The following is a 57,285-nucleotide window of genomic DNA, read 5'->3' on the forward strand; positions in this document are numbered from 1 at the left end:
GTCCTGAACCACTTCGCACAGCTTATCGACAATCGACTGCGGCGTTGGAAGGTCAGGGTTGCCCATGCCAAGGTCGATGATATCAGCGCCACCCGCTCGCGCGCTCGCTTTCAAACGGTTGACCTGTTCGAAGACGTATTGCGGCAGACGCTTGACCTTGTGAAACTCTTCCATCTCTTTCCTCATGGAAATGAGCCAGACAGCCCGGCTCACATAACGTTCGTTGTTTATTGAAAATACAGCCGAAACGAACACATCGAACCTGTATCTTTTATTGTAGCGCATGCGCCGGAAAACACGAATGGGTTTTCGGCAACGGGCAACAGTCCCTCAAGACAGAGAAAAAAGCGACACCCGATGCGGCGAAGATTCGCCGCAAATCCATACAACTTCAATCGAACTTGCATAACGCGAGTTTTTTCGAAAATGCAAGGCAATCAGCCGCTTTTGGCGACCACTGCGGCCATTCAGCCGCGTGTGCCATGCACAATTGCGGCACGAATGACCGAAAGCACACGTTCGGGCTGGATATTCGTGCAAGCCGACTGGCTTGGATGCCCATCCCAATTGCTCGGCGGAAAGCCGACGGCATCCGGTTTCTGAATGGTCTGGCCATCGGCAATGCCGCCGCAAACCACCCGAATCGCACCGCTGCGCGTCTCGAAAAGTTCCGGGTTGGTGAGGTAGACGCAGGCGCAGGCATCATGCACCACCATGCCATCACCGGTGCGGTGATTGTAGAATTCGATATAGAACTGCGACAGATCGGACAGAAGCTGGACGGGCGCCCCACCCTCCTTGGCCATATCATCCATGAATTTGCCGGTCATCACCGTGCGTGTCGTCACATCCAGACCAACAACGGTCACGGGCCACGGCGCGGTAAACACCACGTCCGCCGCTTCAGGATCGCCATGAATATTGGCTTCGGCTGCGGGGGTGATGTTGCCGTTGATATCGAAAGCGCCGCCCATAATGACGACTTGTTTGACCAGAGCCGCGAAATCCGGGTCTTCACGCAGCGCCAGCGCAAGGTTGGTCATGCGGCCAACGGCAATCAGCGTCACTTCGCCGGGATTGGCCTTGACCGTATCAATGATGAAATGATGCGCCGCGCGCGGATCGAGCGGCAGATCGATCTTTTCAGGGATATTGATGTTTCCAAGTCCGTCTTCGCCGTGGATGAAGGTGGGCCAGTGACCTTCCGGGCGCGATGGGTCGAAGGTCACGCTTGCGCCCTTGGCGACAGGTGCCGTCATTTCCCATTGCTGCTTGAGGAACAGCGCGTTGCGCGTGGTAATTTCGATGGGCGCATTGCCGAAAACGGTGGTGACGCCAATCAGGTCGATATCCGGGTGGCGATGCAGAAAAAGCAATGCCATCGCATCATCAATGCCGGGGTCCGTGTCGAAAATTACCTTGTGCATGCCGTTTCCTCAATTCACACATCGCTGAATCACCAGCCAATGGCAAAGCAGCGTGGGCACCATAAACGGATGCGCAGGCCACGCAATGCCCTCCATGCCAAACTGGAAAAACGGTTGCGGCGGGCAGGAAACGGTGACAGAAGCAGGCATCATCACCCCTTCCGGAATACCTGCCGTGCAAGACGTCGCCCTTCAGCTTTTTGTCATCCTGTTTTTTGTCGCCATTTTTGCCGGTTTCGTGGATTCCATTGCGGGCGGCGGCGGGTTGATTGTCATTCCCGCCATGCTGATCCTTGGTATTCCACCACTGGAAGTCTTGGGAACGAACAAATTGCAGGCGCAATTCGGCTCGGCGTCGGCCACCATCGCTTATGCACGGCGCGGCCATGTGGACCTTAAAAAGCAGTTTCCCATGGCGTTCATGGCTTTCCTCGGCGGCATTTTCGGCGCTCTGATCGCGTCTTTTGTGCCATCGGATGTTTTGAGAGCCATCATGCCGTTTCTGCTGGTGGCGATCGCGATCTATTTCGCCTTCAAGCCCAACCTCAGCGATGTGGACAGCCACCGCCGCATCACGCCGTTTCTGTTTGGCGTCACCGTCGTTCCGCTGGTCGGTTTTTACGATGGCATTTTCGGTCCCGGCGCGGGCTCGTTCTATATGCTGGCATTTGTGGGTTTGGCCGGTTTCGGGATGCTGAAAGCAACTGCTCATACCAAACTATTGAATTTCGGCTCGAATTTCGGTGGCTTTCTGGTCTTCACCTTCAACGGCGCGATCCTCTGGAAGCTCGGACTGGTGATGGGACTTGGCCAGTTTCTGGGCGCGCAGCTCGGCTCGCGGCTGGCCATGCAAAACGGGGCGAAAATCATTCGCCCCCTGCTGGTGATTTCCTGCCTCGCCATGGCAACAAAATTGCTCATTGATTCCAGTGCGAACTACTCGCTAAGCGGAATCATGTCCATGATAACAGGCGGCTGACGATCAGCTGCGCTCGAGCAAGGCCGCCTCGTTGACGCTCTGAAGCACCACAACAGCCCCGATGATGTCTTGGTTGACGCCACGCAACGGCGTCATGCGGCAACGTGTGGAAAAAGCTTTGGAAGCGCGGCAGCCCACGTGAACATAGTCCACAGTCTCGCCCCTGAAACATTTGTCGAAAGCGGGCTTTGCGAGAGCCTCGAAGCTCTTCACGCCCACCAAGTCAGAGACATGGCAGCCGACCAGAGAGAGCGCGGTCCTGTTCAGAAACCGCGCATTTGCCTGATTGGCAAAAAGATAGCGGTAATCTCTGGTGATGACGGCAACACGATCCGGCAGACTATCGAGAATAGCCTCATTCAAAAGAGGCTGGTCGGCCGGTTCGAAAGCCGATTGATTGTTCTTCAAGTGGGGAAATGCTCTCTGGAACGCCTCGCCCTCGTCACCAGACGGACCAAAATAACGATCGATCAACATCGACATCGCGGCGCTGCGGCGCGTGACGCTTGAGCGATCATCAGCTTCATCACGGATCAGGCCATTGAGAAATTGCAGCTGCATATGCGCTGCCTCACGCGTTTGCGCCCTGAAAGACAGAATATCTGCAATCATCGGCTCCAGTTCTTTGTCCAGCAAACGAACCAGATCATCGTCACCGGACGCAACCGCCTGCTTCAACTGCGTGCATTTCAACGAAAACGCTTCGAAGAATCCTAGCAATGGAGCCTCCATTATAGCTCTACAAGCTCGCGTGGATTGGAGCGATGAGTTGCCGCCAAAAGACACAATCAAGGAACTGTTTTTATTTCAAAAAAGCGCGGTGCAGCTTCGTTCCAGGGAACGTAGCCAGCATCGAACTCCATTCATTTATCTGCACATTGTTAACGCGCCAAAGCGCAAAACGATGCATAAACCGGAGCTCGCATCACCATGTGAACTTCAGTTGTCTGATAACATGAACACTATTCACGTTCTATCCGTCAATACATTAGTTTTCGGATATTCACTAATTAAGTTGATGATTATCTAATGTATCAAAACTCATTTATTTTCGAAAAATGAATAAAATGAAAGGTGTAAAATGCGAATGAAAACAAAGGGGAAGAATATAGTCACTCGTTCGGACAGTCATGCTCTTCAGGAACAAATGTCTTATTATGAAAAAAAGTTATAGGGCAAAGCAAAATATGAATAACCGCAAACCAGCCGGATCGCGACTTTAAAAAACGGCTTTGACGAGGCACATGTTATGACGTGTGCATGAAACACTGGCGATAAAATTGCGCGTTCAGGTTTAGAACTGAGCATTCCGGCGACAGGAGCGCGCCGCTTGCCGTCTAACAATACCTGCCTTATGCGACGGCTCTATGGCGGCGGTCGGCAAGTTCCTTGACGATGATGATGGCACCCACGAGCTTATACGAAGGAGAGTAGCAGGGCGACATTTCGTAGGATCGCACCACGGTGCGTCCATCGTGATCTTCCGCATAGGTGTATTTGGCAGCTTCGCCCTTGAAGCAGGCGTCCAGTTTCTCACGTAGCGCCTGCTGGAAGTGATGGATGCCGATAAATTCCGCGATGTGCCGACCGACGATGTCGTTTGTTTTGACCTCATAGCACAGAGCGTTGACCGCATTCGTGTAGTTGACGCGGTATCCCGGAGAGACGACGAAAACGCGCTCATCCAGATCATCCAGACGATCCTCGTCCAGAATGACATAGGGGCTCCAGCTTGCAGCTTCACCGTCCGGTGTTGCGCCATCATAGGGCAGACCTGCACCGATATATCGATCGACGAGTTTGCGCAGAAGTTCAGAGTTGCGCTGAACGCATCCCGTATCTTCAGCTTCCTCGTTCAACAGATCGATAGCAAAGCGGAACTGCTCAAGGACTTCGGAGGAGCTCTTGGTCTTTCTGCTGGTTATGCTTTCCAGTAACGGATCAAGCTCACGATCAAGGATCGTGATTTTTTGAGCGTCGTTGCGATCAACGGCGCCTTTCAGCTCCGAATATCGTTGCCAGAACAAGTCAATCAAAGCTTTCAACTCGACTCTCCTCCGGATTGTCATGCGCCATTTGCGCTTTTAGATCCTCTCCGGCCCCATGACGCGAGTCTCGTTATACGATATCACCGTAAAAAATGACGTAACGAAAAACAACACCGTCATGACAAACACGAAACAAAGTAACACACGCAAAGTGCATTTAACAAATACCAGAACTTGTGAAGAAAAATATACATACACAATCTCTAGAGGTCGGTCTTCGCAAAAGGTCAAACAGGCCTGGTTTTAGTCCTTGAGACTGCCTTTGATGTGCCAGCGATCGTGATACCAGAGCCACTGGCCGGGGTGCTCGCGCACCCAGCTTTCGACCTTGTCGTTGAGAAGCTGCGCGGTTTTCTGCACATCGACATTGCCCTTTTCATCGCGTGGAATCTCCACCTTCGGCTCGATTTCCAGCCGATAGCGATTATCCGGCAGGCGAATGCAGCGGGCTGGAAAAACATCGCAGCCGAACTGGCGCACAAGCTTTGCCAGCAGAGGGTTGGTCAGGACGTTATTGCCGAAGAACTGCGTGGGCAGACCCTTGCGGAACTTCTGGTCCACCAGAACACCAACGCCGCCGCCTTTTTCCAACTGACGCGCCAGCGCAAAAGATGAACCGGCATGGGACGGGACGAGATTGCCCATCCGCTCCTTGCGGAAGTTGAACACCTTTTCCGCAACGTAGGGATTGTTCGGCGGGCGAAACAGCACGGTCACATCAAGCCCGTATGCCGAACCGGCAACGGGCAGCAATTCGAAATTGCCGGTATGGGCCGTGAACACGATGAACGGACGCGGATGATCGCGCAGTTCCAGAAACGTATCCGTGCCGACGACTTCGACACGGCCCGGCTCGCTGCGCGTCGGATCGAAATCGAACAATTGGTCCAGAAACACATATTCGGCGGCCAGGCGCCCCATATTGCCCCAGCTGTCCATCGCGATATCAAGGCGCTCTTGCTCTGACTTTTCAGGGTACGCGCGCCCCAGATTATAGAGCATCAGCTTATGACGCGGTGTTTTCGGGCCGATTTTCCGCGCCAGCCTATCCGCAAAACGGATGGCCGGGTCAGCGGGCAGCAGCTTCAGCAGGTTCAAAACGCTGAAAGCGAGGTTCGCGTTAAACCACTGACGGAACTTTTCGAGCGTCAGAACGACACGCGTGATGAACATCTTCAATGGCGTCAGTCCATCCGCAGGACGATTTTGCCGAAGACCTGACGGGTCTCCATGCGTTCCAGCGCCTTTTCAATGGTGTCGAAGGTGACTTCGGTGTCGATAACCGGATGCACGAGGCCACGCGCCATTTTCTGCATGGCATTGGCCATGTTTTCCATGCGGCAACCGAAGGAGCCGAGCAGCTTCAACTGCTGCTGGAACAGCATCATCAGGTTGATTTCAGCCGACACGCCTGAAGTCGAACCGCAGGTCACGAGGCGACCGCCACGCTTCAGCGAGAACATGGAGCCTGCCCATGTGTCCTTGCCGACGTGTTCGAACACGACATCGACGCCCTTTTTCTTGGTCAGCTTGCGCACCACGCCTTCGAAACGGTCGACGCGATAGTTGATGACATGATCTGCGCCCAGAGCCTTGGCCCGTTCGATCTTGTCGTCCGAACCAACCGTGGTGATGACGGTGCAGCCCATTTTCTTGGCAAGCTGAATGGCAGCAGAGCCGATGCCGGAACCGCCAGCGTGAATGAGAATGGTTTCGCCGGGTTGCAGCTTGGCATTGTCGAACAGCATATGCTCGACCGTACCGAAGGTGACGGGTGCAAGGGCTGCTGCAACCGCGTCGACGCCGGGCGGCGCGATCACCAGTTGCCGTGCGGGAATATTGATCTTTTCCTGCGCAAAGCCATCCAGATGGAAACCGTGAACACCGGCGACGTTTTCGCACAGGTTATCCCGGCCTGCCACACAGTGGTGGCACTGGCCGCAGATGCGTGCGCCGTAAATGGAAACGAGCTGACCCGGCAGCACGTTGGACACACCCGGACCGATGGCTTCCACCACGCCGGATGCTTCCGCACCTATCGTCAGTGGCATCTTACGCTTGGCAAAGGCCATGCCGCGCCAGCCCCAGACATCGATGTGGTTCAAGGCAACGGCCTTGACCCGAAGTGTCACTTCGCCCGGTGCTGGTGCTTCCGGCTCCGGCAGTTCCACTCTTTCAAGCTTACGGTCATCGATGAGTTGCAAGGCGCGCATAGTGAAGTCCTTCGCCCGAAGGCGTTTATTTTTGTTTTTAAGTTGGAGAACCGATTAAGCCGGTTCCCGCGTCATGACAAGGCTTGCGTTCTGTCCGCCGAAGCCGAAGGAGTTGGACAGCACGGCGCTGACCTCTGCATCTCGCTTCACATTCGGCACCACATCCAGCGCAATCGTCGGGTCGGGGTTGGTGTAGTTGATGGTTGGCGGCACGGTTCCCGTCAGCATGGTTTGCAACGAGAACACGGCTTCAACGGCACCGGCAGCGGTCAGCGTATGGCCGATCATCGACTTGTTGGACGACACGGGAATGGATTTCAGCCCTTCGCCAAACACGGCGAGCATGGAGCCATATTCCATCTTGTCGTTTTCCGGCGTCGATGTGCCGTGCGCGTTGATGTAACCGATATCGCTTTCGGCCACGCCCGCATCGGCAAGCGCTGCACGAATGGTCGCGATGGCAGGTCCGCCATCTGGCGAGGAACGGGTGCGGTGGAAACTATCCGCCTTTTCGCCCGCACCTTTGATGATGCCATAAACCTTTGCGCCGCGTGCGATGGCCGATTCCAGCGATTCCAGAACCAGCGTGGCCGCACCTTCGGCAATCACGAAACCATCACGATCCTTGCTGAATGGCTTGGAGGCCTTTTCCGGCGGATCGTTCTGGGTGGAAAGTGCAGAGAGCAGCGAAAAGCGGATCAAGGCTTCCGCGCTGACGGAACCGTCGGTCGCAACCGTCAATGCACGGTCCGTGCGGCCCTGGCGGATGGCTTCGACGCCAAGCTGGATGGCCGTTGCGCCGGATGCGCAAGCGGTGGACAGCGTGACGGGAAGACCGCGTGTGCCGAAACGATCGGCAAGACGCTCGGAGATCGCGCCGAACAAGGCCGCTTCCTGAAACGCCGGATCGGGACGCTCACGCAAGGCCGCCATGAAACGATCATAGGCATCGCCCGGCTTTGCAGCAGGCGGGGAGCGATCTGCCAGTTCGAAACGGGCGCTCCATTCCGGCTCGATGGGTGGTGCTGCCAGAAACAGCGGGCCATCGAAATCCCCCGAAAGACCGGCCTGCGCCAAGGCTTCGATGGTGGTTTCGCGGGCGAATGCAAAGGAGCGCTCAACCGAATTCGGCACCGGGATATCGATAAAATCCACCGTGCCACAAATCTTGGTGGACAGATTATCGGTCGGGAAACGGGTGATGTTGTGAATGCCTGATTTACCCGACGTCAACGCCGCCCAATTGTCCTCAAGCCCCTGGCCGAGCGAGGTCAGAATGCCCATGCCGGTAACGGCAACGATGGGGCGACCGAGGTGATCCTTGAAATTGCTGGATGCCATGGTGTCTACTCCTCAAGCGTCTTTGGAAAGCACGGCGACACCTTCGCCACGCACATGGCCAACGGTCGTGACGACCGCTTGCTGTCCGGGGGATGTCATCGGCTTTTCAGCGGAGATATCGAATGGCGGCACCTTCGCGCCGCTTTCCAGTGCAAGGGCTGCCAGCGCCAGCCCAAGCGGAAACTGTGCTTCCAGCCCATGGCCGGACACGCCGCCGAAACCGCGAATGGCGGCATTCGGCAAAAGCTTTTCCAGAACGGTTTTCTCGCGGTCCGTCACAGCGTGATACCCGCTGGCACCGGAGAACACGATGGTTTCTGCTGCATCCTTGGCGGGTGCCAGAAGGCGTTCCAGACGCTTTTCCAGCTTGCCCTCTTCACGCACGCCACGGTCGCCTTCGATGGCGTCGATGCGGGCGTAAATCTTTGCGCCGCGTGCTTGCGCCCGCTTGCGGGATTCCAGCACGAGGAATGCACCGACAGACCCGATGATCATGCCGCCGCCCTCGCCCGCACCGCGGGACCACAGCGGCTGCCATTCGCCCTGCGCATGTGCGCCGATGGCTTCAAACAGCAAAATCATATCCGGGCGCTCGGCAGCAAAAGCGCCGCCGACAAGCGCGTGGCTCGATTCGCCGGAGCGGATACGGTGGAACGCGGTTTCAACGGCGGAAATACCAGCGGCCTCTTCCCCCATGAAGGTGCGCGAAGAGCCGGTGACTTTATGAACGATGGAAATATTGCCGGCCATGAGATTGGAAAGCTGGGCAAGAAACAGCGTCGGGCGCAGTTCGGTGGTCAGCTTTTCATTCAGCATGACTTCGCGGTCGTTGCGCTTGAGGCCTTCGTCGACGATCAGCGTATCGACATTGATATCCCGCTCACCGCCCCCGGCAGCAACGATCATGTCCATCGTGCCGCAGGCATCTGCGTCGTCTTTCAGACCGGCATCATCCAGCGCAAGGCCCGCGGCGAAAACACCAAGGCGCTGCCAGTTTTCCATCTGGCGCTGATCCTTGCGGCCAATCTGGGCAGACCAGTCGATATCCGGCAGCGGATGAATGGGATAAGGCGCAAACTTTTCGGCTTCGACGACAGCAGCCGGCGCGGCTGTGGCGGAAAGCAGCGCAATATGGGCGTCGATACCAACACCATGACAGGTCACGATACCGACCCCGGTAATCACCACATCATTGTCAGACTTCATAATCCGTTATCCTTAGTCGCTTTTCCAGGATGCTGGTCAGCCATCAAAAGCGGTCAGAAGACCGCACATGCCATGCGGAATAATGCGCGCGATGCGGCTTTGCAATGGCGAAGCCCGCAAGAGGCGCTGGAATGCGTGGTTTTTCAGAGGTCTATGCAAAAAAACTGACCATTTCACATCGTGAGGTACGGTGGGTGTGGCTTACCCCCTCTGTCCTGCCGGACATCTCCCCCACAGGCGGGGAGATCGACTCGTGGCACTCTTTTGCCCATCTTGAACGCTGCGGATGGAGTGGAGAGCATTTATCTTGCCGATCTCCCTCCTTGTGGGGGAGATGTCCGGCAGGACAGAGGGGGTGAGCCACACCCGCCATCGCATCCTTATGGATGTCTCAAAAAATCAGACAGACGTATCCGCCGCAATCGCCGCCATAAGGCCGATTTCCTCGGCGCGTTTTTTGACGATGGGGCCAAGGGGAATCTCGCTGAACGGCATGGTGCGAAGCTTCAACTGCGCATCGCACACCTTCTTGCCGCCGGAGGTGATCTTGGCTTTGGTGACGGCAAAACCGGAGCCGTCGTGCTCGAGATAGGCCTCGATATCCAAGACTGCATTCGGCTCCACGAAGGTCCGCATCTTTGCGCCATCGACGGTCATCAGGAACGGCATGGCGGCGAAATCGGTCATGGCCAGAACCAGCATACCGGACGCCTGCGCCATGGTTTCGATGAGAAGAACGCCGGGAACCAGCGGCATACCGGGAAAATGCCCTTCGAAAACGGGGCTGTTTTCCGGCACGACGGAGCGGGCTTTCAGAATGCGGGCCGATCTGTCGATGGACTCGATACGGTCCACCATCTGGAAATATTCGAGAAGCATGTTCCGTCCGTGGTGTGGGTGGGAGGATTGGAGGAGATGGCTCCTCAGCATTCCGTCATCCCGGACTTGATCCGGGATCCAGCAGCGCCGCGTCTGCGGTGCGAAAGAGTCTTCTTGCGATCAAGGACTTGATCGCACTGGACCCCGGATCAAGTCCAGGGTGACGGATCGAACTGTTGTCCGCAAAAGAAAACGCCCGCCGTTTCCCGACGGGCATCCGAAAAATCAGCCCTTAGCGGCCTTCAACTCGTCGATCTTCGCGCAGAGGTTCTTCAGAACGAAGTATTCCTCGGTCGAAACCTTGCCTTCGTTGACTTCCTGCGTCCACTGTTCCAGCGGAATCTTGATGCCGAATTCCTTGTCGATCGCAAAAACGATATCGAGGAAGTCGAGGCTGTCGATGCCGAGATCGTCGATCGTGTGGCTTTCCGGCGTAATGGTTTCGCGATCGATTTCGCTGGTATCAGCGATAATGTCTGCAACCTTGTCGAATGTAGCTGTCACGCCCATAATCCTTCGTGTATCTTTATTTATAGGTCTCTTCAGACGCACCACATAGGGAACTTGGGCAAAAAAGCCAATGGTTTCGTCGTGCATCATTGAAATTTGGGCGCAAAGTGTTGCCTAAACAGCAACCGAATGCCGCCCGCGACCATTGGAAAGATAGGTATCGAAAGTGGCAGCAATGCTTCTGGCAAAGGGTTTGCCCGCCTCCGTGAGCTGGAATACCCCACCTTCAAGCTGCACCAAGCCGTCCCGGTCGCCCTCCGCGAACTGCCTTGCCTCGGCAATGACCACGGCGGCAGCGGGTCCGTAAAGCGTGGCCAACGCCGTCAAATCCAGCGCGAAATCACACATGATCCGCTCGATGACAAAAGCCCGAACGCGATCTTCCGGTGACAATTCTATGCCGCGCACCACGCACAGCCCTTCGCGGTCGGCCATGCGTTCATATTCGCCTGTGGCGGGCATGTTCTGCACATAACCCTGCGGCAATTTGCCGATGGATGACGCGCCAAGCCCGATCAGCGCATCCGCGCCATCATCGGTATAGCCCTGAAAATTGCGCTTCAACGCCCCGCCTTTCATCGCCAGTGCCAGCGTATCGCCCGGCTTGGCGAAATGATCGATGCCGATGGCCTGATACCCTGATGAGACCAGCATGTCTGCGGCCATGGTCATCTGCCGATAGCGTTCGGAAACATCCGGCAAAGCCTTTTCCGGAATCATCGTCTGGTGTTTTTTCATCCAAGGCACATGCGCGTAACCGAACAGCGCAATACGATCCGGATCGAGCGAGATGATTTGTCGCACGGTGTCTTTCAGCGTCTCCAGCGTTTGGTACGGCAAGCCATAAAGAATGTCGCAATTGACGGAGTGAACGCCCCTCCCCCGCACCGCATCGACAACGGATTTGGTCTGTTCGAAGCTTTGTATGCGGTTGATGGTCTTTTGCACCTTCGGGTCAAAATCCTGCACGCCAAGGCTCGCCCGCGTCATGCCGATGGCGGCAAGCGCATCGTAACGGCCCGCATCCAGATCATTCGGGTCCATCTCGACGCTGATTTCCACATCGGGCGAAAAGGAAAACGCCGCGTGAAGACAGCGCATGAGCGCGATCATATCCTCCGGCTTGACCATGGTGGGCGAGCCGCCGCCGAAATGCACCGCCGTGACTTTGGCATCCCGCGACACATGCCTGCCCACCTTCTCGATCTCGAGGTGGAGCGATTTGAGATAGGTGGCGATCGGCTCGTATTTCAGCGTGTGTTTGGTGTGGCAGGCGCAGAACCAGCACAGCCGGTCGCAATAGGGAATATGCAGGTAGAGCGACAGGCTGTGATCCGGCCCGAGCTGGCGCAGCCATGAGGCATAGATAGCCGAATCGATTCCCTCATGAAAATGCGGCGCGGTGGGGTAGCTGGTGTAGCGCGGCACGGCAGCGGCGTATTTGCGGATGAGGTGCGCGGTCACAGCAAAATTCCTTCTTAGCCTGTCTCAATTCTGCGACTATGAGATACAGGCTGCGACAGTTTGCAACTTTGACTTCGATCAAACCAGCTAATAAACAATAGCTATTAAAGGCCGTGGGGGATTGCGGCTTATCGGGGCGGCGCATGGTGGATTGATTGCGGTTGTCCAGATGGTTTTGATCGGAAATGCATCATGGATACCTTGCAGAGAAACATCCATAATTCGGATATTCCTGTGCTCTGTCGCTCGTGCGAAGTGCGGCACGGCGGGTTGTGCGGTGTGCTGCTGCCAGACCAGCTTTCCGAACTCAGCCGCCACTCCAGCCGCAAAAAACTGGAAGCAGGCCATGAACTGCTGGGACAGGGTGAACTGGTGCCCTACTACGCCAACATTCTGAACGGTGTGGTGAAGCTTTCCAAAATGATGTCGGATGGTCGCCAGCAGATCGTCGGCCTGCAATTTGCACCGGATTTTCTGGGTCGTCCCTTCAACGCCGAAAGCAGCATGACGGCGGAAGCGGCAACCGATGTGGAAATCTGCATTTTCCCGCGCCGCGTGGTGGACCGCATGGTGGGCGATGTGCCCGGCATGGAGCGCGGCCTTCACAAACAGTCCCTCAAGGAGCTGGATGAGGCACGCGACTGGATGCTGACGCTGGGACGCAAATCCGCCCAAGAAAAGGTCGCGAGTTTCCTCTATCTCATCGCCACCCACATCGACCCGGAAAACGAAGACAAATCCTGCTTCGACCTGCCCTTATCCCGCGCCGATATCGCCGATTTCCTCGGCCTGACCATCGAAACCGTCAGCCGCCAGATGACCAAGCTGCGCAAGGAAGGGATTATCGAGATTGAGAACAACCGGCATATTACCGTGCCGGCCATGGGTTCGCTGAATTATGCTGCGGGGAATGATTGAGCGGGCAGTAGACGGCAGCGGGGGGTAGCCGCCCCCACCTCATCGACCGTGAAAATTACCGCGCAGTATAGCTGCCTGATATATAAGGCGCTTTCGCCTGTGCAGGCGTAAACACCGACGCTGCAACAATCAAACAAACCAAAAAGCATTTCATTGTTTTACGCTCCCCAGCGCCTGCGAGACCTTGGTGTCCCTTGGGGAGAACTATAACGCAACAGTTGCCACCATCGGCTTAAAAAACGCGGTAAGCTGTGCGTTGCGACATTGCGTAAAAAGGCGGGAGGCCTGTTTACGCTCTGTTAAACCGGCTTTTACTGCGAGGCTGCGGGTGTTGCCACCGGCTTCTGCCCCTCTTCGAGAGCACGCAGTTCTGCCACCTTGCGCTTGTATTCCGCCTCGGAAATCTGGCCCTTGCGGCGGGCGAGACCGAGGCGTGACATGGTGGTTTCCATGGTGCCCGCTTCTTCACTTTCCATCTGCGGCAAAGCGGCTGTCATGGGCTTTGCAAAGGTTGGGTAGGTTCCGGTGTCGCGCTTTTGCGCAACGGGCGAGGCATCGACCTTTTGCGGGCCGACGATCTGCGCCTTGGGACGTTCCATATAGGCCGGTGCCACGATGGGCGCGGGTGACTGACATGCCGCGACCAATGGCAACAACAAGCCGCAAACCGAGAGAACAGTCGCCGCTCTTACGCGCTCCACATGCTTGCCCATTCCAATATCCCGCCTGTAACGTATTATTCAAAATGCCGGACGCCGCGTTTGCATGGCGTCTGTGTTGCTGGAACTTGTATTCGTTTTCATGCAGAATGTGCAAACACAAAAATGCGCCGGAGGACAATGTATGGCAGGCACGCAAGGCGGGGGAAAGGATGAGGAACAAAAGCCTGACGGTTTCGATCCAAAATCCACTGACGCCTATATTCTGCGTGATCCGCAAGCCTTTGCGATGAACGTGGCAAAGGCACTAGAAAATCTGGGCAAAGCAGCCTCCGAATGGCTGGCCCCGCGGGAGCGTGGCGAGATACCCCACACCGCCGCCAGCCCCATGAGCGACCTGTTCCAGACACTGTCCGATGTCGCGGAATACTGGATGGCAGACCCGAAACGCTCGGTTGAGGCGCAAACACACCTTCTTTCCAGCTATTTCGACATCTGGCAGAAATCCGTGGCACGGCTTTCCGGCGAACCCGCAAGCCACGCGGAACAGCCCGATACCAAGCGCAAAGACAAGCGCTTTGCGGATGCAGACTGGCAGGCAAACCCGTTCTTCGATTTTTTGCAGAAGGTCTATTTCGCCACCGCCAGCTGGGCCGACACGATGGTAACCGAGGCCGAAGGGCTGGACGACCGTACCCGTGAAAAGGCCCGGTTCTACATGCGGCAGGTCACGGAAGCGATTTCACCGGCCAATTTCGCCTTCACCAATCCACAGGTCTTTCGCGAGACCGTGGCCACCAGCGGCGCAAATCTGGTGAAGGGCATGGCTCAGTTGGCCGAGGACATGGCGGCGGGCAATGGTAACATCAAACTGCGCCAGACGGATTACAGCAAATTCGTCATTGGCCAGAACATTGCCGTTACGCCGGGCAAGGTCATTGCCCGCAGCGATCTTTGTGAAATCATTCAATACGCGCCATCGACAGAGAATGTTTTAAAGCGCCCGCTGCTCATCATCCCGCCATGGATCAACAAGTTTTATATTCTGGACCTCAACGCCAAAAAGTCCTTCGTCAAATGGTGTGTGGATCAGGGCCACAGCGTCTTCATGGTGTCGTGGGTGAACCCGGACGCACGCCACGCCGAAAAAGGCTGGGAGAATTATACGCGAGAGGGCATCGATTTCGCGCTGGAGACGATCGAGCAGGCAACCGGCGAAAGCGATGTGAATGCGGTTGGGTACTGCATTGGCGGCACGCTGCTGGCCTCCACGCTGGCGCTGCACAAGCAGGAAGACAACACCCGCATCCGATCTGCAACGCTGCTGGCCGCGCAGACGGATTTTACCCATGCGGGCGATCTGAAGGTCTTTATCGACGAGCAGCAGTTGAGCATCCTCGATGCCCATATGAAGGCCGTGGGGTATCTGGATGGCGCTGTCATGGCCAGCGTGTTCAACATGCTGCGCGCATCCGACCTGATCTGGCCCTATGTGGTGGATAATTATCTGCGTGGCGCGCAACCGCCACCGTTTGATCTGCTGTACTGGAATTCCGATTCCACCCGCGTTGCAGCGGCCAACCACTCGTTTTATCTGCGCAATTGTTATCTGGAAAACAATCTCGCCGAAGGCCGTCTGCAGGTGGCGGGCAAGGTGCTTGATCTCAAGGACATCGTGATTCCCGTATATGATCTGGCCACCCGCGAGGACCACATCGCCCCGGCGAAATCGGTCTTTACGGGAGCTAAGGGTTTCGGTGGGCCGGTGGAGTTCATTCTCAGCGGTTCCGGCCACATTGCAGGCGTTGTAAACCCGCCTGAGATGGAGAAATATCAGTTCCAGACAGGCGCATCACCAGACGGTGATTTTGACGACTGGCAGAAGGCGGCAACCGCCCACAAGGGGTCTTGGTGGCCGCATTGGCAGAACTGGATTGCGGGACAGGACAAACACGAGGTCGCAGCCCGCCTGCCCGGCGGCGAAGCGCTGGCGCCGCTTTGCGATGCGCCGGGAACCTATGTGCTTGAATAGTTGCCCGCCGGGCACGACACTGCGCCATGCAGTTTGATTCTCCCCTCATTCCCGCCAGGCTGATTGCCCGTTACAAGCGTTTCCTGTTCGATGCCGTGCTGGAAGACGGCACGACAGTAACCGGCTCCTGCCCCAACACCGGCTCCATGCGCGGACTGACAGCGCCCGGTTCCCGCATCTGGCTGTCGCAGCATGACAGCCCCACCCGCAAATATCGCCACATGCTGGAAATGGTGGAGGCGGATGACACGGTGGTCGGCATCAACACCGGCCTGCCGAACAAGCTTGCCGAAGAGGCCATTGTGACCGGCAAAATTCCGCAGCTTTCCGGCTACACCACGCTGCGGCGCGAGCAGAAATACGGCATCAATTCCCGCATCGATCTGCTGTTATCCGCACCCGGCAGGCCGGATGCCTATGTGGAAGTGAAGAACGTGCACTTCATGCGGCAAAAGGGTTTGGCGGAGTTTCCCGACACCGCCACCAAGCGCGGCGCGAAACATCTGGAAGAGCTGGGTGACGCGGCGCAATCCGGCCACCGCGCCGTGATGCTTTATGTCATCCAGCGCGGCGATTGCGACCGGCTGCGCATCTGTGGTGACCTTGATGCAGCCTATGCCGCCGCATTTCAACGCGCCATGGGGCGCGGTGTGGAGGCATACGCCATAAAATGCGCCGTATGTTCACTGGAAATTGTTGCAAGCGAGATGGTTGCAATGGACGACTGGCACCCTGCTGCATTATGAACGCAAGTGGAATTACGTGAGAGAGCGCTACAATGGTTACTTATATCGACGCGGCATCGGCGCCTAAAAAGAATACGGGCGTGATCCGTCTGTATAACGCGGAAGACTTTGAAGGTATGCGCAAGGCCAGTCAGTTGACTGCGCGTTGCCTTGATGAGCTGGCAAGCATCATCAAACCGGGTGTCACCACCAACGCCATCGATCGTTTCGTGTTCGAGTTCGGCATGGATCATGACGCCCTGCCCGCCACGCTGAATTATCGCGGTTACACCAAGTCCGTCTGCACCTCCATCAACCACGTGGTTTGCCACGGCATTCCCGATGACAAGCCTTTGCGTGAAGGCGATATCGTCAACATCGATGTCACCTATCTTCTGGATGGCTGGTACGGGGATTCCAGCCGCATGTATCCCGTGGGCCAGATCAAGCGCGCCTCGGAGCGTCTTTTGGAAGTGACCTATGAGTGCCTGATGCGCGGCATTGCCGCTGTCCGGCCCGGCGCACGCACGGGCGCCATCGGCGCGGCCATTCAGGCCTATGCGGAAGCGGAACGCTGCTCTGTGGTCACGGATTTCTGCGGCCACGGCGTTGGGCGGATTTTTCACGATACGCCGAACATTCTGCACTACGGCAAGGAAACAGACGGACCGGAAATTCGCGAAGGCATGATTTTCACCATCGAGCCGATGATCAATCTCGGCAAGCCGCATGTGAAGGTTCTGTCCGATGGCTGGACGGCTGTGACCCGCGACCGTTCGCTCTCTGCGCAATATGAACATGCGGTGGGCGTGACGGCGACGGGCTGCGAAATCTTCACGCTCTCGCCCGGTGGTCAACACCGCCCCGGCCTGCCGCCGCTTAAGGCGTAAGAGAAAACCTGATGGCCAAACGCCCCGCCGCTCCAGCCGATAAATCCGCGCAATTCGATGAAGACAGCGGGCTGTTCGAAACCCTCGATGAGCGCGGATTTTTTGCTGAACCACGGCAACAGGCGTCGAAGAAAATGAAGACGGAGCCGCCGGCGTCACCGGAGAGTGACGCGGCGCACTATCTTGGCCACCGTGAGCGGTTGCGGGCGAAATACCGGGACAATGGCGATTCTGCTTTGGCGGATTACGAATTGCTGGAGCTGCTTCTGTTCCGGCTCATTCCACGGCGCGATACCAAGCCGATTGCCAAGGCACTGATTGCCCGGTTTGGAACGCTGGGCAGCGTGCTGGGTGCACCGATTGCCTTGCTTCAGGAGGTCAAAGGCGTTGGCGAAGCCGTCGCGCTGGACCTGAAACTCATCGCCTCCGTGTCCCAGCGTATGTTGAAAAGCGAAATCCGCAACAAGCAGGTGCTCGGCTCCTGGTCATCCGTCATCGATTATTGCCACGCCGTGATGGCGCATGAAGCCCGTGAACAGTTCCGCATTCTCTTCCTCGACAAGCGCAACGTGCTGATTGCCGATGAGGTGCAGGGGCTTGGCACGGTGGATCATACCCCCGTTTACCCCCGCGAAGTGGTGCGCCGTGCACTGGAGCTTTCATCCACCGCCATCATTCTCGTCCACAACCACCCCAGCGGCGACCCCACCCCGTCCCGCGCCGATATCGAAATGACGAAGACCATCATCGATACCGCCAAGCCACTCGGCATCGCTGTGCATGACCACATCATCATCGGCAAGGATGGGCATGTGAGTTTTAAAGGCTTGCGGCTGATTTAGAGCGTGTTGTGTTTGTCTCATAGTGGGCGGCAGTGGGCTTGGTTCACCCCCTCTGTGAGACAAACACATTTCTGGTTCGTGAGACGAACCGCGATGCTACCAAAACCCTCACTGAAATACGCGCTGAACGGCTATCTTAATAAATGGCACAACCCCAAGCCATCCGATTAACAAATAATCAATATATCTAAATTAGCCTATTCGAAAATAATAATGTTTCGGACAGGGGACGCCATGAAATACTTGGCAAGAATACTCCGCAATCGTTCCGGTTCAGCAGCGGTCGAGTTCGCCATCGTCGCGCCGGTTTTCATCCTCGTACTTTTGACCATGATCGCCTACGGCATCTACCTGATGGCAGCCTACGCGGTTCAGCAGGTTGCCGCAGACGCCGCCCGCACTGCCGTCGCAGGTATCAGCACCACAGAGCGGCAAACGCTGGCGAAGGACTACGTCGATAAAAGCGCGCTGGACTACATTTTTCTCGACAAGAAACATGTGAATGTCAGCGTCGGCACCGATCCGGCAAACGCCAACCAGTTCACCGTCACGGTTGAATATGACGCGACCGACCTGCCGATCTGGAACCTCTATAGCTTCGCGCTGCCCGACAAAACAATCAGACGTTTTTCCACTATACGGATCGGGGGAATCTGACATGCGGAAACTTCATTCATTATTGAGACAGGCAGCCGCTGACCGCTCAGGCAACATCGCCATCATGGCGGCCATCACCGCTCCGCTCATCGCGGGAACCTTGGCGATTGGCGTGGATTACGGATATCTGACGCTCCAAAAACGCCAGCTTCAGCAGACGGCTGATCTTGCGGCCATATCCGCCGCATCCGCCACCAATGCAGACCGCGCCGTGTTCCAGTATTTCCAGCTCAACAACAAAAACCTCGGCGTCAAAACCGCAGCCGGTATGCTGACCGAAACAGGCACGACGCCGTTCGATCCCACGACCGTTTTCTCCACCCGTGATGGATATGCCGAAGTCATCAAGGGCACCTATGTTGCCGATCCAAACGTGGCGGTGGGGAAACGTTTTGTTGAAAACGCCACACCGACAAATGCAGTCAAGGTCAACATCGTTGAAAAGGGCCGCATCTTCTTTGCCGGCACATTCACCACACCGCCGACCCTTTCCGCCGTCGGAACGGCAGCGTCGCAACGGGTCGCGGCATTCTCCGTCGGCTCGCGGCTTGCAAGTGTCAATGACGGGTTGCTGAACAGTCTGCTCGGCAGTTTGCTCGGAACAAAAATCTCGCTGAGCCTGATGGATTATCAGGCGCTGATCGCCGCAGACGTCAACCTTCTGCACATTGCCGACGCCTTGGCCGTCGATCTCAATCTCACGGCTGGCACCTACAAGGACGTTCTCCAGACCGAAATCACCTACGGCAAATTTCTTGATGCACTGACCAAGGCCACCGGCGTCAAGCCGACCGTGACGGCTGCGTTGAAGACGCTGGAAAAAACGCTGAACAAAACCAACGTCAAACTGCGTCTTGGCCAGATCGTCGCGCTCGGCCCCATTCTCGACAAGCCGATTGGTGCGGGCGAAAATCTGAATGTGGAAGCGGGCATCTTCGACATCATTTCCGCAGCTGCAACCGCCGCCAATGGCGGCAAGCAGATTGCCGTGGATGCCGGTGTCACCGTTCCGGGACTTGCATCGACCAAAATCACGCTGGCCATTGGCGAACCGCCGGTCGGCACGCCATCGCTGGCGGTCGGCACACCCGGCACCATCGTTCGCACGGCGCAGACGCGGCTTTCCATCGAAACGAAAGTTGACGGACTAAAAGCCCTGCTGAACACCAGCGTTCGCGTTCCAATCTATGTGGAAGTTGCAAACGCGGAAGCCAAGCTTTCAGACATTCGTTGCAACGCCAATGGCACAGGCGCCGTGGATGTGGACGTCGTTCCCGGCGTCGTCGAAATTGCGCTCGGTGATGTCGATACCAGCGCCTTCAACAATTTCGGCAAAGACCCGCGCGTGACAAAAGCCACGATCGTGGAGGCGCTGGGTCTCGTCAAAATCAGCGGCATGGCCCACATCAACACTGCAAACCTGACGAAAACCAAGCTGACCTTTCAGCAATCGGACATCACGCAGGGCACCGTCAAAACCGTCTCCACCAAAGATATCACGACGTCGCTGATCAAATCCCTGCTGACCAATCTGGATTTGGATATCAGCGTCCTCTTCCTCAATCTCAGCTCACCCGCCCCGCTTCAGGCGGCCCTTGCCGAAACGCTGAGCATCGCGACCGCGCCCATCGACAGCCTGCTGTACAACACGCTGATGCTGCTCGGCATCAAGATTGGCGAGGCCGATGTGCGGGTGACGGACGTGCGCTGTATGCACCCGGCACTTGTGCAATAAGGATAGCGCTGGAATGGGCTTCGGGTTGCCTTCCCTCTCAGCCTCATCCTCGGGCTTGTCCCGAGGATCCAACCACAGTGAGTCAAGTCAACGTGTGTAGATACTCGGGACAAGCCCGAGCATGACGACGAGGGCTTTACAGCCCAAAAAGCCCAAAGCCGCCGAATTATTTCGGCGGTTTTTTATGGCGAAAACGTTCTCCCACCCTCCGTCATCCCGGACCTGATCCGGGATCCAGCCACCACGCGTCTGCGTGGTGAGAGAGTCTTTTGTGATCAAGGACTTGATCACACTGGACCGCGCATCAAGTGCGGGGTGACGGGGTAAAGGGCACCTCAGCCACTGGAGGTATCAACGGCTGTTTGATATCTTCAATACAAAAAAAGCCGCCGGATTTCTCCGGCGGCTTCTTCATGTCTCGTCAAAAACATCAGCCGTTGACGACGGCCAGACGCTTCTCGTCGCGACCGCTTTTCATGCGCTCGGAGAGAAGAAATGCCAGTTCCAGCGCCTGATCGGCATTGAGGCGTGGGTCGCAATGGGTGTGGTAACGGTCGGACAGCGAGTCGGCGGTCACTGCACGCGCACCGCCCGTGCATTCCGTCACGTCCTTCCCGGTCATCTCGATGTGGATGCCGCCCGGATGCGTGCCTTCGGCGCGGTGAATCTGGAAGAAGCTTTCGACTTCCGACAGAATACGCTCGAAGGGACGCGTCTTGTAGTGATTGAGCGTGATCGTGTTGCCGTGCATCGGATCGCAGGACCAGACGACCTTGCGGCCTTCTTTTTCCACGGCGCGAATGAGCTTTGGCAAGTTCTCGGCAACCTTGTCGTGACCGAAACGGCAGATCAGCGTCAGGCGACCGGCTTCGTTGGCCGGATTCAGCGCATCGATCAGCTCGATCAGATTGTCCGGCTGCAAGGACGGGCCGCACTTCAAACCAATAGGGTTCTTGATGCCGCGGAAATATTCCACATGCGCGTGGTCCAGCTGACGGGTACGGTCGCCGATCCACAGCATGTGGCCGGATGTTGCGTACCAGTCACCAGACGTCGAATCCACGCGGGTCAACGCTTCTTCGTAGCCAAGCAGCAGGGCTTCATGGCTGGTGAAGAAATCTGTTTCGCGCAGGCTCGGCTGGTTTTCCGCCGTGATACCAATGGCCTTCATGAAGTCCATGGTTTCGGAAATGCGGCTGGCCAGCTTGCGGTAACGGTCCGCCTGCGGGCTGTCCTTGACGAAGCCGAGCATCCACTGATGCACGTTCTCAAGGTTGGCATAACCACCCATGGCGAATGCGCGCAGCAGGTTCAGCGTTGCAGCGGACTGACGGTAGGCGTCGAGCTGACGCTCCGGGTTCGGCACGCGGGATGCTTCGTTGAACTCGATACCGTTGATGATGTCACCACGGTAAGAGGGCAGCTCGATACCATTCTGCGACTCGATGTTCGAAGAGCGTGGCTTGGCAAACTGACCGGCAATACGGCCAACCTTGACGACAGGAAGCTGTGCGCCATAGGTCAGAACAACAGCCATTTGCAGGAAGGCGCGGAAGAAGTCGCGAATGTTGTCCGCGCCATGTTCCAGGAAGCTCTCGGCGCAATCGCCACCCTGAAGCAAAAATGCTTCGCCTTCGGCAACGCTTGCCAGTTGCTTTTTCAGGCGGCGTGCTTCACCTGCAAAGACCAAAGGTGGATAGGTCGCAAGCGTCGCTTCCGTTGCCGCGACAGCCGCCGCGTTCGGATATTCGGGAACCTGCTGGATAGGTTTATGTCTCCAGCTGCTGGGCGTCCAATTCTGTGCCATGTTCTTCACCTGGTTTCCACGCCCACTTTTCCTAGAGGACGGCGATCTCGAAAGTTGCGCGGCTTATAACTCCAAGGATCGGCTTTGCAAAGCCGATCCTTAAGTGCCATAGGCCTTTCGGCCGTTTTTGTGGCAATAGAGAGCAGAAAAGCGAATCTAAACGATTTAAATCTGCGCCTGCCTCACCCGAAAACGAGGCAGATCATCATCGCTCTCCGTCAGACCTCACACACGCTGGCCGTTCCTGATGCGGTAGCTTGGCGAATACATCGTCACCAGCTCTTCCGCAGCGGTGGGGTGCACCGCCATGGTCGCGTCGAAATCATCCTTGGTGCAACCCGCCTTCAGCGTGATGCCCAGAAGCTGCGCCATTTCGCCCGCCTCATGTCCCAGAATATGCGCGCCAACCACCTTGCGGTCCGCAGCATTGACGATGAGCTTCATGATCGTCTTTTCGGTGCGGCCCGAAAGCGTTGCCTTCATGGGGCGGAACTGGGCACGGTAGATTTCGATCTCTTCGTACTTGGCCGCTGCCTCTTCTTCCGAAATGCCCACCGTGCCGATTTCCGGCTGCGAGAACACCGCCGTCGCAATCAGGTGGTGATCCGGCTTGGTCGGGTTGTTCTTGAACTCGGTTTCGATGAAGCACATGGCCTCATGAATGGCCACCGGCGTCAACTGTACCCGGTCGGTGACGTCACCCAGCGCAAAGATGCTCGGCACGTTGGTGCGCGAATAATCATCCACGATGATCGCGCCCTTGTCGTTGAGCGCAACACCGGCATTTTCCAGCCCGAGACCCTGCGTGTTCGGATCACGACCCAGCGCCAGCATGACGGTATCGACGTTCAGCGTGCCATTGTGTCTTGTTTCGGCCTCCAGCCCGCCGCCATCGGCTTTTTTCACACTGGCAATCACGTCGGTCAGCAGAATCTTGATGCCCTTGGCAACCATCGCCTCGTGCAAGCCGTGGCGCATATCATTGTCGAAGCGGGACAGGATTTCCTTGCCGCGATAGATCAGGGTGGTGTCGACGCCAAGGCCGTGGAAGATATTGGCGAATTCAACCGCAATGTAACCGCCGCCCGCAATCAGAATGGATTTCGGCAGCTCTTCCAGATGAAACGCTTCGTTGGACGAAATCGTCAGCTCGTAACCCGGCAAGGAGACATGTGGGTTGGGCGTGCCACCGACCGCGATCACGATGCGCTCTGCCGTAACGGTCTGACCTGATTTCACCAGCTTTACCGTATGTGCATCCACCAGTTCGGCGCGGCTGTCGAAGATGTCAGCCTTCGCGTTTTCCAGACCCTTGCGATAGAGACCTTCCAGACGCTCGATTTCCTTGTCCTTGGCGGCGATCAGCTTTTTCCAGTCAAAGCTGCTCTGGCCAACCGTCCAGCCATACCCGGCAGCGTCTTCGAAATGTTCGGGAAACTGCGAGGCATAAACAAACAGCTTCTTCGGCACGCAACCTCTTATGACGCAGGTTCCGCCATAGCGGTATTCTTCCGCAATGCCGACGCGCTTGCCGAGCGACGCCGCCACGCGGGCGCTGCGCACACCACCTGAGCCGCCGCCAATAACGAAAAGATCGTAGTCATAAGTTGTCATCGATAAGCCCCTGTCTGAGAGACGGCCATCAGCCATCCCGTTTGGCACTCATATAGGTGTTGCGGCGCACAAATGAAAAGCCCGGACTTTCATCCGGGCTTTGAATAATTCTGAATGTGGATTTAAACGATCAAGGCTTTGGCTTGGCCGCAGGTGCAGCAGCTGCTGGCTTGGCAGCGGGAGCAGCAGGGGCAGCAGTGGAATGCCCAGGCGCGCCACCGATGTTCGCATCATTGGCTGGCAGCGGTGCGAGATCGGCACCGGCAACCTTTTGAAGTTCCGTCATGCTGGACACGTTCAAATCACGGTTGATGCCAGCCGCCCAGATATCGGCAGCCTTCATCAATTCGCGGGTTGCAATCGGGCCGTCTTTCAACAGCTTCTTGCCAGCTTCACTGCCGTAGAACGCAGAGATTGCCTTCAATTCATCAAGGCTGAAAGCGCGCGCGTAGGTCAACGCAGCTTCGCGTTCCAGATCGGCGCGACGTGGCGCAAGCTCAAGAGCCTTTGCATCGACGGTTTCAGTGATCGCGTCCTGAACATTTGGCGAAGCCTGAATGAGTTCACCCTTCAGACGTTCTGCAAGACCCGGCAGAATACTATCGAATCGGTCGGTAACGCCCAGCGTGCCAATGGCCTGCTTTGCAGCGGCAATGTGCGCTTCCGTAATTTCCTGTGCGCGAACGGCAGTACCGAATACGACGCCAGAAATGAGGATCGAAGCAGCGGCAGCTTTGCCCAGTCCCGCAAGTTTGATCATGAAATCTCTCGCTCCTGTTTATATTTTCGCCTGCATTACGCGGGCGCCATCCGGCCCGGCGATAATGGCAAGCGATGCCAAATGAATGAAAAGTCCGTGCTCGACAACACCGGGTATGGTGTTCAGCTCGCGTGCCAGCGTTTCTGCATCAGGAATACGGCCAAAAGATGCGTCGAGAATAAGGTGTCCGCCGTCCGTTTTGAAGGGGCCATCCTCCAGTGAACGCAGCTTCAAATCGCCCGAAAGGCCGAGTCTCGAAGCCAGTTTTTCAATGGCGATGCGGGTTGCGACCTGACCGAAAATGTTGATTTCAATCGGCAGCGGAAACGCACCAAGCGTCTCTACAACCTTGGTCTGGTCGGCAATCACAATCACGCGAGACGAGGCCGCAGCCACGATTTTTTCGCGCAACAAAGCGCCGCCGCCGCCCTTGACCAGCCGCAGGGCGTGGTCAACTTCATCTGCACCATCGATGGTCAGATCCAGCTCTGGAAGCTCATCCAGCGACTTCAGGGGAACGCCAAGCTCAACACAAAGACGCGCCGTGCGCTCCGATGTCGGAACGCCCTGAACCCGCAGCCCCGCGGACACTTTTTCCGCCAAAAGCCGAACGAATTCTTCTGCCGTGGACCCCGTACCAATACCAAGACGCATTCCGTCTTCGACATGGGACAACGCCGCTTCTGCGGCCTTGATCTTCATTTGGCGGGCATCCATTCGGCTGCAAACTCCGGTCTGTTTTTCGCGGTCTGCGCAGTGTCACAGGTGTCTGATCGCTACGCTGGGGTGCTGTTTACACGGGTCGAATAGCAAACGAAAGCCCTTTTCGGGCAGCAACGCACGACCATTCAAAGGTTTCATTGCAAAAGCTGGCGCCTTTGCTTAGCTTTGGGGCAGATAGACAGTTCATCATGAGGCATTCCTTGACTTCTCCCCTCGTCATTTTCGATCTCGACGGCACCCTGATCGACACCGCTCCCGACCTGATCGACAGCCTGAACCACACCATCGCATCCGCCGGTCTCGCCCCCGTCACCTTTGCCGATTTGACGCATCTGGTGGGCCAGGGCGCCCGTGTTATGATCAAGCGCGCATTCGCGCTGCGCAACACGGACCTGCCGGAAGCGGACATCGAGCCGCTGTATGAGCGCTTTATCGCCCATTACGTCGCCCATATGCCCGGCGAAAGCGTTGCCTACCCTGGCTTGACCGAGGCACTGGACAGATTGGCGGGCGCTGGGTTCACGCTTGCGGTTTGCACCAACAAGACAACGGTTCTGGCATTGCCGCTGCTGGAAAAACTAGGCCTGACCGACCATTTTGCAGCCATTACCTGCGGCGATACGTTCGAATGGCGCAAGCCGGATGGACGCCACATTCTCGGCACCATCGAAAAATCCGGCGGCGACCCTGCCCGCAGTATCATGATCGGTGACAGCATCAACGACATTCTGGCCGCAAAAAACGCCGATGTGCCGTCCATTGGCGTGACATTCGGTTACACCGACGTGCCGATGGCTGAGCTTCATCCCGATGTGGTGATCGATAATTTCGACGAGTTGGATGTGGCACTGGTGCAACGGTTGCTGTCGAAGCGGGCAGCGGCGGCGGCTTGATAGGGGTTTGCACTCCAACTCCCCCGTCATGCCGGACTTGATCCGGCATCCAGCAGGGCCGCGTCTGCGGCGCGAAAGAGTCTTTTGCGATCAAGGGCTTGATCGCACTGGATCCCGGATCAAGTCCGGGATGACGGAGAACTGGGAATAGTCCTCAGCAGAAACGCGAAGCCTCAAGTGGTCGATATAAAAACCGCGCAACAAAAAAGCCGCCCCGAAAGGCGGCTTTTTCGATGAATGCGAAACGCGGATTAACGCGAGTAGAATTCGACGACCAGATGCGGTTCCATGATGACTGCGTATGGAACGTCAGCAAGCGAAGGAACGCGAGCAAATGTCGCAACCAGCTTGTTGTGATCAACTTCAACGTAGTCAGGAACGTCACGCTCAGCGAGCGCAACAGCTTCGAGAACGATTGCGAGCTGCTTGGACTTCTGACGAACTTCGATAACGTCGCCTGGCTTGCAACGGTAAGAACCGATGTTGACGCGAACGCCGTTAACCGAAACATGGCCGTGGTTTACGAACTGGCGAGCCGCGAAAACAGTTGGAACGAACTTTGCGCGGTACACGATTGCGTCCAGACGCGACTCGAGCAGACCGATCAGGTTCTCGGAAGTGTCACCCTTGCGACGGTTTGCTTCGTCGTAAGTTGCACGGAACTGCTTTTCACGGATTTCGCCGTAGTAGCCCTTGAGCTTCTGCTTGGCGCGCAGCTGCGTACCGAAGTCGGAAAGCTTGCCCTTGCGGCGCTGGCCGTGCTGGCCTGGGCCGTATTCGCGACGGTTGACTGGGGACTTAGGACGACCCCAGATATTTTCGCCCATGCGGCGGTCAATTTTATACTTAGACGATTCGCGCTTGCTCATCGTATTTCCTTTCAGAATGTTACACCGGTTTGTTACCAAACCGGATCAAGGAAACACGCCCTCCTCTGAGGTCCGATTGAGGACCTCTGACAGGTTTCTCACATTTGCGAATGGAGAAGCCACGGGACATGTCGGTGATGTCAACCATCGAACGCACGGTTTAACGTGCAGGACAGTCAACGAAACACACCGAGCATTGCTGCCCGGCGTTGTTGCGGCTTCTAAGTTCCATTCATAAAATTGTCAACGAGAAAAAACTTCGTCAGACCTCTTGAAAACCATCTGGCCCGCATTACCTCCCGGTCGTGATCAGGACTCGGGCCCCTCTGGCGTATTACCGGACATTACGCGATGTCGAGTCTTCTAAGGTTGGGGCCACGTCTTTATATATCACACGTTCCCCAGCCATAAAGCCAACCTCGTCCGGAAAAAGGTTGACTCATGGATTTCCTCCTTACGGATTTTCTCGGCACACCCACATGGATGTGGGGCGTTTTTATCTCTCTCGTTCTGGCTCTTCTTGCGCTCGATCTGGGCGTTCTCCATAAGAACTCCAAGGAAATCGGCATTCGCGAAAGTTTGCTGATGTCCGGCTTTTACATTGCCATTGGTTTGGCCTTCGGCGGCTGGATATGGTTTCAATCCGGCCAGCAATCGGCCATGGAATACGTGACAGGCTTCGTGGTCGAAAAAAGCCTGGCGATGGACAACATCTTCATCATCGCGATGATCTTCTCCTACTTCGCCATTCCGCGCCAATATCAGCACCGCGTTCTGCTCTGGGGTATTCTGGGCGTCATCATCCTTCGCGGCATCATGATTGCTGCGGGAGCTGCGATCGTTGAGAACTTCCACTGGGTTCTTTATATCTTCGCTGCCTTCCTTGTCTTCACTGGCCTCAAGATGCTGTTTTCCTCGAACCATGATGAAAACGACATCGGCAACAACAAGATATTGAAGTTTCTGCGCAAGAGCCTGCCGGTCACAGAAAAGCTGCATGGCGAGAAGTTTTTCGTCAAGGAAACCGATCCGCTCACGGGCAAGCTGAAGACATTCGTAACGCCGCTGTTTCTGGCCCTTATCATGGTCGAAATCGCAGACTTGATCTTCGCAGTCGATTCGATCCCGGCGATTTTCGCGATCACCACGGACCCGTTCATCGTCTACACGTCTAACATTTTCGCGATCCTTGGCCTGCGTGCACTCTACTTCGCCCTCGCTGCCCTGATCCACCGCTTCGCTTATCTGAAATATGCGCTGGCTGCGGTTCTGGTCTTCGTCGGTTCGAAAATCTTCCTTGCAGACATGCTGGGCATCGCAAAAATCCCGCCTGCCGTATCGCTGGGCGTGACAGTCGCAATCCTCGTAACTGGTGTTGTCGGCTCGCTGTTTGCGACGCGCAATGAGAAGAAGGTGATTGACAAGGTTTAATCGGCCTTCAGGATGATAAGGAAAAGGCGGGGAAACCCGCCTTTTTGTTGCCACCACCTGTCCGTCATCCCGCACTTGATGCGGGATCCAGCCGCCTTGCGTCTGCAAGGCGAAAGGACTGAGTACCCCCACGCCAGAAAGAGAAGTCTTTTCGCCGCGCAGACGCGCGCCGGCTGGATGCCGGGTCAAGCCCGGCATGACGGAGAGTTTAAGGGCTACCGTGTCACTCCGCCGCCAGCTTCACAATCTCTTCAGCCGCGTCCGCATCTCCGGGCGCGGTTTTTGCGTCGAGATCAGGGAATGCCACGATGCGCTTGCCGGAAAAATCCGCGTGCACGACGACCAGTTCCTTCTCTTCGAAATAACCGAGCAGACGCCGCGCACGGCGGGCGGAATGGGTGCCATAAGCGCGGGCAATGCGCGCATCCGAAGGGCAAGGCTCTTCACGCAGCGCGGCCTTGACCAGCAGCAGAAATACGCCCTGCAAATCGTCAGAGACGTTGGTGGAAAGCTCCAGCGCCTTCTGCCAGTTCTCGCTTGCCGCCATTTCCACATCCACACCGGAGCGGGTGATGGCCACCTGACGGCGGAATTCGGACAGCGCCATGGGCGTGCCGGGAATGCGGCGCATACGGGCGCGGACCAGAAACTCTTGATAGAGCACGGCATCGGTGCGATAGGCCGATTGCGGGTCGTCCAGAATTTCCGTCATCACGCCCGCGATTTTCTCTTCGCGCTCTTCCGGCGTCAAATCCGGCTGGCTGCTGCGCTGCGGCTGCTGCGGCTCAGGGCCGCCAATGGCAGGCGTGGAGCGGGAAAGCTCGGCCAGAATATCCGTCGTCGGGCGCGGTGCCGGTGGCGTGCGGCGCACAGGTCCGCGCGCGAATTCCTCCGGGTCCGGCGTGAAGATCAGGTCTTCCACATCCTGTGGCGAATCCGGCAGAGGCATCAGCTTTGGCGAAGATGACCGCGCGGAGGTTTCCACCGCACCAATGACGATGGGCAAAGGCCGGCGCGAAAGTGCAGGTCCAAGCGCCACGAAATTGCCGCGCTGAAGATCGCGGAACATTTCCGCCTGGCGGCGATCCATGCCGAGAAGGTCAGCGGCACGCGCCATATCGATATCGAGAAAGGTGCGGCCCATGAGGAAGTTGGAGGCCTCAGCCGCCACGTTCTTGGCCAGCTTTGCCAAGCGCTGCGTGGCAATAACGCCTGCCAGACCGCGCTTTCGCCCACGGCACATGAGGTTGGTCATCGCACCCAGCGACATTTTGCGGGCGTCTTCGGACACATCACCGCCAACGGAGGGCGCAAACATCTGCGCTTCATCCACCACCACCAGAACCGGATACCAGAACTCGCGATCCGCATCGAACATGCCGTTGAGGAAGGCGGCGGCGGCACGCATCTGCTGCTCGACGTCCAAGCCCTCCAGCGTCAGCACGCAGGAAACGCGGTGCTGGCGAATGCGGTTGGCAATGCCGGAAAGCTCGGCCTCGGTGCGCTCGCCATCCACCACCACATGGCCGAATTTATCGGCCAGCGTGACGAAATCGCCTTCAGGGTCGATGATGACCTGCTGCACCCAAGGCGCGGATTGCTCCAGCAGCCTACGCAACAGATGCGATTTGCCGGAACCGGAATTTCCCTGCACCAGCAGACGCGTGGCAAGCAATTCCTCGATATCGAGCGTGGCCGCCTGCCCGCCCGATAGAGTTCCCATGTCGATACCGACCTGCAATTTACGCTTCCCTGCGACTTCGAATGAATGGGGCACCGATTCCCAAAAGAAACGGCGAACATGTTCCTTAGCAAAAAATTGAGCAATTTTCCCGCCTCATCAACACAATGCACAGGGAATTGCGTGAGAGATTAGGACTGGCGCGAAAAGGACAGACGCCGCCCGAAGACATTCAGCGCCAGACCGGCCACCACCAGCCCGCTGCCAATGACTTCAAACTGGGTAATTTGTTCGTTAAAGGCGAAATAAGCGCCGATGAAGCCGACAATTGGCACCAGCAGCGAAAATGGCGCGACTGTTCCAGCCGGGTAACGCGACAGCAGATAACTCCATATGCCCGCGCCCACAACGGTCGCGCCATAGGCCATGTAGATCACAACGAGGAATGTCATGAGTGTTGCCGACGCAATTCCGTCTGCAATGGCCTGCGGACCCTCGATTGCCAAGGACAGCACCATGAGCGGAATGACCGGCACAAGGCTGGTCCATGCGATGAAAGACACCGCATTCACCCGCCCGACCTTGCGGTTGACGATGTTTCCCATCGCCCAGCTAAAAGCAGCGCCGATGCACATCAAAAGCGGCACCATGGCAGACATGGTCATGCGTTCAAGCCCGATAACGCCCAACCCGGCAAAGGCAACGGCAGCACCGGCGATGTGAGATCGCAACGGCGTTTCACCCAAAAACGACACGGCCAGCACCATGGTGAAAAAGGCCTGTGACTGCATGACCAGTGACGCAAGCCCGGCGGGCAGGCCCAGTTTGATGGCGGAATAAAGAAGACCGAACTGCGCACAGCCCATGACCATGCCGTACAGAACCATATGCCCCCAAGACACCTTGGGGCGCGGCAGAAAAAACACCAGCGGCAAGGCCGCACAGAGATAGCGCAGCGCCGTGAGAAACAAAGGCGGCATATCCATGACGCCAAACTTGATCACAATAAAATTGAAACCCCACATGAACACGGTGATGAGGGCAAGGAAGATATGCGGCGCGGCCATTGGAACGTTCAACTTTCAAACCGCAGAAAAGCGGTATTTCAGGACGCGGCTCTCTTCCAACCCATCGTCAACAAACCAGCGCCGATCAACAGACTGCCACCCGTGCGGTTGACGATGCGCTGAACATTGGGCTTGCGAATGGTGTTGCGGGCCGCACTTGCCAGCAGTCCATAAAGTGCTGCGTTGCAGGTGGCAAGCACAAGAAAGGTGACTTCGAAGATAAGCACCTGGCGCAAAAACGGCAGTGTCGGCACCAGAAACTGCGGCAGGAAGGCGACAAAAAACACGATGCTTTTCGGGTTCAGCGCCGTGACGATATAGGTATGCAGAAAGATTTTCAGCGGTCGTTCCCTGGCGGTCGTGTCGGATGTCTCCACCCCCTGCCCGCCAATCGGCGCGCGCCACAGCTTGATGCCGAGATAAATCAGATAGGTAGCCCCGACCCACTTCAGCACCGTAAACAGAGCCGCTGATGTCGCCAGCAACGCACCCAACCCCAGCATGGACGCCGTCATGGCGGTGAAATCACCAAGCGCGACCCCGGCGACAGTTGCCGCACTCGCCTTGCGGCCATGCCCAAGCGCATAGGAAATCACCAGCAGGATCGTCGGTCCCGGAATAGCAAGCAACACAGCGGACGCGGCCACAAAGGCCAGCCAGTTTTCAAGGGGCATGACGCAGTCCTCCAACAATCATTGGGTGGAGCAAGCCATCAAGCCGGAATGATATCAAGTGGCAATTGTGAGTTAAGCCGCTTTGTCATCCAGCGGGCGAACGGGTGGCTGCTGTCGGGCCATCGCCTGGGCAAGATCGTAATTCGCCTGCATGGCAAGCCATGCTCTGGCTGTACTCACACCGGCGCGCTCCAGACGCAACGCCAGGTCAGGACTGACCCCTGCCCGACCATTCAAAACGCGCGACAAGGCCACACGCGACATACCAAGCCTGTCTGCCGCCTCAGTCACCGAAAGCTCAAGCGCGCCGATAACATCTTCCCGCAACAATTCACCGGGGTGAGAAGGAAATTTCATCATGATATCGCTCCTTCAATAACAAGTTTGAGTGGAAATGTGAGGCTAATAGTGGTCGAAAACCTCTCCTCCGTCATCCTCGCCCTTGTGGCGAGGATCTACGCACGTCCAATAAAATCAATCCGTAGCAGATGCTCGGGACAAGCCCGAGCATGACGTCGAGTTTGGAGTATCGTCAATCATCAAGCCAAAAACCTCTCCGGCAATTCACTCACCGGAGAGGCACTCTCTCAAAAGCGCGGAAACCAGGGTGGGATCAGTGGTGGACCCGACCGAGATTTATTGACAGGCAGGCCGATATCACGACGCAAGTGATCCGACAGATGCGTGACGTGCGACTTTGTCTGCTGGTGCTGCCATGCAACGACCAGCATCGCTTTGACCGTGGCCCAAACGCCGAAGTGCCGGAACAGGTCGTCAACCGCTTGAGACACATTATTTACACGTAAAGATTGCTCTTTCGTCATAGGGAATCCATCCCGGCGCGATGAAGCGACCAGGTCCTTTCGTGATGAGAAAAGACGTGCAAGGACGACAGACGTGGCGATGCCACGGGACTATTCGCTTGCTACGAGTTCATTTGAGAAACGCCAAAAAGGCAGGGAAAGGGCTTAGTTAGCCGATCCAAGTCGAATAGATGGCATATAAATCACGGTGAAAACCGTTGCCATATATTGCGCTGCGCCAGAGGGGCGTCGGTTCATAAATGTCATCATTTCACGCCTCCAATGTTTGAGTTACGAGCTTGACTTTTGTGACACGGATTTTAGGCCAGCGCAACACACTCAATCTCGAATTGCATTAGAGATGTGGGCGCGATGCAAATATGCAACAGTCAGGGTGCCGAGGCGGACATTTTCAGTCCAAAACCTTGCATCAGTCGGCGTGTGGTAAAGTTAGGCTGACCGGAGGTGAAAACGGCAAAGTCGAAACCGTCAGGATGTTCCGCGCCCTGCACCAACTCCACCTTCCGCCGCGCCTGGCGGGCAATGGCTTCTGCCGGATCCAGCCAATCGACCGGCCAAGGGGCCAATCTGCGGAAGATGTTGACCATAAAAGGATAATGGGTGCAGGCCAGCACGACGATGTCCGTGCGCTTGCCCTGATCTTCAATGAAGCACGGCGAGATTTCCGCCAGAACTGCGTCATCCGAAATCGGCTCTCCCCTGATCCAAGCCTCGGCCATGCGCGCCAGATTTTCCGATCCCACCAGCCGCACATGGCATTGCGAGGCAAAGGACTGAATGAGATCCCGCGTATAGGCGCGCTTCACCGTGCCGGGGGTCGCCAGAACGGAAACGAGGCCGGAGCGTGTGCGCTCTGCCGCTGGCTTGATGGCGGGAACAGTGCCCACGAAGGTCATGTCGGGAAATTTGGCCCGTAAATCCGCGCCAGCCAGCGTGAACGCCGTGTTGCAGGCAATGATGCAGATTTCCGGCTGGTAGGTGTCCAGCAGCTGCGCAAACAGCGCCAGAATGCGCGCCCGAAGCGCGTCCTCTTCCCAGCCGCCATAGGGGAAACCGGCGTCGTCGGCAATGTAGATGAAGCCGCGTTCCGGCATCAGCACCCTCGCCTCCCGCAGCACGGTCAGGCCGCCGATGCCGCTGTCGAAAACCAGCACCGGCCTCAATGTTTGCTGTGTGGGATTAAGCGTTATCGCCGTCATCTTGCGCATTGCTCCCGTCGGCATAAGGGCCATTGCTGCCGCGTGGTGTCTGCCGTCCGTATTTGTCGAATGTGCCGAACACACCACGCAAAACGCTGATTTCCTGCGAGGTCAGCGCCCGCCGAGACAGTACGGCACGCAGATTTTCGATCATCCGCTGTTTCTTGCCTTCCGGGCGGAAATAACCACGCGCATCCAGCGCCTCTTCCAACTGCTCGAAGAGGCCGTAAAGCTGCTCTTTGGTGGCTTGTTTCTGCTCAAGCGGCTCAAACAGCGTTTGGGTCAGATCATCCATGCCGGATTTCATCCACTCATAGGACATCAACAGCACAGCCTGGGCAATGTTAAGCGAAGCAAAGGCCGGATTGACTGGAAACGTCACGATCTCGTCCGCCAATGCCACTTCTTCATTGGTTAGACCCCAACGCTCGCGGCCGAACAGAATTCCGGTTCTCTCGCCTGCCGCAAACTTCGTGCGCAGCGTTTCCGCAGCCGTGACAGGCGCACGCACCGGCTTGAAGCCATAACGCTCCCGCGCTGTCGTGGCATAGGTGAATTGCAGATCTGCTGTCGCTTCTTCGATGGTCGCGAAAACGCGGGTATTATCGATGACGTGATCGGCCTTGGAGGCAGCAGAACGCGCCTTCTCGTTCGGCCAGCCATCGCGAGGATTGACGAGCCGCAGCTCGGCCAATCCGAAATTGGCCATAGCCCGCGCCACCATGCCGATGTTTTCACCCAGCTGGGGTTCGACAAGAATAATCGCCGGACCTTCTGCCAGAAGCTCAAGCTCGCTGTTTGTACCTGCCATATTCGCCTTCCGATTTTTCGGGCTTCACTGGCACAGATTTCAGGACAAATCAAAGGCAGGCGCGGCAAAAGCCCGCTTATTCGCCCTTGATGATGTTTGCCATCTCTTGAAGCAGGGAATCACGGCCCTCATCCCCCACCCGGTGAATGTCCTTGATCACGGGCTTTCCGTCTTCGGTAATGACATCGAAATTCACCTGATCGACACTCGCCTTCATTTCGGCTTCGTCCATGCAGGCCCACAGCTTGAACTTCACGGTCACGTCGCTCACACCGTCTTTGGGCGGTGCAGCGGCGATTTCAACATCCTGCAACGGGCAACCATCCTGCGAGTTGGTGATGACATCGTAACCGAAAGGATCACCCTTATCGCCATTTTCCGCTTCATAGGCAGGCTTCTTGGACGCTTCGCGATATTGGGCGGCAAATTCCTTGCTGAACAGCGTGGTCAGCAAATCCTCGTCCAGAATATATTTCCAGTCGTCCGCCTCCCCCGACCAGTTCTTGACGGTGATATCCATCACCTTTTTAACCGGCTCGGTCGGGTCTGCCGCAAAGGCACTGCTGGAGATAAGAATGGCGGCGGTGGCGAGCAGAATTTTCCGCATGACGGTGTCCTGAAGAGAGCTTACCCAACGTAAGCGATTCGCCAGACTGTAATTGCGGAATGTGTTTTGGCAATGCGTTTCGGCGTGTTTTAGAAAGACCAAAAAAGCTCGGACATGGCTTTGCCTTCGGCGCTCGCGATGCTATAGCGCGACGGGATATTTTCCGCATATGGCGCCACATGGCGCAATCGTTCTCGAAGGTGAGGAATTCATGACAAAGATCAAGGTAGCCAATCCGGTCGTCGATCTCGACGGCGACGAAATGACCCGTATCATCTGGCAGCTTATCAAGGACAAGCTGATCCTGCCATACCTCGATCTCGATATCGAGTACTACGATCTTTCCGTTGAAAACCGCGATGCTACCAACGACCAGGTAACGGTCGATGCTGCTCACGCCATCAAGAAGCACGGCGTTGGCATCAAGTGCGCAACGATTACGCCGGATGAAGACCGCGTCAAGGAATTCAACCTGAAACAGATGTGGAAGAGCCCGAACGGCACGATCCGCAACATTCTGGGTGGCGTTATTTTCCGCGAGCCGATCATCTGCACGAACGTGCCGCGCCTCGTTCCAGGCTGGACAAAGCCAATCGTTGTTGGCCGTCACGCTTTCGGCGACCAGTACAAGGCAACCGATTTCAAGTTCCCCGGCAAGGGCAAGCTGTCCATCAAGTTCGTTGGTGAAGACGGTCAGGTTATCGAAAAGGAAGTGTACGACGCGCCCGGCGCCGGCGTTGCACTGGCCATGTATAACCTTGACGAGTCGATCCGCGAATTCGCGCGCGCTTCCATGAACTATGGCCTGATGCGCAAGTGGCCGGTTTACCTGTCCACCAAGAACACCATCCTCAAGGCTTATGACGGTCGCTTCAAGGACATCTTCGAAGAAATCTATCAGGCCGAATTCAAGGCGAAGTTCGACGAAGTCGGCATCACCTATGAACACCGCCTGATCGACGACATGGTTGCCTCTGCTCTGAAGTGGTCGGGCGGTTATGTCTGGGCGTGCAAGAACTACGACGGCGACGTACAGTCGGACACGGTTGCGCAGGGCTTCGGTTCGCTCGGCCTGATGACATCCGTTCTTCTGTCGCCAGATGGCCGCACGGTTGAAGCTGAAGCTGCACACGGCACAGTGACACGTCACTACCGCCAGCATCAGAAGGGTCAGGAAACCTCGACCAACTCCATCGCGTCGATCTTCGCATGGACACGTGGCCTCGCACACCGCGCCAAGCTGGACGACAATGCGGACCTCGCAAAGTTCGCCGCCACGCTGGAAACCGTCTGCGTCGACACGGTCGAATCCGGCTACATGACAAAGGATCTGGCACTGCTGATCGGACCAGATCAGCCTTGGCTCTCCACAACGGCTTTCCTCGACAAGATCGATGAAAACCTGAAAGTGGCAATGTCTGCCTGATCGGCCATTTGCCCGTACTGAATGAAAAATACCCGCATCACCGATGCGGGTATTTTTTTGCCATGAGCGCAACAACGCGCCACCTCACGGCCCATACAATTGCTCGTGACAGCAATGTTATGAACTGGTAATGTAGCGACGAACAAAAAGTACCTGAACGTGTAATACATACTCTTTTACGGGGTGGTTATCATGGGACTTTTGGATGGACTTGGAAGTATCGTCAGTGATGCCCTGAGTGGAAAGCCAATCAATCTGGCCGCCATCGCCGGTCAACTTTTTCAAAATGCCGGTGGCCTGCAAGGCATAACCGATCAGCTGAACCGAGCGGGCCTTGGCGAACAGGTCTCCTCATGGATCGGCACGGGCAGCAACCTCCCCGTTTCCGCTGATCAAATCAGAGCAGCATTGTCTTCAGAGCAATTGCGCAGTCTGGCACAATCCTTCGGGGTTGATATCGACCAGCTGCCACAAATCCTTGCCGAGCATTTGCCGAAGGCAATCGACAAGGCCAGCCCCGATGGCGTTCTTCCGTCCTGAGCGGCGATCATCCACCCAGACTTCATCCAGAGAGGCATTTCATAAAGAGGGGCAGTCCAATGTCTACAAAGCTTCTACTCGCAGCCGGCGGTGCATTGATGGCAGGTTTCATACTTGCATCCCCCGCTTCTGCGTTGACCATGAAAGAATGCAGCACGAAATATCAGGCGGGCAAAGCCGACGGCACTGCCAAAGATATGAAGTGGAATGATTTCCGCGCCAAGTTCTGCGGTGCAGATACGGCCGCAGCCGAAGCCGCAGACGAAAAAGACGTGGCCTCCACCCCCGACAAAGAACCGGACAAGCCAGCGATGGCCGCGCCCAAGGGTGTAACCTTCCCCAAGGCCGTGGACAAGAAATACGCGACTGAAACGCCCGGCAAAGCCCGCATGAAAACCTGTGTCGATTCCTATCATGTCAACAAGGACGCGGGCACGCTGAATGATCTCAAATGGATCCAGAAAGGCGGCGGTTACTGGAGCCTTTGCAGTGCAACGTTGAAGGCCGTGAAGGGCTGAACCCACACTGACAAGGGCCGTATGATCGGCCGACATCAGATGTTGACAAGGCGACCCGGCCATCGCGCCGGGTTTTCTTGTGGCAATGAAGCATTGTCTTGATTACGTCGCATGGCAGGCGCAAATTTCAGGAAAACGCGTTCCAAACACCAGACTTAGAGCGCCATGCGTCCTTTCGGACGCACAAAGGACGCTCTATCTATTTGTTTTTACGCATTATCTGGGCGCAAAACCGCTTCGCACTTTTGCTAAAAATGCTCTAGGGAGGAAAACCATGAGTGACCTGACGCTTTATACCAACCCGATGTCTCGCGGGCGCATTGCACGCTGGATGCTGGAAGAGATTGGCGTGCCGTACAAAACGGAGATTTTGGATTTCGGCAGCGAGATGAAATCTCACGCCTATCGATCCATCAACCCCATGGGCAAAGTGCCCGCCATCAAACACGGCGACACTGTCGTGACGGAATGCGCCGCGATCTGCGCTTACCTTGCGGATGCTTTTCCGGGTGCCAACCTCGCCCCGCCGATCAAAAATCGCGGCCTTTATTATCGCTGGCTGTTCTTCGCGGCGGGTCCGCTGGAAATGGCCGTGTCCAACAAGGCGATGGGTTTTGAAATCACCCCGGACAAGCTGCGCATGGCAGGCTGCGGTTCCTATGCCGATGTGATGAACACGCTGGAATACGCGGTCAGCGAAAACCGCTTCGTGGCAGGCGATTACTTCACCGCCGCCGATGTTTACATTGCCTCGCACCTCGGCTGGGGAATGCATTTCGGCTCCATCGAAAAACGCCAGCATTTCGTGGATTACTTGAGCCACATCAGTGACCGCCCGGCCTATAAGCGCGCCAATCAGATTGATGAGGAAGCCGCCAAAGACTTAAAAGCGGCGAGCTGAAAACGAAAAAGGCGGGCAATGCCCGCCTTTGTTTTGATTATATGTTTGCGGCTCAAGCAGCCAGCGTTGCGGCAACCGCCTCAATCGCTTCGTCTGCTTTTGCGCCATCGGGGCCACCGGCCTGCGCCATATCAGGGCGACCGCCGCCGCCCTTGCCGCCGAGGGCAGCAGATGCGGTGCGAACCAGATCGACGGCGCTGAACCGCGAGGTCAGGTCTTCGGTCACGGCAGCAACGGCGCTGGCCTTGCCATCTTCAGACACGGCAATCAGCAACACGACGCCGGAGCCGAGGCCGGTCTTGGCTTCATCGGCAAGGCTCTTCAAGTCCTTCGCATCAATGCCGGCAAGCGACTTGGCCAGGAACTTCACGCCGCCAATCTCCTTCACATCGCCGCTCGAGCCTTCCGCGGAAGCACCACCCATGGCAAGCTTGCGACGGGCATCGGTCAGTTCGCGCTCCAGCTTCTTGCGCTCATCCAGCAGCGTTTCGACACGCGAAAGAACTTCGGCGGGCTGAACTTTCAGCGAGGACGCCAGCGCCTTCACGCGCTCATCCTGCTCTGCAAGGTAAGCCAAAGCGCCCGGTCCGGTCACGGCTTCGATGCGACGAACGCCAGCACCGACGGCGCTTTCGCCCAGAACCCGCACGAGACCGATCTGGCCCGTTGCCGACACATGTGTGCCGCCGCAAAGCTCGACGGAATAAGGACGGTTGGCCTTGGCGCCGTGAATGCCGGTGCCCATGGACACAACGCGCACTTCATCGCCGTATTTCTCGCCAAACAGCGCCATAGCGCCCTCGGCAATGGCATCATCCACGCTCATCAGGCGGGTGACGACAGGCGAATTTTGCACGATGATTTCGTTTGCCATGTCCTCGACGATTTTCAGCTCTTCCGCTGACATCGGCTTGGGATGCGACACGTCGAAACGCAGGCGTTCTGGTGCAACCAGCGACCCCTTCTGGGCGACGTGGGTGCCGAGAACTTCCCGAAGCGCTTCATGCAACAGGTGCGTGGCCGAGTGGTTGGCGCGCAGGCGCGAGCGGCGGTTATGATCGACCGTCAGCTGAACCTCGTCACCGACCTTGATGCCGCCCTTGGACACCGCACCAACATGCACGAACAGGCCTTCGCCCTTCTTGTGCGTATCAGACACCGCAAAGGAACCGTCATCGGACGAGATGACGCCCGTATCGCCCATCTGGCCACCGGACTCACCGTAAAAAGGCGTCTGGTTGACGATGATCTGCACGTTGTCGCCATCCGTGGCACTATCGACAGATTTGCCGTCCTTGACGATGGCCAGAACAACGCCTTCTGCCGTTTCCGTGTCGTAACCGAGGAATTCGGACGCGCCGTGCTTTTCCTTGAGTTCGAACCAGATGGTTTCGGTTGCCTTGTCGCCGGAGCCTGCCCAATGCGAACGAGCTTCTGCCTTCTGACGCTGCATGGCATCCGTGAAGCCGGAAATATCGACGCCGATTTCGCGGGCGCGCAATGCGTCCTGCGTCAGATCGAGCGGGAAGCCGTAGGTGTCGTAAAGCTTGAAGGCGGTTTCGCCGTCCAGCATATCACCCTTGTGAAGCGTGGACGTCGCATCCGACAGCAGAGAAAGACCGCGTTGCAGCGTCTTGCGAAAACGGGTTTCTTCCAGCTTCAGCGTTTCGGAAATCAGCGCTTCCGCACGCACCAGTTCAGGATAGGCACGGCCCATCTGCTGGATGAGCGCAGGCAGCAGTTTCCAGATCAAAGGCTCGCGCGAACCCAGCAATTCAGCATGGCGCATGGCGCGGCGCATGATGCGGCGCAGAACGTAACCGCGACCTTCACTGGATGGCAAAACGCCATCGGCGATGAGGAACGCCGTGGACCGCAGATGGTCTGCAATGATGCGGTGGCTGGCGCGGTTTGCACCTTCCGCCGGAACACCGGTTGCCTCGACAGATGCCGAAATCAGCGCACGGAACAGGTCGGTGTCGTAATTGTCATGCTTGCCCTGAAGCAGCGCGGAAATGCGCTCAAGACCCATGCCGGTATCGATGGATGGGCGCGGCAGATTGATGCGCTCTTCCTTCGTTACCTGCTCATATTGCATGAAAACGAGGTTCCAGATTTCGATGAAACGGTCACCGTCTTCATCGGCAGAACCGGGAGGGCCACCCCAGATGTGATCGCCGTGGTCATAGAAGATTTCCGAGCACGGACCACAGGGGCCGGTGTCGCCCATGGCCCAGAAATTATCGCTGGTGGGAATGCGAATGATGCGGTCATCTGAGAAACCGGCAATCTTCTTCCAGAGGTCGAAGGCCTCGTCATCCGTATGATAGACGGTCACCAACAGGCGGTTCTTGTCGATACCGAATTCCTTGGTGATCAGGTTCCAGGCGTGGGTGATCGCCTCTTCCTTGAAATAATCGCCGAAGGAAAAGTTACCCAGCATTTCGAAGAAGGTATGGTGGCGGGCGGTGTAGCCGACATTATCCAGGTCGTTATGCTTGCCACCGGCACGCACGCATTTCTGCGACGACGCGGCTGTGGAGTAAGGACGGCTTTCAAGTCCGGTGAAAACGTTCTTGAACTGCACCATGCCCGCATTGGTAAACATCAATGTCGGGTCGTTGCGCGGCACCAGCGGGCTGGAGGGCACAATTTCGTGGCCGTTCTTCTTGAAGTAGTCGAGGAAGGTCGACCGGATTTCATTTACACCGCTCATACGAAGTCCTTCATTTCCGCGAACTCACGCGGTCATAACGTAAAAATCACTGGCTTTTATCGTTCGCCACCCTGCCTGTCCAGCCAAAGTGCGCCGCGCGACAGCACAAATAAGGCCGCACGAAAGAGATCGCACGGCCTTGAACGTTCAAACCTTGAAATATTGCCGGAAATAACCTCCGGCAATACTGTCTTACGAGTCGGGATCGACACCGTCAGAATCAGCCTCAGGACCACCATTCTGGAGGAATTTTTCAGCGATCAGTCCGGCGTTCTGGCGCAATGCCAGTTCGATCTCTTCCGCCACGGCTGGATTTTCCTTGAGGAAGGTTTTCGCGTTCTCGCGGCCCTGCCCCAGACGCTGGCTGTTGTAAGAGAACCACGCACCCGCCTTCTCGACCAAACCGGCCTTCACGCCCAGATCGACCAGTTCGCCGGTCTTGGATACGCCTTCGCCATACATGATGTCGAATTCGACCTGCTTGAAGGGAGGAGCCATCTTGTTCTTGACGACCTTAACGCGCGTCTGGTTGCCGACGATTTCTTCGCGATCCTTGACCGCGCCGATGCGGCGAATGTCCAGACGAACCGAAGCGTAGAACTTCAGCGCGTTACCGCCGGTCGTCACTTCCGGAGAACCGTAGGAAATACCGATCTTCATGCGGATCTGGTTGATGAAGATCACCATGGTCTTCGACTTGGAAATGGACGCCGTCAGCTTGCGCAGCGCCTGGCTCATCAAACGCGCCTGAAGACCCGGCAGGCTGTCGCCCATATCGCCTTCGATTTCCGCACGCGGCGTCAAAGCTGCCACCGAGTCGATAACCAGCACGTCGACAGCGCCAGACCGTACCAGCGTGTCGGTGATTTCAAGCGCCTGCTCACCCGTGTCGGGCTGCGAGATCAAAAGATTGTGCAGATCGACGCCGAGCTTGCGGGCATAGACCGGGTCAAGTGCGTGTTCGGCATCAACAAAGGCGCAAATGCCACCCTTTTTCTGCGCTTCTGCAATGGTTTGCAGCGCGAGTGTTGTTTTACCAGAGCTTTCTGGTCCATAAATTTCAATGATACGGCCTTTTGGCAGACCGCCAATACCGAGAGCCACATCCAGACTGAGTGAGCCTGTCGAAATGGTTTCAACTTCGACGATAGTTTCATTGGAACCGAGCTTCATGATTGATCCCTTGCCGAACGAACGTTCGATCTGGGAGAGCGCCGCTTCCAGTGCCTTGCTTTTATCCACCGTTTTGTCCTCTACAAGACGCAAAGAATTTTGTGCCATCTGGAACCACCTTTAGGTTATTGAAGCCGCGCAGGCAACGAAGCTCTGTCTGTTCGGTTTGTACTTTATTTGTTCTCATCACACAAGCGCGTGGCATGATATTGAAAACAAATAGGGATAAGTCCTTTGTTCTACTTTTGTTTTTCTTTTAAAGATGTGGGAAAAACAGGGGATGCGATAACGTCGAAAACACCAGACTGGCACGAATCGACATGTCTTTGACCGATCTGAAGAGGGAAAGTTCGCAGTGAAAAAAATACTCGTTCTGGGCGGCGCGCATATAGACCGGCGCGGCATGATCGAGACCGAAACCGTGGCGGGGTCCAGCAATCCCGGCTATTGGATGGAAGAAGCAGGTGGTGGCGGTTTCAACGCAGCCCGCAATCTCTCGCGTCTCGGTTTCAAGGTCAAAATCATTGCCCCGCGTGGCGGCGATGCCAATGGCGAGATCGTTTCGGCGGCAGCGCGTGAGGCGGGCGTCGAAGACGCGCCCTTCACCTTTCTGGATCGAAGCACGCCCAGCTACACCGCCATTCTGGAGCGGGATGGAAATCTGGTCATCGCCATTGCCGATATGGACCTCTACAAGCTGTTTACGCCCCGCCGCCTGCGGGTGCGGGCGGTGCGCGAGGCGATCATGGCCAGCGACATTATCTTGTGCGATGCCAACCTGCCGGAAGACACACTGCGGGCAATCGGCACCGCGGCGCGCATCTGCGGGAAGATTTTGGCGGCCATCGCCATCTCGCCCGCCAAAGCCATCAGGCTGAAAGCCGCCCTGCCCGACATCCATATGCTCTTCATGAATGAAGCGGAGGCGCGGGCGCTGACCGGCGCAAATGTCGAGACCGTAGAGGACTGGCCGCAGCACCTGCGCGCACTTGGCCTTCGCGGCGGCGTCATCACCAGTGGAGCGCGGCGGGTTGTCGCCTTCTCGCAGCATGAAACCGCCATTCTGCACCCGCCATTGATCGAGGCCGTGAAGGATGTCACCGGCGCGGGAGATGCGATGGCGTCGGGTTATCTGGCGGCGATTGCCGACGGCAAGCCCATCACGCAGGCGCTTGCGCATGGCGCGGCGGCAGCGGCAATTACCGTGCAATCGACGTTTGCCACGGCACCGGAACTGAGCGGCGAGACGCTGGAGGCCATGCTGGCCCTTGTGCCTGCCGCTGAAATGTTGTGAAGACATCGTTTAAATAAACTCGGAAAAGACAATGACAAAACCCTTAGCCCCCCTTTTGCCCATCGCTTACTCAGATGAAGTTGCCGCAGCAAAACAGCGCGGCGCGCCCATCGTGGCGCTCGAATCCACCATCATCACTCATGGAATGCCCTATCCCGGCAATATCCAGATGGCTGAAAGCGTGGAACAGATCATTCGTGATCAGGGCGCGGTTCCTGCCACGATCGCCGTCATTCACGGCACGCTGCACATCGGCCTTGAAAAACATCAGCTCGAAGCATTGGCCCAGACGACGGATGCGATGAAGGTGTCCCGCGCCGATATCGCCTTTGCCATCGCAGAACGCCGCACGGGCGCAACCACCGTTGCCGCCACCATGATTGCTGCCGAACATGCCGGCATCAAGGTCTTCGCAACGGGTGGCATTGGCGGCGTGCATCGCGGCGCGGAGCAAAGCTTCGATATTTCCGCCGACCTGACAGAGCTTGCCAGAACCGGCGTGATCGTGGTCTGCGCTGGCGCAAAAGCCATTCTCGATGTTCCCAAAACGCTGGAAGTACTGGAAACGAACGGCGTGCCGGTCGTCACCTTCGGATCGACAGAATTCCCGGCCTTCTGGTCCCGTGCCTCCGGCCTGCCCAGCCCACTTTCGCTGAACAGCCCGGCTGCCATCGCCAACTTCCAGACGACACGCGAGCAGCTTGGCATCGACGGCGGCATGTTGATTGCCAATCCCGTTCCCGAAGAAGACGAGATTTCGCGCGAGGAGATGGAAGTCTACATCACACGCGCCCTTTCCCATGCCGAAGAAGACGAGATCAGCGGTAAGGCCGTGACGCCTTACCTCCTGTCCAAAATCTTCGAAATCACCGAAGGGCGCAGCCTTGATACGAATATTGCGCTGGTGCGCAACAATGCCCGCTTGGCGGCAGAGATTGCGGTTGCGCTGGCTTAAACCGGCAAAATCTTGAACGAAAATGGCCCGGAAACCATAGGTTTCCGGGCCATTTTTATGTGATCAACCGAGATTATCTTTGGGCAACCGGTTTCACCAGCGGCGTGACACGACGGATCGTGACGCGGCGGTTTTCCTGTGAGGCATCGAGTGTCTGGACCTTGAGGAAGCGTTCGCCATAGCCCTGCGTCGCAAAGTTTTCCGGCGGAATGCCATACACATCCGTCAGGACATTGGCGACGGAGGCAGCGCGTTCGTCCGAGAGGACGAGGTTGCTTTCATCCGAGCCGACAGCATCCGTGTGACCTTCGATCAGGAAGGTTTCAGCCGGATTGTTTTTCAGCACCTTGTTCATGGCATCGGCCACTTTGCGCAGCGACTGAGCCTGGCTCATCGGGATTTCCGCGCTGCCCGTGGCAAAGGTGATGGTATCAAGGTCGATACGGCGTACCTTGTCACGAATACGGGCGGAATAACGCACTTCATCCAGCGAGTAGACACGCTCGACAGGCTCGACCGGAGGCTGTTCGAGGAAGCGGTAATAATCGCGGTCCGGGTCGCTCGATGTGTCGATGATGTAATCACGAACCGGGATACGCAGGCGCATCGGCGGCAGGTCAAGGCCCGGATCGCGGTACACATATTCACGGTCCGGCTCATCCACCAGTTCCGGTGCATAGAACAGCACATATTCACGACCGCGATCATCGATGCGCGAACGCTGGATCACATCGCCGTAACGGTTGCGGATGGTAACGACCTGTGTGCCATCACGACGCTCGATGGTTTCACGAACGCGGCCTTCTGGCAGACGCTCGTAATAAGGCTCGGCACCGTCGCGAATGAAGCGATCGTTATCGTCTCCCCGCACGACGACGCGATCACCGAACTGCAGGAAGATGCGATCTCCCGGCTCACGATCACGGCCATCACGGTTGCGATTGTCGCCGCGTGGGAAATCACGCGGCTGCCATTCACGCACACCTTCCGGGCGCTCATATTCGGGGCGACGATCGATGCGTTCGCCCTGAATGGTGGTGATCGCCTGAATGTTGATCTGCGGAGCGGGAGCCTGACCGCGTGGTGCGGCCTGTGCTTCGGCATCCGAGGTCGGAACCTTGAAGTCCTTCACAGCTTCGCGCTCCTGGCGACGCTGATCACGGGACTGCTGGTTGCCGGAACGTTCGGCTTCCTTGTCGCTGTCCAGAACCGCGGCACCCTTGTCGACCGGCAGAATAACCGTGTCGGCTGACTTGGATGGGTCTTTCGCCACGGCGCGGGCCTTGTCTAACTGCTCTTTCGTCGACGGTGCAGCTTCCTGCTGCGGCGCAGCTATCTGGTCCGGCACCGGCTCACCGGCAGGTGCTTGTCCTGTGGCCTTGCCATCCTCTGGGGCTGGTGTCGGTGCGTTTGGCACAGCCGGCTGCTGCTCTCCGCTCTGGCCGCGCGGTGGGCGCTGCTGTTCGGAAGGCTGCTGGCCAGGCGCAGGGTTGGGCTGCTCTTTCGGTGCGGGTGGTTTGCCGGGTGCTGGTGACTCAGCAGGAACAGGCGCCTTCTTGGTGTCTGGTTCTGGCGCGGCAGGCTTCTTTTCAGGAACGGCTGCGGGCTTTTCAGCCGCAGGTTCGCCAGCGGCAGGCTGCTTGTCCTGTGCGCGGGCTGGTGGCTGTGCTTCCTCAGCGGCGGCCGGCTTCTGGTCGCGCTGCGGGCGGCGTGGTGTTTCGGGCTGCTGTTCCGGCTTTGCCTCGGCCGGTGCTGCATCCGGCTGGGCTTCCGTGCGTTGTGGACGCGCCGGGCGCTGCTCGCCTTCAGCGGCAGGCTGCTGGTCGCGCTGCGGACGGCGTGGCTTTTCAGGCTGCTGCTCTGGATTTGCCTCGGCAGGCGCTGCATCCGGCTTTGCGTCGCGGCGTGGGCGCTGCTGTTGCGGTTCTTTTTGAGGTTCGGGCGCGGCCTCTGGTGCGGCTTCGCGGCGCGGACGTTGCTGCTGCTCAGGCGCAGCTTCCGGTGCAGCCTCACGACGAGGGCGCTGTTGCTGCGGTTCTTTCTGAGGCTCGGGCGCTGCTTCTGGCGCAGCTTCACGGCGTGGGCGCGGTGCCTCTTCCTGACGCTGCTCCGCCTTGGGTTGTTGTGCCTTGGGCTGTTCGGCCTGCGGCTCCGGCTCCTTGCGCTGCTTCTTCAGCAGTTCCTCAGCCGAAGGCTCGGCTTGCGCCATCAAAACGTTGGAACTTATTGCCGCACGCTCCATCTGGTTCGTGCCTGCAACAGACGCCGCAAACGCAGGGTCAACCGCAATCGCAATCGACATCAGCGGAAAGACCACCCCTGTCAGCAGCTTGTTTTTCTTGAGCATCGTACTTCCTCACCAAAAATCGTCTTGTACCGCTTGTATCGCGGCCTAACTGAAAAACGGTCTGCACATGCAGGCGGTGAACAACGCCTGAACCACAGTCTTGTTCCCATCATGACCAAGCCGGTCTGTACCGCAAATGAACAAATCTGGGCGTTTTCATGAACTTATTGTGGCGCGCATTGCGCTGCGAAACGAATAGGGTTGCATTTATGAAAGAAGGATAAGACTATCCGCTCCAGCGTGTCCGCCCGGCCATCCAGTAACCGGCGAGACACGTAAAAATCACCGCCCGGAAAAAACAAACAAACCGTGCGGAAGACACGCCGAAAGAGAGGATCGAAATGCGTATTTCCACCCGTCTGCTCGCTGCTGCATCGATTGCCGCGATGTCGCTTTTCTCCGGTGCCGCGCTGGCACAGGATAAGATCGTTATCGGCACGGAAGGCGCCTACCCGCCCTTCAACAATCTTGAAGCAGACGGCACCTTGACCGGCTTCGATATCGATATCGCCAAGGCGCTCTGTGAAGAAATGAAGGCTGAATGCACCTTCGTTACCAATGATTGGGACGGCATCATCCCGGCCCTTCAGGCCAAGAAGTTCGACGCGATCATCGCTTCCATGTCCATTACGCCAGAGCGTTTGGAGAAGGTTGATTTCTCGAAGAAATATTACAACACGCCACCCGCCGTCGCGGTCGCGAAGGACAGCCCGATCAAGACCATCGAGGATTTGAAGGGCAAGACGCTCGGCGCGCAGGGTTCCACCACCCATGCCAACTACGCCGAAAAGCATCTGGCTGATTCCCAACTGAAGCTTTATCCGACCGCCGATGAATACAAGCTCGATATCACCAATGGTCGTATCGATGGCGTCATCGACGATATCGTTGTCCTGTCCGAGTGGGTGAAGTCGGATGCTGGCAAGTGCTGCAAGATCCTTGCGCCGCTGAAGCTCGATCCTGAAATCAACGGCAATGGTGCCGGCATCGCAGTTCGCAAGGGTGACACGGCTCTTGCCGACAAGTTCAGCACAGCGATTGCCGCCATCCGCGCCAACGGAAAATACAAGACAATCAACGACAAGTACTTCGATTTCGACGTTTACGGCCAGTAAGCGATCGATCTGTTGAAATATTGTGGCGGAAGGCTTGCCCTTCCGCCATTTTTGTTTGAGAACAAGATAATAAAACAATACGGAATTGGCGGCAAAGACCGCAGGGGAAATTGGCATGAGCGGAGCATTTTCCGCCGTAGGTTCGTTCTGGGCTTACCTCACTCATCTTTTAGATCCTTTTTGTGGGCCGGTTGGCATTTTCTCCCTGTTTGGCAATGGGACACTCGTTGCTTGTGGAGATACCGGCTGGGGCGATGAGATCGCATTCGGCGTCAAAGTCACCATCTCCGTGGCGTTGGCCACGCTGCCGGTGGGCCTGACCATCGGTTTCATGATTGCGCTGGCCGCGCAGTCGAGAGAAAAATCGCTGCGCCTTGCCGCTGGCATCTACACCACGATTTTCCGCGGCCTGCCGGAACTGCTGACACTCTTCATCGTCTATTACGGCATTCAGATGCTGTTGCAGTCTGCCGGAAGCTATGTCGGCATCACCGGGCCGATTGAAATCAACGCCTTCTTCTCCGGCATGATCGCCCTTTCGGTGGTATTTTCTTCCTATGCCGCCGAGGTTCTGCTCTCTGCCTTTCGTGCCATTCCAAAAGGACAATATGAGGCGGGCGACGCGCTTGGCCTGTCGCGCACCCAAACGATGGTGCTTATCGTATTGCCGCAACTGGTGCGCATTGCCCTGCCCGGCCTGACGAACCTCTGGATGATCCTGCTGAAAGATACGTCCTACGTGTCCATCATCGGCCTGTCGGATATTCTGCGCCAGACGGGCATCGCAGCCCGCGTCAGCAAGGAAGCCTTCTTCTTTTACGGCATAGCCTGCCTGCTCTACCTTATTCTGGCGCTTATCTCGTCCTTCGGCCTTGGGTTCATCGATCGCTGGGCGCGCCGTTCGGAGGTTCAACGATGAGCCATATCGAACATCTCATCCCCGCACGCCCGGCCCCGCCAACCGTGGCAAAGCCTCTCTCGGCTTCCAAAATCGCAGGCTATGCCGTGAGTGGCCTCTGGCTGCTGCTTGCGATAGGACTGATCTACTCCATCATCGCGGGTTGGAACTGGGACAAGTTCACCCGTTACGGCCCGCGTTATATCGATGGATTGATCACCACCATAACGCTGGTCGGCACGTCGATCATACTCGGCGCGGTGCTGTCTCTGCCCATCGCGTTTGCCCGCATGTCGGCAAATCGCGTTTTTGGCGCGCTCGCCTATGCTTACGTCTATGTGTTTCGAAGCACGCCGCTGCTGGCACAGCTGTTCCTCATCTATTACGGGCTAGGCAGTTTCCGCCCGGAACTGGAAGCCGTCGGTTTGTGGTGGTTCTTCCGCGAAGCCTGGTATTGCGGCCTGTTTTCGCTGACACTCAACACCGCCGCCTATCAGGCCGAAATTCTGCGCGGCGCGCTCCAGAGCGTCCCGCGAACCCAGCATGAGGGTGCCGCATCGCTTGGGCTGCCAAAAGCCGTTACCTTCTGGAAAGTCATTCTGCCGCAAGCACTCATCGTCGCGCTGCGCCCCTATGGCAACGAAATCATTCTGATGATCAAAGGCTCGGCGGTCGTGTCCATCGTCACGGTCTATGACCTCATGGGCCAGACCCGCTACGCCTTCTCGCGCACCTTCGACTACCAGACCTATCTCTGGGCAGCGATTTTCTACCTCACCATCGTGGAACTGCTGCGTCACATCTGGGCATGGCTGGAAGCGCGTCTGACACGCCACCTCAACAGATAGAGCAAGCTGGCAGCACTCACACAAGACGGATGCTAACAGACTGAAAAATATAACTATTTTGTGACATTGAGGCCCATTGGCAAGGTTCGGTTAACCATGTCATGCTCCCATAGTCAACGATACCTTTTGTGGTATCGGCGACCAATGAGAACGGGAGCAACCGCCATGAACAAAGACATGGAAATGATGCTGAAAGGCTATGGCGTGACCACCGCCGAGATTTTCTACCGTATGCCGGACCATCCAGTGGTCCTGCAAACCTACCTCTGGCAGAATTACGATCTGGCGCCGGATTTTCCGGAAATGCACGGTTTCCTCAAATTCTGGCAGGAGAAACTGGACGGCCCGTTGCACTCGGTCCGCTACGTCCATCGGCAACTGATTTCAGCGCAGGAATGGCGCTCCCTGAAGGGAGAGTTCATTCTGCACTGACAAAACAAGGATTGCACCTGGCGGCATTTCGGCGAAGAGCCTTTCCGGGCCAAATGGAGCTGTTCTGTCGGAGCAGATTTTTGGCACGGCAGAGCTGATCGGTGAAGAGCATACCCAAAGGTACGGTCGAGCCAATCAGCGCTGATCCTGTTGAAAATATGCCCGGCAGAACTGTTCCATTTGACCCGGAAAGGCTCTAAACAGGCTTCGAATTTGAAGCAAAGCCGGATGCACGACCATGACCAAGAACCAGAAGATCGATGAAGAAGCGCTTGCCGAGGCCTATAACCGCGCTCTTGCGCTGGAAAAAGCAGGGAATATCGACGCGGCTGTAAAGGCTTACGAAGAGGTTCTGGTGATCGACCCGGAAGACCATGGTGGCGCCGCCGTGCGTATCGCATCGATGGGTCGCGGCGAGGCTCCGCCCAAGGCGCCGGATGCCTATGTCGCAACGTTGTTTGACCAGCAGGCGGACGACTTCGAGGATATTCTTGTCGAGCAGCTTGGTTACGCCGTGCCCATGGTCGTGCGCCAGCGCCTGCAAACGCTGCAACTCGGTCCGTTCAAACGCGTGCTCGATCTCGGTTGCGGCACCGGCCTGACCGGCGAAGCGCTGCGCGACATGGCCGACGACATCACCGGCATCGATATTTCTGAAAACATGGTCGAAATTGCCCATGAAAAGGAAATCTACGAAACGCTTTACGTCGCCGAAGTCGAAGATTTTCTGGAAGACAATGACGACGACGCATTCGATCTGATCACGGCAACGGACGTGCTGCCCTATCTCGGCGCGCTGGAGCCAATCTTCTTCGGTGCTGCGGAAAATATCGTCGAAGGTGGCCTGTTCATCTTCTCGTCGGAAACCCTGCCCGATGATGTCATGGCCGGTCGCCCCTACATGGTCGGCCCACACCAGCGTTTCGCCCATTCGGAAACCTACGTGCGTGAACGCCTTGCTGCGACGGGTTTCGATGTCGTGGAAGTGACGGATATCAACGTTCGTATGCAGGACGGACACCCGACACCGGGCCATCTGGTGATTGCGAAATTCAAGGGTTGATGCTCGGCGCTCACTGAAGAGCCGAAAACCCTCCGTCATGCCGGGCTCGACCCGGCATCCAGTCGTTGTGCGTCTGCGCAACGGAAATACTCTTCTGCGATCAAGGACTTGATCGCGCTGGATCCCGGATCAAGTCCGGGATGACAGTGTCATGAATCTCTATTCACGACATTAAAAAGGCGCCCCTTGCGGTGCGCCCTTGTTCTCAATCCTCACCGGACTTGGGATTGTCCAGCAACATATAATCCAGCGGCAGTTCCGTGGTGTATTTGATCTGCTCCATCGCGAAAGCAGAAGACACGTCGCGGATTTCGATCTTGGCGATCATGCGCTTGTAGAAGGCATCGTAGGCGGCGATGTCAGGCACAACGACACGCAGCAGGTAATCGACATCACCGCTCATGCGGTAGAACTCGACGACTTCCGGAAATTCGGAAACGACTTCGGAGAAACGCTTCAGCCACTCGATCGAGTGCGATGCGGTGCGAATGGAGACGAAGACCGTAACCTTGGTGTTGACTTTGCCTGCGTCCAGAATGGCGACGCGACGACGGATAACGCCGTCTTCTTCCATCTTCTGAATACGGCGCCAGCACGGCGTCGTGGAAAGGCCGACCTTCTTGGCAAGGTCAGCGACGGCCAATGTGGAGTCTTCTTGCAGAATGCGCAGTATTTTACGGTCGAGGCGGTCCAAACTTCTACCCTCCAGAATTATTTTCCTCTATCTACACTAAATAAATCAGAAAAAAAGAAATTTGTTTCAGAATAACAGCCTTTCCACATTCTGACGAAGCACTGGAAGCAAATACTCCTCAAACCAAGGGTTTTTCTTCAACCAACCCGTATTGCGCCAGCTGGGATGCGGCAGGGGAAGAACCGGGACACCCTGATTGGTCTGTAAGTAGCTGCGCCAGTTCTCCACCGTTTCCGTCATGGTCTTCATGCGACGCTGCCCCAAATGCCATGTTTGCGCATAGTGGCCGATAGCCAGAACAAGCTCGACCTGCGGCATGGCCTGCATCACGCTGTCGCGCCAGCGCGGCGCGCACTCCCGCCGAGGCGGCAGATCGCTGCCCTTCGCGTCGTAACCGGGAAAACAGAAACCCATCGGCACGATGGCAAACTTATCCGGATCGTAAAACGTCTCGCGGCTGACATTCAGCCAATTTCGTAGGCGGTTGCCCGACGCATCGTTGAACGGCAGTCCGCTGTCATGGACCCGCAAACCCGGCGCCTGTCCCGCGATCAGTATTTTCGCCTTGGTCGAGATAACAGCCACAGGTCGCGGCTCATGCGGCAGGCGATCCGCCTCACCTTTCAGCGGCGCATCGCGACAGATACGACATTGCGCAATGCTGGTTCGCAACCGCGCTATCTCATCCTCATACTGCACTGTCTTGGCCATCATGCCGGCAACCCTACCATCCAAGAATTTGGCGAACCAGACTGACCATGCCCGTCAGCGGCACATCCATGTCGGCGGCTTTATGTTCACGTCGCCACTCTCTTGGTTGCTCGAATGTGCCAGACCATATTCCTGAGCGCTGGTCTTTCGCTGCGGCCTGTTCCTGCGAAAACAGGAAATATTCCGTCGTCACGGCATATCCAGCCGCCACCATGTCGGCGGCAATATCCCGTCCGCCAGCGGAACAGCGCACCAAAAGCCGTCTGTATTTGTCGTGCTCGCTGCCAAAACACTCGACAACGCCTGTCTGAAGCAGCGTTTTCAGCTGCTCCTTCGCCTGTGCACCACAGGGCCATTCGCCCCCCTGCCGTACACAGGTCTGTTTCAACTCAGGCGCATCGATGCCGATCAGGCGAAAGCGCTCGCGGTCATAAGCAATCGTGTCACCATCCACCGCGATAAACTGCCCGGAAAACCGTTGCTGGTTCATGCCATCCAGCCGCGCTGCGATCAGCGTTCCCAAAATCAGCAGCGCAACGAAGATAGCGCCGTCTTTCACCAGCCGGAACGGCTTGCCTGACTTTCGTCTCATGTGAGAACAAACCCTTTTTATAAATGGCAAACAAATCGTTTAACGGCAGCATCTTCTTAAGATTTTGATATTAAGCTGCAAGCCTTTAGATCATTCGCGTTGTGTCAATGAGTAAGAGCGCTAGCACCACTACCGACAAGAACATCGTCGACCGGTCCCGGACGCGCCGCAACAAGGCCGTGTTCGAGACGGTGAAGTCGACGCGCGAACGGCTGCAATATGGTCCGGTCGGAACAGGTGTGTTTGAGCGCGACATGCTGCAAATGCACATTGCCGAGACGTTACAGAGCGCAACGATCATGCCTCTGTTTATCGTTTTGGCAACAGGCGTCGGCATTTATATCAGCCGCGATCCACAGGTTGTCGGCTGGTCTGTGCTGGCCTTGACCGCCCACGCGCTGGCCCTGTTTTTTGCCCGAAAGGCATCACGGCAGGAACTCAACGCCGCCAATCTCTCCAGATGGCACAGCATATTCCTCGCGACACAGATCATCATCGGCCTCGTATGGGTGTTGTTCGCGATCCAGAAAATAGAACCGGGCGATGCATCGCTCATTATGTTCTACAAGGGTGCGACGCTGCTGATCGCCCTGTCGATTACGGCAACGGTGAACTTCCTGCTGCGGCGCGCAACGCTGATGACGTTTCTGCCGGTGCTGATGGCGCTGAGCGTGACGGCCGTTCTTTCCCGAAACCCCATGGATATCGGCCTTGCGCTGATGTTTTCCATGGCGATGCTGTTTTGCCATCACGTCACCAAACGGCTTTATCATTCCAGCATCAAGCTCCTGTCCTACCAATCGGAAAAGGACGATCTGATTGCCGAGCTGGAAGTGGCAAAATCCATGTCGGATGAAGCACGCCGCCGTGCCGAAGAAGCCAATATGGCCAAGTCCCGTTTTCTGGCCTCCATGTCCCATGAATTGCGCACGCCTCTCAACGCCATTCTCGGCTTTTCAGAGGTTATGGCGGGCGAGGTTCTGGGGCCGCTCAACAATCCCCTCTATAAAGAGTATTCCGGCGATATTCATCGTTCCGGCCAGCATCTTCTCGATCTGATCAATGAAATCCTCGACCTTTCCCGCATCGAGGCCGGTCGTTACGATCTGCACGAAGAAGCCATCGCGCTTCTGGAAATTGCCGAGGATTGCGTCGGCATGATCCAGCTTCGTGCGCGGGCCAAGAATATTCGTATTTCACAGCAATTCGAAAACACCCTGCCGCATGTCTGGGCCGATGAGAAATCGATACGGCAGGTCATTCTCAATCTTCTGTCCAACGCGGTGAAGTTCACGCCCCAAGGCGGCGAAATCTTCATCAAGGCGGGCTGGACGGCGGGCGGCGGGCAATATGTGTCCATCAAGGACAACGGCCCCGGCATTCCGGAAGAGGAAATTCCGATCGTTCTGTCGGCTTTCGGGCAAGGCTCCATCGCCATCAAAAGCGCAGAACAGGGAACCGGCCTTGGCCTGCCCATCGTTCAGGCCATTCTGGCCAAGCATGATGGTCAGTTCATGCTGAAATCCAAATTGCGCGAAGGCACCGAAGTCATCGCCATTTTGCCTGCAAAGCGGGTTCTGCAAAGCATTCCCGCCGTGGAAGATGTGCAACTGGTTCAGCCGCGCAAACGGTCGTTCGCTTAAAGAACTGTGGCCGAAAAGAACAGCGTGCTGACCAGCGAGTAGAGCACAAAACCGCCATTGGCCAGCAGCAGACAGAACACCGCAAACGAACCCAAATCCTTGGCGTTGCGGGCTGCGGAGGAAAACTCGGGCGAAACACGGTCGACGATTTCTTCGATCGCCGTGTTCAAAGCTTCCACCGCAAACAGCAACAGCATCAGCACGGCAAAGATAAGATAATGCGGCACCGGCGCGCCGATAACGCCGAGCAGCACCAGCCCTGCCCCGAATGCCAGAACCTCATGGCGAAACGCTGCTTCTTTCCACAGCCGTGTCAGCCCTTGGGACGAGTATCTCGCCGCGGCGAAAAGATGCTTCAGCCCGGTTTCCTTGCGGAATACCGGCTCTGAAGGCGGTGCGCTGTTTGAATTATCCATGACAGCCTCAGTGATTGGTCTGGGTATCAACGCCGGCTTGCGCAAATGTTGCCATGCCGGAATGACACGCGGCTGCGGCTTTGACGATACCGGCGGCCAATGCCGCCCCGGTGCCCTCACCCAACCGCATACCCAGCGCCAGAAGCGGCGTTTTGCCGAGCTTTTCAACAGCCGCCAGATGTCCCGGCTCACCGGAGACGTGGCCGATCAGGCAATGGTCGAGCGCTGCCGGATTGGCGGCCTTCAACAGTGCTGCGGCAGCGGTTGCCACATAACCATCGATCAGAACCGGAATTTTCTCGACACGCGCCGCAAGAATAGCGCCCGCCATCGCTGCAATTTCACGACCGCCCAGACGGCGCATGATTTCCAGCGGATCGGACAGATGATCCTTGTGGAATTCCACAGCCGCCTTCACGGCGGCAATCTTGCGCGCCATCACGTCGCCTTGCGAACCCGTGCCGGGACCAGTCCACTCTTCCGCCGTGCCGCCGTAAAGCGCCAGATTGATGGCGGCGGCAATGGTGGTGTTGCCAATGCCCATTTCACCGATGCACAGCAGGTCCGTGCCACCGGCAATCGCTTCCATGCCAAAGGCCATGGTGGCGGCACAATCGCGCTCGGACAGAGCAGGTTCGCAGGTGATGTCGCCGGTCGGATAATCCAGCGCCAGATCGAAAATCTTCAGGCCGAGATCATGCGTGACGCAAATCTGGTTGATGGCAGCGCCGCCAGCGGCAAAGTTTTCCACCATCTGCTGCGTCACGGAAGACGGATAAGGGGTGACGCCATGGCGGGTCACGCCGTGGTTTCCGGCAAAAATCGCCACCAGCGGGCGGGTGACGGCAGGCGCACGGCCAGACCATGCGGCCAGCCACATGGCGATTTCTTCCAGACGACCAAGCGAACCTGATGGCTTCGTCAATTGCGCATTGCGCTCCTTGGCGGCAACGAGTGCATATGTATCTGGCCCCGGCAGGTCGCGCAGCAGGGTGCGAAAATCATCAAAGGGCAATCCGCTCATGCTCATGATATCGGTCTTTCTCATCGCGCCGGACGCTTGTGTTTTCCGGCAAATCGGTCTTTGTTGCGCTTCTCATAATAGGGGATGCGCGGAGGAACAACCTCAAATCCGTTCAGTGCCTTCTCAACTGCTGGAGAGACGATGCGGGCCGGGGATTTTCTGACAGATATCATGCGTTCACTGAGCTTTCTCAGCCGCATTCCCGTGCACGACATCTTTTTTGAAAACGATGATGGCGCGATGGGCAAAACCGCGCGCGCCTTTCCAGTCGCTGGCGCACTGATCGCCCTGCCCGCCGCCGTGCTCGTCGCACTTCTGGCCAGCCTCGATGCCGACCCTTTGCTTGCAGCGGCGATAACACTGAGCATCGCAACCGTCATCACCGGCGCCCTGCATGAAGACGGCCTTGCCGACACCGCTGACGGTTTTGGCGGCGGAAAGACAAAAGAAAGCAAGCTGGACATCATGAAGGATAGCAGCATCGGCACCTATGG

General features: G+C 56.9%; 56 protein-coding genes (2 of these 56 only partly in view). 23 read left to right on the top strand and 33 right to left on the bottom strand.

Annotation, left to right across the window (positions count from 1 at the left end; genetic code table 11):
• A protein-coding gene (locus RMR16_RS07340) for an LL-diaminopimelate aminotransferase (RefSeq protein ID WP_320201710.1) crosses the window boundary here: on the bottom strand, positions 1-174 show its 5' portion. It extends 1,047 nt beyond the left edge of the window; 174 of the gene's 1,221 nt are visible here — the first part of the coding sequence; the start codon lies at positions 172-174; its stop codon lies off the left edge, out of view.
• 293 nt (positions 175-467) lie between these two features.
• On the bottom strand, positions 468-1,427 hold the full coding sequence (locus RMR16_RS07345; RefSeq protein WP_320201709.1) for a nucleoside hydrolase: 960 nt from the start codon (positions 1,425-1,427) through the stop codon (positions 468-470).
• A 175-nt stretch (positions 1,428-1,602) separates the two neighbouring features.
• Here RMR16_RS07345 and RMR16_RS07350 point away from each other — a divergent pair, with 175 nt between their 5' ends.
• Positions 1,603-2,406 (top strand): TSUP family transporter, encoded by an 804-nt coding sequence (locus tag RMR16_RS07350; protein ID WP_320201736.1) that lies wholly within the window; start codon positions 1,603-1,605, stop codon positions 2,404-2,406.
• Between the two features lie 3 nt (positions 2,407-2,409).
• Here the strand turns inward: RMR16_RS07350 and RMR16_RS07355 are convergent, their stop codons facing one another.
• From RMR16_RS07355 to hemN, 9 genes are all read right to left on the bottom strand, one after another.
• Positions 2,410-3,126, bottom strand: a complete 717-nt coding sequence (locus tag RMR16_RS07355; RefSeq protein ID WP_320201708.1) for a PAS domain-containing protein — start codon at positions 3,124-3,126, stop codon at positions 2,410-2,412.
• A gap of 632 nt (positions 3,127-3,758) precedes the next feature.
• Positions 3,759-4,451 carry a PAS domain-containing protein gene (locus tag RMR16_RS07360; RefSeq protein ID WP_320201707.1) on the bottom strand — a complete coding sequence of 231 codons (693 nt, stop codon included), beginning with the start codon at positions 4,449-4,451 and terminating at the stop codon, positions 3,759-3,761.
• Between the two features lie 246 nt (positions 4,452-4,697).
• The gene (locus tag RMR16_RS07365) at positions 4,698-5,627 is read right to left on the bottom strand and encodes a lipid A biosynthesis lauroyl acyltransferase (protein WP_320201735.1); all 930 of its coding nucleotides are present in this window, start codon (positions 5,625-5,627) and stop codon (positions 4,698-4,700) included.
• 11 nt (positions 5,628-5,638) lie between these two features.
• Positions 5,639-6,667 (bottom strand): zinc-binding dehydrogenase, encoded by a 1,029-nt coding sequence (locus RMR16_RS07370; RefSeq protein ID WP_320201706.1) that lies wholly within the window; start codon positions 6,665-6,667, stop codon positions 5,639-5,641.
• Positions 6,668-6,721: 54 nt separating this feature from the next.
• Complete coding sequence (locus RMR16_RS07375; RefSeq protein WP_320201705.1) at positions 6,722-8,008, bottom strand: beta-ketoacyl-ACP synthase; 1,287 nt, start codon at positions 8,006-8,008, stop codon at positions 6,722-6,724.
• 12 nt (positions 8,009-8,020) lie between these two features.
• The gene (locus RMR16_RS07380) at positions 8,021-9,217 is read right to left on the bottom strand and encodes a beta-ketoacyl-ACP synthase (protein WP_320201734.1); all 1,197 of its coding nucleotides are present in this window, start codon (positions 9,215-9,217) and stop codon (positions 8,021-8,023) included.
• Between the two features lie 396 nt (positions 9,218-9,613).
• On the bottom strand, positions 9,614-10,093 hold the full coding sequence (locus RMR16_RS07385) for a 3-hydroxyacyl-ACP dehydratase FabZ family protein (RefSeq protein ID WP_320201704.1): 480 nt from the start codon (positions 10,091-10,093) through the stop codon (positions 9,614-9,616).
• A 225-nt stretch (positions 10,094-10,318) separates the two neighbouring features.
• A complete protein-coding gene (locus tag RMR16_RS07390) occupies positions 10,319-10,603 on the bottom strand; it encodes an acyl carrier protein (RefSeq protein WP_103088466.1) in 285 nt (94 codons plus the stop codon).
• Positions 10,604-10,717: 114 nt separating this feature from the next.
• Complete coding sequence (gene hemN / locus RMR16_RS07395; protein ID WP_320201703.1) at positions 10,718-12,067, bottom strand: oxygen-independent coproporphyrinogen III oxidase; 1,350 nt, start codon at positions 12,065-12,067, stop codon at positions 10,718-10,720.
• A gap of 192 nt (positions 12,068-12,259) precedes the next feature.
• On the opposite strand from hemN, the gene fnrN reads away from it, so the two are divergent.
• The gene (gene fnrN, locus RMR16_RS07400; RefSeq protein ID WP_320201702.1) at positions 12,260-12,985 is read left to right on the top strand and encodes a transcriptional regulator FnrN; all 726 of its coding nucleotides are present in this window, start codon (positions 12,260-12,262) and stop codon (positions 12,983-12,985) included.
• 311 nt (positions 12,986-13,296) lie between these two features.
• On the opposite strand, the gene RMR16_RS07405 is transcribed toward fnrN, so the two are convergent.
• The gene (locus tag RMR16_RS07405; RefSeq protein WP_320201701.1) at positions 13,297-13,698 is read right to left on the bottom strand and encodes a hypothetical protein; all 402 of its coding nucleotides are present in this window, start codon (positions 13,696-13,698) and stop codon (positions 13,297-13,299) included.
• A 130-nt stretch (positions 13,699-13,828) separates the two neighbouring features.
• Between RMR16_RS07405 and RMR16_RS07410 the strand changes: the two genes are divergently transcribed.
• From RMR16_RS07410 to RMR16_RS07435, 6 genes are all read left to right on the top strand, one after another.
• On the top strand, positions 13,829-15,676 hold the full coding sequence (locus RMR16_RS07410; RefSeq protein ID WP_320201700.1) for a PHA/PHB synthase family protein: 1,848 nt from the start codon (positions 13,829-13,831) through the stop codon (positions 15,674-15,676).
• A 26-nt stretch (positions 15,677-15,702) separates the two neighbouring features.
• Positions 15,703-16,422: a DNA/RNA nuclease SfsA gene (gene sfsA, locus RMR16_RS07415; protein ID WP_320201699.1), complete on the top strand. Its 720-nt coding sequence runs from the start codon at positions 15,703-15,705 to the stop codon at positions 16,420-16,422.
• A gap of 32 nt (positions 16,423-16,454) precedes the next feature.
• Complete coding sequence (gene map / locus RMR16_RS07420) at positions 16,455-17,291, top strand: type I methionyl aminopeptidase (RefSeq protein ID WP_320201698.1); 837 nt, start codon at positions 16,455-16,457, stop codon at positions 17,289-17,291.
• An 11-nt stretch (positions 17,292-17,302) separates the two neighbouring features.
• Positions 17,303-18,133, top strand: a complete 831-nt coding sequence (gene radC, locus RMR16_RS07425; protein WP_320201697.1) for a RadC family protein — start codon at positions 17,303-17,305, stop codon at positions 18,131-18,133.
• A gap of 234 nt (positions 18,134-18,367) precedes the next feature.
• A complete protein-coding gene (locus RMR16_RS07430; protein ID WP_320201696.1) occupies positions 18,368-18,790 on the top strand; it encodes a TadE/TadG family type IV pilus assembly protein in 423 nt (140 codons plus the stop codon).
• A 1-nt stretch (position 18,791) separates the two neighbouring features.
• Complete coding sequence (locus RMR16_RS07435; RefSeq protein WP_320201695.1) at positions 18,792-20,525, top strand: TadG family pilus assembly protein; 1,734 nt, start codon at positions 18,792-18,794, stop codon at positions 20,523-20,525.
• 430 nt (positions 20,526-20,955) lie between these two features.
• On the opposite strand, the gene RMR16_RS07440 is transcribed toward RMR16_RS07435, so the two are convergent.
• The 4 genes from RMR16_RS07440 to rpiA form a co-directional block, all read right to left on the bottom strand.
• Positions 20,956-22,332: a class II 3-deoxy-7-phosphoheptulonate synthase gene (locus RMR16_RS07440; RefSeq protein ID WP_320201694.1), complete on the bottom strand. Its 1,377-nt coding sequence runs from the start codon at positions 22,330-22,332 to the stop codon at positions 20,956-20,958.
• A gap of 225 nt (positions 22,333-22,557) precedes the next feature.
• The gene (gene gor, locus RMR16_RS07445) at positions 22,558-23,946 is read right to left on the bottom strand and encodes a glutathione-disulfide reductase (protein WP_320201693.1); all 1,389 of its coding nucleotides are present in this window, start codon (positions 23,944-23,946) and stop codon (positions 22,558-22,560) included.
• Between the two features lie 130 nt (positions 23,947-24,076).
• Entirely contained in the window at positions 24,077-24,706 is a 630-nt protein-coding gene (locus RMR16_RS07450; protein WP_320201692.1) for a DUF2059 domain-containing protein, read from the bottom strand.
• A gap of 18 nt (positions 24,707-24,724) precedes the next feature.
• Positions 24,725-25,423 carry a ribose-5-phosphate isomerase RpiA gene (gene rpiA / locus RMR16_RS07455; RefSeq protein ID WP_320201691.1) on the bottom strand — a complete coding sequence of 233 codons (699 nt, stop codon included), beginning with the start codon at positions 25,421-25,423 and terminating at the stop codon, positions 24,725-24,727.
• Positions 25,424-25,629: 206 nt separating this feature from the next.
• Between rpiA and RMR16_RS07460 the strand changes: the two genes are divergently transcribed.
• Positions 25,630-26,322, top strand: coding sequence for an HAD family hydrolase (locus tag RMR16_RS07460; protein WP_320201690.1), 693 nt, complete (start codon positions 25,630-25,632; stop codon positions 26,320-26,322).
• Between the two features lie 251 nt (positions 26,323-26,573).
• On the opposite strand, the gene rpsD is transcribed toward RMR16_RS07460, so the two are convergent.
• Positions 26,574-27,191, bottom strand: a complete 618-nt coding sequence (rpsD, locus tag RMR16_RS07465; protein ID WP_320201689.1) for a 30S ribosomal protein S4 — start codon at positions 27,189-27,191, stop codon at positions 26,574-26,576.
• Between the two features lie 441 nt (positions 27,192-27,632).
• Between rpsD and RMR16_RS07470 the strand changes: the two genes are divergently transcribed.
• A complete protein-coding gene (locus RMR16_RS07470) occupies positions 27,633-28,622 on the top strand; it encodes a TerC family protein (protein WP_320201688.1) in 990 nt (329 codons plus the stop codon).
• Positions 28,623-28,845: 223 nt separating this feature from the next.
• On the opposite strand, the gene RMR16_RS07475 is transcribed toward RMR16_RS07470, so the two are convergent.
• From RMR16_RS07475 to RMR16_RS07510, 8 genes are all read right to left on the bottom strand, one after another.
• On the bottom strand, positions 28,846-30,363 hold the full coding sequence (locus RMR16_RS07475; RefSeq protein ID WP_320201733.1) for an ATP-binding protein: 1,518 nt from the start codon (positions 30,361-30,363) through the stop codon (positions 28,846-28,848).
• Between the two features lie 131 nt (positions 30,364-30,494).
• Complete coding sequence (locus RMR16_RS07480) at positions 30,495-31,370, bottom strand: EamA family transporter (protein ID WP_320201687.1); 876 nt, start codon at positions 31,368-31,370, stop codon at positions 30,495-30,497.
• 38 nt (positions 31,371-31,408) lie between these two features.
• Entirely contained in the window at positions 31,409-32,044 is a 636-nt protein-coding gene (locus RMR16_RS07485; RefSeq protein WP_320201686.1) for a LysE family translocator, read from the bottom strand.
• A 72-nt stretch (positions 32,045-32,116) separates the two neighbouring features.
• Positions 32,117-32,404, bottom strand: coding sequence for a HigA family addiction module antitoxin (locus tag RMR16_RS07490; protein WP_320201685.1), 288 nt, complete (start codon positions 32,402-32,404; stop codon positions 32,117-32,119).
• 227 nt (positions 32,405-32,631) lie between these two features.
• The gene (locus tag RMR16_RS07495; protein WP_320201684.1) at positions 32,632-32,868 is read right to left on the bottom strand and encodes a DUF1127 domain-containing protein; all 237 of its coding nucleotides are present in this window, start codon (positions 32,866-32,868) and stop codon (positions 32,632-32,634) included.
• Between the two features lie 368 nt (positions 32,869-33,236).
• Complete coding sequence (murI, locus tag RMR16_RS07500; protein WP_320201683.1) at positions 33,237-34,067, bottom strand: glutamate racemase; 831 nt, start codon at positions 34,065-34,067, stop codon at positions 33,237-33,239.
• Positions 34,048-34,878, bottom strand: coding sequence for an RNA methyltransferase (locus tag RMR16_RS07505; RefSeq protein WP_320201682.1), 831 nt, complete (start codon positions 34,876-34,878; stop codon positions 34,048-34,050). Before RMR16_RS07505 ends, murI begins: the two co-directional genes overlap by 20 nt.
• 76 nt (positions 34,879-34,954) lie before the next feature.
• Positions 34,955-35,485 carry a hypothetical protein gene (locus tag RMR16_RS07510; RefSeq protein WP_320201681.1) on the bottom strand — a complete coding sequence of 177 codons (531 nt, stop codon included), beginning with the start codon at positions 35,483-35,485 and terminating at the stop codon, positions 34,955-34,957.
• A gap of 211 nt (positions 35,486-35,696) precedes the next feature.
• Between RMR16_RS07510 and RMR16_RS07515 the strand changes: the two genes are divergently transcribed.
• The 4 genes from RMR16_RS07515 (at position 35,697) to RMR16_RS07530 (ending at position 38,870) form a co-directional block, all read left to right on the top strand.
• Positions 35,697-36,911: an NADP-dependent isocitrate dehydrogenase gene (locus tag RMR16_RS07515; RefSeq protein WP_320201680.1), complete on the top strand. Its 1,215-nt coding sequence runs from the start codon at positions 35,697-35,699 to the stop codon at positions 36,909-36,911.
• Between the two features lie 192 nt (positions 36,912-37,103).
• A complete protein-coding gene (locus RMR16_RS07520) occupies positions 37,104-37,451 on the top strand; it encodes a YidB family protein (protein WP_320201679.1) in 348 nt (115 codons plus the stop codon).
• A 59-nt stretch (positions 37,452-37,510) separates the two neighbouring features.
• On the top strand, positions 37,511-37,969 hold the full coding sequence (locus tag RMR16_RS07525) for a hypothetical protein (protein WP_320201678.1): 459 nt from the start codon (positions 37,511-37,513) through the stop codon (positions 37,967-37,969).
• Between the two features lie 274 nt (positions 37,970-38,243).
• The gene (locus RMR16_RS07530; RefSeq protein ID WP_320201677.1) at positions 38,244-38,870 is read left to right on the top strand and encodes a glutathione S-transferase family protein; all 627 of its coding nucleotides are present in this window, start codon (positions 38,244-38,246) and stop codon (positions 38,868-38,870) included.
• Positions 38,871-38,922: 52 nt separating this feature from the next.
• On the opposite strand, the gene alaS is transcribed toward RMR16_RS07530, so the two are convergent.
• Positions 38,923-41,586, bottom strand: a complete 2,664-nt coding sequence (gene alaS, locus RMR16_RS07535) for an alanine--tRNA ligase (protein WP_320201676.1) — start codon at positions 41,584-41,586, stop codon at positions 38,923-38,925.
• Between the two features lie 192 nt (positions 41,587-41,778).
• Entirely contained in the window at positions 41,779-42,867 is a 1,089-nt protein-coding gene (recA, locus tag RMR16_RS07540) for a recombinase RecA (RefSeq protein WP_320201675.1), read from the bottom strand.
• 247 nt (positions 42,868-43,114) lie between these two features.
• Here recA and RMR16_RS07545 point away from each other — a divergent pair, with 247 nt between their 5' ends.
• Together RMR16_RS07545 and RMR16_RS07550 are read left to right on the top strand one after the other, a co-directional pair.
• Entirely contained in the window at positions 43,115-44,053 is a 939-nt protein-coding gene (locus RMR16_RS07545) for a carbohydrate kinase family protein (protein WP_320201674.1), read from the top strand.
• A 31-nt stretch (positions 44,054-44,084) separates the two neighbouring features.
• Positions 44,085-45,008 (top strand): pseudouridine-5'-phosphate glycosidase, encoded by a 924-nt coding sequence (locus tag RMR16_RS07550; RefSeq protein ID WP_320201673.1) that lies wholly within the window; start codon positions 44,085-44,087, stop codon positions 45,006-45,008.
• Positions 45,009-45,081: 73 nt separating this feature from the next.
• Here the strand turns inward: RMR16_RS07550 and RMR16_RS07555 are convergent, their stop codons facing one another.
• Positions 45,082-47,355, bottom strand: a complete 2,274-nt coding sequence (locus RMR16_RS07555; RefSeq protein ID WP_320201672.1) for an OmpA family protein — start codon at positions 47,353-47,355, stop codon at positions 45,082-45,084.
• Between the two features lie 341 nt (positions 47,356-47,696).
• Here RMR16_RS07555 and RMR16_RS07560 point away from each other — a divergent pair, with 341 nt between their 5' ends.
• The 5 genes from RMR16_RS07560 (at position 47,697) to RMR16_RS07580 (ending at position 51,711) form a co-directional block, all read left to right on the top strand.
• Positions 47,697-48,470: an ABC transporter substrate-binding protein gene (locus RMR16_RS07560; protein WP_320201671.1), complete on the top strand. Its 774-nt coding sequence runs from the start codon at positions 47,697-47,699 to the stop codon at positions 48,468-48,470.
• A 115-nt stretch (positions 48,471-48,585) separates the two neighbouring features.
• The gene (locus RMR16_RS07565) at positions 48,586-49,389 is read left to right on the top strand and encodes an ABC transporter permease (protein ID WP_320201670.1); all 804 of its coding nucleotides are present in this window, start codon (positions 48,586-48,588) and stop codon (positions 49,387-49,389) included.
• Entirely contained in the window at positions 49,386-50,216 is an 831-nt protein-coding gene (locus RMR16_RS07570) for an ABC transporter permease (RefSeq protein ID WP_320201669.1), read from the top strand. Before RMR16_RS07565 ends, RMR16_RS07570 begins: the two co-directional genes overlap by 4 nt.
• 165 nt (positions 50,217-50,381) lie before the next feature.
• Positions 50,382-50,648, top strand: a complete 267-nt coding sequence (locus RMR16_RS07575) for an usg protein (RefSeq protein WP_320201668.1) — start codon at positions 50,382-50,384, stop codon at positions 50,646-50,648.
• Between the two features lie 238 nt (positions 50,649-50,886).
• Positions 50,887-51,711, top strand: a complete 825-nt coding sequence (locus RMR16_RS07580; RefSeq protein ID WP_320201667.1) for a class I SAM-dependent methyltransferase — start codon at positions 50,887-50,889, stop codon at positions 51,709-51,711.
• A gap of 205 nt (positions 51,712-51,916) precedes the next feature.
• Here the strand turns inward: RMR16_RS07580 and RMR16_RS07585 are convergent, their stop codons facing one another.
• The 3 genes from RMR16_RS07585 to RMR16_RS07595 all read right to left on the bottom strand — a co-directional run bounded on the left by RMR16_RS07585 (position 51,917) and on the right by RMR16_RS07595 (position 53,708).
• Entirely contained in the window at positions 51,917-52,405 is a 489-nt protein-coding gene (locus RMR16_RS07585; RefSeq protein WP_320201666.1) for an Lrp/AsnC family transcriptional regulator, read from the bottom strand.
• A gap of 66 nt (positions 52,406-52,471) precedes the next feature.
• The gene (locus tag RMR16_RS07590; protein WP_320201665.1) at positions 52,472-53,119 is read right to left on the bottom strand and encodes a uracil-DNA glycosylase family protein; all 648 of its coding nucleotides are present in this window, start codon (positions 53,117-53,119) and stop codon (positions 52,472-52,474) included.
• 10 nt (positions 53,120-53,129) lie between these two features.
• Complete coding sequence (locus tag RMR16_RS07595; protein ID WP_320201664.1) at positions 53,130-53,708, bottom strand: thermonuclease family protein; 579 nt, start codon at positions 53,706-53,708, stop codon at positions 53,130-53,132.
• Between the two features lie 107 nt (positions 53,709-53,815).
• On the opposite strand from RMR16_RS07595, the gene RMR16_RS07600 reads away from it, so the two are divergent.
• Positions 53,816-55,351: a sensor histidine kinase gene (locus RMR16_RS07600; RefSeq protein ID WP_320201663.1), complete on the top strand. Its 1,536-nt coding sequence runs from the start codon at positions 53,816-53,818 to the stop codon at positions 55,349-55,351.
• Here the strand turns inward: RMR16_RS07600 and RMR16_RS07605 are convergent.
• A complete protein-coding gene (locus RMR16_RS07605) occupies positions 55,348-55,767 on the bottom strand; it encodes a diacylglycerol kinase (RefSeq protein ID WP_320201662.1) in 420 nt (139 codons plus the stop codon). The two genes, RMR16_RS07600 and RMR16_RS07605, sit on opposite strands and share 4 nt — an antisense overlap.
• 7 nt (positions 55,768-55,774) lie before the next feature.
• Positions 55,775-56,797: a nicotinate-nucleotide--dimethylbenzimidazole phosphoribosyltransferase gene (gene cobT / locus RMR16_RS07610; protein ID WP_320201661.1), complete on the bottom strand. Its 1,023-nt coding sequence runs from the start codon at positions 56,795-56,797 to the stop codon at positions 55,775-55,777.
• Between the two features lie 135 nt (positions 56,798-56,932).
• Here cobT and RMR16_RS07615 point away from each other — a divergent pair, with 135 nt between their 5' ends.
• Positions 56,933-57,285: the 5' end (the start) of an adenosylcobinamide-GDP ribazoletransferase gene (locus RMR16_RS07615; protein WP_320201660.1), read on the top strand. It continues 430 nt past the right edge of the window; 353 of the gene's 783 nt are visible here — the first part of the coding sequence; the start codon lies at positions 56,933-56,935; its stop codon lies beyond the right edge, outside the window.

The organism is Agrobacterium sp. rho-13.3 (assembly GCF_033957765.2).
GTDB lineage: Bacteria > Pseudomonadota > Alphaproteobacteria > Rhizobiales > Rhizobiaceae > Agrobacterium.

Bases quoted from the DNA above. Each gene is read 5' to 3' on its own strand.
- RMR16_RS07345 (WP_320201709.1), bottom strand. From the start codon at position 1,427: ATGCACAAGGTAATTTTCGACACGGACCCCGGCATTGATGATGCGATG.
- RMR16_RS07365 (WP_320201735.1), bottom strand. From the start codon at position 5,627: ATGTTCATCACGCGTGTCGTTCTGACGCTCGAAAAGTTCCGTCAGTGG.
- RMR16_RS07370 (WP_320201706.1), bottom strand. From the start codon at position 6,667: ATGCGCGCCTTGCAACTCATCGATGACCGTAAGCTTGAAAGAGTGGAA.
- RMR16_RS07375 (WP_320201705.1), bottom strand. From the start codon at position 8,008: ATGGCATCCAGCAATTTCAAGGATCACCTCGGTCGCCCCATCGTTGCC.
- RMR16_RS07385 (WP_320201704.1), bottom strand. From the start codon at position 10,093: ATGCTTCTCGAATATTTCCAGATGGTGGACCGTATCGAGTCCATCGAC.
- RMR16_RS07390 (WP_103088466.1), bottom strand. From the start codon at position 10,603: ATGGGCGTGACAGCTACATTCGACAAGGTTGCAGACATTATCGCTGAT.
- fnrN (WP_320201702.1), top strand. From the start codon at position 12,260: ATGGATACCTTGCAGAGAAACATCCATAATTCGGATATTCCTGTGCTC.
- RMR16_RS07405 (WP_320201701.1), bottom strand. From the start codon at position 13,698: ATGGGCAAGCATGTGGAGCGCGTAAGAGCGGCGACTGTTCTCTCGGTT.
- RMR16_RS07410 (WP_320201700.1), top strand. From the start codon at position 13,829: ATGGCAGGCACGCAAGGCGGGGGAAAGGATGAGGAACAAAAGCCTGAC.
- sfsA (WP_320201699.1), top strand. From the start codon at position 15,703: ATGCAGTTTGATTCTCCCCTCATTCCCGCCAGGCTGATTGCCCGTTAC.
- map (WP_320201698.1), top strand. From the start codon at position 16,455: ATGGTTACTTATATCGACGCGGCATCGGCGCCTAAAAAGAATACGGGC.
- radC (WP_320201697.1), top strand. From the start codon at position 17,303: ATGGCCAAACGCCCCGCCGCTCCAGCCGATAAATCCGCGCAATTCGAT.
- RMR16_RS07430 (WP_320201696.1), top strand. From the start codon at position 18,368: ATGAAATACTTGGCAAGAATACTCCGCAATCGTTCCGGTTCAGCAGCG.
- RMR16_RS07435 (WP_320201695.1), top strand. From the start codon at position 18,792: ATGCGGAAACTTCATTCATTATTGAGACAGGCAGCCGCTGACCGCTCA.
- RMR16_RS07440 (WP_320201694.1), bottom strand. From the start codon at position 22,332: ATGGCACAGAATTGGACGCCCAGCAGCTGGAGACATAAACCTATCCAG.
- gor (WP_320201693.1), bottom strand. From the start codon at position 23,946: ATGACAACTTATGACTACGATCTTTTCGTTATTGGCGGCGGCTCAGGT.
- RMR16_RS07450 (WP_320201692.1), bottom strand. From the start codon at position 24,706: ATGATCAAACTTGCGGGACTGGGCAAAGCTGCCGCTGCTTCGATCCTC.
- rpiA (WP_320201691.1), bottom strand. From the start codon at position 25,423: ATGGATGCCCGCCAAATGAAGATCAAGGCCGCAGAAGCGGCGTTGTCC.
- rpsD (WP_320201689.1), bottom strand. From the start codon at position 27,191: ATGAGCAAGCGCGAATCGTCTAAGTATAAAATTGACCGCCGCATGGGC.
- RMR16_RS07470 (WP_320201688.1), top strand. From the start codon at position 27,633: ATGGATTTCCTCCTTACGGATTTTCTCGGCACACCCACATGGATGTGG.
- RMR16_RS07480 (WP_320201687.1), bottom strand. From the start codon at position 31,370: ATGGCCGCGCCGCATATCTTCCTTGCCCTCATCACCGTGTTCATGTGG.
- RMR16_RS07485 (WP_320201686.1), bottom strand. From the start codon at position 32,044: ATGCCCCTTGAAAACTGGCTGGCCTTTGTGGCCGCGTCCGCTGTGTTG.
- RMR16_RS07490 (WP_320201685.1), bottom strand. From the start codon at position 32,404: ATGATGAAATTTCCTTCTCACCCCGGTGAATTGTTGCGGGAAGATGTT.
- RMR16_RS07495 (WP_320201684.1), bottom strand. From the start codon at position 32,868: ATGACGAAAGAGCAATCTTTACGTGTAAATAATGTGTCTCAAGCGGTT.
- murI (WP_320201683.1), bottom strand. From the start codon at position 34,067: ATGACGGCGATAACGCTTAATCCCACACAGCAAACATTGAGGCCGGTG.
- RMR16_RS07505 (WP_320201682.1), bottom strand. From the start codon at position 34,878: ATGGCAGGTACAAACAGCGAGCTTGAGCTTCTGGCAGAAGGTCCGGCG.
- RMR16_RS07510 (WP_320201681.1), bottom strand. From the start codon at position 35,485: ATGCGGAAAATTCTGCTCGCCACCGCCGCCATTCTTATCTCCAGCAGT.
- RMR16_RS07515 (WP_320201680.1), top strand. From the start codon at position 35,697: ATGACAAAGATCAAGGTAGCCAATCCGGTCGTCGATCTCGACGGCGAC.
- RMR16_RS07520 (WP_320201679.1), top strand. From the start codon at position 37,104: ATGGGACTTTTGGATGGACTTGGAAGTATCGTCAGTGATGCCCTGAGT.
- RMR16_RS07525 (WP_320201678.1), top strand. From the start codon at position 37,511: ATGTCTACAAAGCTTCTACTCGCAGCCGGCGGTGCATTGATGGCAGGT.
- RMR16_RS07530 (WP_320201677.1), top strand. From the start codon at position 38,244: ATGAGTGACCTGACGCTTTATACCAACCCGATGTCTCGCGGGCGCATT.
- alaS (WP_320201676.1), bottom strand. From the start codon at position 41,586: ATGAGCGGTGTAAATGAAATCCGGTCGACCTTCCTCGACTACTTCAAG.
- recA (WP_320201675.1), bottom strand. From the start codon at position 42,867: ATGGCACAAAATTCTTTGCGTCTTGTAGAGGACAAAACGGTGGATAAA.
- RMR16_RS07550 (WP_320201673.1), top strand. From the start codon at position 44,085: ATGACAAAACCCTTAGCCCCCCTTTTGCCCATCGCTTACTCAGATGAA.
- RMR16_RS07555 (WP_320201672.1), bottom strand. From the start codon at position 47,355: ATGCTCAAGAAAAACAAGCTGCTGACAGGGGTGGTCTTTCCGCTGATG.
- RMR16_RS07560 (WP_320201671.1), top strand. From the start codon at position 47,697: ATGCGTATTTCCACCCGTCTGCTCGCTGCTGCATCGATTGCCGCGATG.
- RMR16_RS07565 (WP_320201670.1), top strand. From the start codon at position 48,586: ATGAGCGGAGCATTTTCCGCCGTAGGTTCGTTCTGGGCTTACCTCACT.
- RMR16_RS07570 (WP_320201669.1), top strand. From the start codon at position 49,386: ATGAGCCATATCGAACATCTCATCCCCGCACGCCCGGCCCCGCCAACC.
- RMR16_RS07575 (WP_320201668.1), top strand. From the start codon at position 50,382: ATGAACAAAGACATGGAAATGATGCTGAAAGGCTATGGCGTGACCACC.
- RMR16_RS07580 (WP_320201667.1), top strand. From the start codon at position 50,887: ATGACCAAGAACCAGAAGATCGATGAAGAAGCGCTTGCCGAGGCCTAT.
- RMR16_RS07590 (WP_320201665.1), bottom strand. From the start codon at position 53,119: ATGATGGCCAAGACAGTGCAGTATGAGGATGAGATAGCGCGGTTGCGA.
- RMR16_RS07595 (WP_320201664.1), bottom strand. From the start codon at position 53,708: ATGAGACGAAAGTCAGGCAAGCCGTTCCGGCTGGTGAAAGACGGCGCT.
- RMR16_RS07600 (WP_320201663.1), top strand. From the start codon at position 53,816: ATGAGTAAGAGCGCTAGCACCACTACCGACAAGAACATCGTCGACCGG.
- RMR16_RS07605 (WP_320201662.1), bottom strand. From the start codon at position 55,767: ATGGATAATTCAAACAGCGCACCGCCTTCAGAGCCGGTATTCCGCAAG.
- cobT (WP_320201661.1), bottom strand. From the start codon at position 56,797: ATGAGCATGAGCGGATTGCCCTTTGATGATTTTCGCACCCTGCTGCGC.